This is a genomic window from Peribacillus sp. SIMBA_075, assembly GCF_046534585.1.
The window spans coordinates 1-57671 of sequence record NZ_JAWRYN010000004.1 but is presented as its reverse complement, the minus strand read 5'-3'; the positions used below and the strand labels follow the sequence as shown (position 1 = coordinate 57671).

The 57671-nt window shown below is 41.0% G+C and carries 51 protein-coding genes and 2 pseudogenes (1 of these 53 running past the window's edge); 21 read left to right on the top strand and 32 right to left on the bottom strand.

The genetic code is table 11. The features are described 5' to 3' along the window. The 5 genes from clpB to SB775_RS05035 all read right to left on the bottom strand — a co-directional run. Nucleotides 1–466, bottom strand: the 5' end (the start) of a protein-coding gene (gene clpB, locus SB775_RS05055; protein ID WP_410860727.1) for an ATP-dependent chaperone ClpB. The gene continues 2126 nt to the left of window position 1, outside the view; 466 of the gene's 2592 nt are visible here — the first part of the coding sequence; it begins with the start codon at nt 464–466; its stop codon lies off the left edge, out of view. A gap of 234 nt (nt 467–700) precedes the next feature. After that, nucleotides 701–1900, bottom strand: coding sequence for an FAD-dependent monooxygenase (locus SB775_RS05050; RefSeq protein ID WP_410860725.1), 1200 nt, complete (start codon nt 1898–1900; stop codon nt 701–703). A 124-nt stretch (nt 1901–2024) separates the two neighbouring features. Beyond that, nucleotides 2025–3137 (bottom strand): cupin domain-containing protein, encoded by a 1113-nt coding sequence (locus SB775_RS05045; RefSeq protein WP_410860724.1) that lies wholly within the window; start codon nt 3135–3137, stop codon nt 2025–2027. Nucleotides 3138–3167: 30 nt separating this feature from the next. Continuing rightward, complete coding sequence (locus SB775_RS05040; protein WP_410860723.1) at nt 3168–3659, bottom strand: DinB family protein; 492 nt, start codon at nt 3657–3659, stop codon at nt 3168–3170. Between the two features lies 1 nt (nt 3660). Further along, entirely contained in the window at nt 3661–4608 is a 948-nt protein-coding gene (locus SB775_RS05035) for a fumarylacetoacetate hydrolase family protein (protein WP_410860721.1), read from the bottom strand. A gap of 405 nt (nt 4609–5013) precedes the next feature. On the opposite strand from SB775_RS05035, the gene SB775_RS05030 reads away from it, so the two are divergent. Beyond that, nucleotides 5014–5772, top strand: coding sequence for an IclR family transcriptional regulator (locus SB775_RS05030; RefSeq protein ID WP_410860720.1), 759 nt, complete (start codon nt 5014–5016; stop codon nt 5770–5772). 53 nt (nt 5773–5825) lie between these two features. Here the strand turns inward: SB775_RS05030 and SB775_RS05025 are convergent, their stop codons facing one another. The 8 genes from SB775_RS05025 to argC all read right to left on the bottom strand — a co-directional run bounded on the left by SB775_RS05025 (nt 5826) and on the right by argC (nt 15732). Continuing rightward, nucleotides 5826–6005 carry a YjzC family protein gene (locus SB775_RS05025; RefSeq protein WP_061462081.1) on the bottom strand — a complete coding sequence of 60 codons (180 nt, stop codon included), beginning with the start codon at nt 6003–6005 and terminating at the stop codon, nt 5826–5828. 274 nt (nt 6006–6279) lie between these two features. Beyond that, nucleotides 6280–7230: an ornithine carbamoyltransferase gene (gene argF, locus SB775_RS05020; protein ID WP_410860817.1), complete on the bottom strand. Its 951-nt coding sequence runs from the start codon at nt 7228–7230 to the stop codon at nt 6280–6282. A gap of 5 nt (nt 7231–7235) precedes the next feature. Next, complete coding sequence (gene carB / locus SB775_RS05015; RefSeq protein ID WP_410860719.1) at nt 7236–10355, bottom strand: carbamoyl-phosphate synthase (glutamine-hydrolyzing) large subunit; 3120 nt, start codon at nt 10353–10355, stop codon at nt 7236–7238. Further along, nucleotides 10348–11430: a carbamoyl phosphate synthase small subunit gene (locus SB775_RS05010; protein ID WP_410860718.1), complete on the bottom strand. Its 1083-nt coding sequence runs from the start codon at nt 11428–11430 to the stop codon at nt 10348–10350. The genes carB and SB775_RS05010 overlap by 8 nt, the downstream gene beginning before the upstream one ends. A gap of 81 nt (nt 11431–11511) precedes the next feature. Then, nucleotides 11512–12663: an acetylornithine transaminase gene (gene argD, locus SB775_RS05005; RefSeq protein WP_089363664.1), complete on the bottom strand. Its 1152-nt coding sequence runs from the start codon at nt 12661–12663 to the stop codon at nt 11512–11514. Further along, nucleotides 12660–13433 carry an acetylglutamate kinase gene (gene argB, locus SB775_RS05000; protein ID WP_089363663.1) on the bottom strand — a complete coding sequence of 258 codons (774 nt, stop codon included), beginning with the start codon at nt 13431–13433 and terminating at the stop codon, nt 12660–12662. Before argB ends, argD begins: the two co-directional genes overlap by 4 nt. Before the next feature lie 12 nt (nt 13434–13445). Then, a complete protein-coding gene (gene argJ / locus SB775_RS04995; protein ID WP_410860717.1) occupies nt 13446–14678 on the bottom strand; it encodes a bifunctional ornithine acetyltransferase/N-acetylglutamate synthase in 1233 nt (410 codons plus the stop codon). Nucleotides 14679–14694: 16 nt separating this feature from the next. Further along, complete coding sequence (argC, locus tag SB775_RS04990; RefSeq protein WP_061462075.1) at nt 14695–15732, bottom strand: N-acetyl-gamma-glutamyl-phosphate reductase; 1038 nt, start codon at nt 15730–15732, stop codon at nt 14695–14697. A gap of 225 nt (nt 15733–15957) precedes the next feature. Between argC and SB775_RS04985 the strand changes: the two genes are divergently transcribed. Then, nucleotides 15958–16647, top strand: a complete 690-nt coding sequence (locus tag SB775_RS04985; protein ID WP_410860716.1) for a Crp/Fnr family transcriptional regulator — start codon at nt 15958–15960, stop codon at nt 16645–16647. Nucleotides 16648–16939: 292 nt separating this feature from the next. Here the strand turns inward: SB775_RS04985 and moaA are convergent, their stop codons facing one another. From moaA to SB775_RS04970, 3 genes are all read right to left on the bottom strand, one after another. Continuing rightward, on the bottom strand, nt 16940–17953 hold the full coding sequence (gene moaA / locus SB775_RS04980; RefSeq protein WP_410860714.1) for a GTP 3',8-cyclase MoaA: 1014 nt from the start codon (nt 17951–17953) through the stop codon (nt 16940–16942). Nucleotides 17954–18065: 112 nt separating this feature from the next. After that, the gene (locus SB775_RS04975) at nt 18066–18374 is read right to left on the bottom strand and encodes a metal-sulfur cluster assembly factor (protein WP_089363659.1); all 309 of its coding nucleotides are present in this window, start codon (nt 18372–18374) and stop codon (nt 18066–18068) included. A 106-nt stretch (nt 18375–18480) separates the two neighbouring features. Next, entirely contained in the window at nt 18481–19269 is a 789-nt protein-coding gene (locus SB775_RS04970) for a prolyl oligopeptidase family serine peptidase (protein ID WP_410860713.1), read from the bottom strand. 239 nt (nt 19270–19508) lie between these two features. Between SB775_RS04970 and SB775_RS04965 the strand changes: the two genes are divergently transcribed. The 3 genes from SB775_RS04965 (at nt 19509) to SB775_RS04955 (ending at nt 20772) form a co-directional block, all read left to right on the top strand. Continuing rightward, the gene (locus SB775_RS04965) at nt 19509–20324 is read left to right on the top strand and encodes a Cof-type HAD-IIB family hydrolase (RefSeq protein ID WP_410860712.1); all 816 of its coding nucleotides are present in this window, start codon (nt 19509–19511) and stop codon (nt 20322–20324) included. Between the two features lie 104 nt (nt 20325–20428). Then, complete coding sequence (locus SB775_RS04960) at nt 20429–20581, top strand: hypothetical protein (protein ID WP_164468789.1); 153 nt, start codon at nt 20429–20431, stop codon at nt 20579–20581. Further along, nucleotides 20581–20772: a DUF3813 domain-containing protein gene (locus tag SB775_RS04955; protein ID WP_410860711.1), complete on the top strand. Its 192-nt coding sequence runs from the start codon at nt 20581–20583 to the stop codon at nt 20770–20772. The genes SB775_RS04960 and SB775_RS04955 overlap by 1 nt, the downstream gene beginning before the upstream one ends. A gap of 251 nt (nt 20773–21023) precedes the next feature. On the opposite strand, the gene SB775_RS04950 is transcribed toward SB775_RS04955, so the two are convergent. Next, nucleotides 21024–21866: a YitT family protein gene (locus SB775_RS04950; protein ID WP_410860710.1), complete on the bottom strand. Its 843-nt coding sequence runs from the start codon at nt 21864–21866 to the stop codon at nt 21024–21026. 157 nt (nt 21867–22023) lie between these two features. On the opposite strand from SB775_RS04950, the gene SB775_RS04945 reads away from it, so the two are divergent. The 5 genes from SB775_RS04945 (at nt 22024) to SB775_RS04925 (ending at nt 25743) form a co-directional block, all read left to right on the top strand. Then, a complete protein-coding gene (locus SB775_RS04945; RefSeq protein ID WP_410860709.1) occupies nt 22024–22890 on the top strand; it encodes a DegV family protein in 867 nt (288 codons plus the stop codon). A 69-nt stretch (nt 22891–22959) separates the two neighbouring features. Then, the gene (locus SB775_RS04940) at nt 22960–23091 is read left to right on the top strand and encodes a DUF3941 domain-containing protein (RefSeq protein ID WP_089363655.1); all 132 of its coding nucleotides are present in this window, start codon (nt 22960–22962) and stop codon (nt 23089–23091) included. A gap of 124 nt (nt 23092–23215) precedes the next feature. Beyond that, entirely contained in the window at nt 23216–23707 is a 492-nt protein-coding gene (locus tag SB775_RS04935) for a YajQ family cyclic di-GMP-binding protein (RefSeq protein WP_410860708.1), read from the top strand. Nucleotides 23708–23953: 246 nt separating this feature from the next. Next, nucleotides 23954–24829 (top strand): SDR family oxidoreductase, encoded by an 876-nt coding sequence (locus tag SB775_RS04930; RefSeq protein ID WP_061462066.1) that lies wholly within the window; start codon nt 23954–23956, stop codon nt 24827–24829. A 134-nt stretch (nt 24830–24963) separates the two neighbouring features. Then, nucleotides 24964–25743 carry an MBL fold metallo-hydrolase gene (locus SB775_RS04925; RefSeq protein ID WP_410860816.1) on the top strand — a complete coding sequence of 260 codons (780 nt, stop codon included), beginning with the start codon at nt 24964–24966 and terminating at the stop codon, nt 25741–25743. 305 nt (nt 25744–26048) lie between these two features. Here SB775_RS04925 and SB775_RS04920 read toward each other — a convergent pair whose 3' ends face one another. From SB775_RS04920 to SB775_RS04905, 4 genes are all read right to left on the bottom strand, one after another. Next, nucleotides 26049–27092 carry a LacI family DNA-binding transcriptional regulator gene (locus SB775_RS04920; protein WP_410860706.1) on the bottom strand — a complete coding sequence of 348 codons (1044 nt, stop codon included), beginning with the start codon at nt 27090–27092 and terminating at the stop codon, nt 26049–26051. Nucleotides 27093–27421: 329 nt separating this feature from the next. After that, nucleotides 27422–29071, bottom strand: a complete 1650-nt coding sequence (locus SB775_RS04915) for a glycoside hydrolase family 13 protein (RefSeq protein ID WP_410860705.1) — start codon at nt 29069–29071, stop codon at nt 27422–27424. A gap of 78 nt (nt 29072–29149) precedes the next feature. After that, the gene (locus SB775_RS04910) at nt 29150–30685 is read right to left on the bottom strand and encodes an alpha-amylase family glycosyl hydrolase (RefSeq protein WP_410860704.1); all 1536 of its coding nucleotides are present in this window, start codon (nt 30683–30685) and stop codon (nt 29150–29152) included. Between the two features lie 150 nt (nt 30686–30835). Further along, complete coding sequence (locus SB775_RS04905) at nt 30836–32083, bottom strand: extracellular solute-binding protein (RefSeq protein ID WP_089363651.1); 1248 nt, start codon at nt 32081–32083, stop codon at nt 30836–30838. 370 nt (nt 32084–32453) lie between these two features. Between SB775_RS04905 and SB775_RS04900 the strand changes: the two genes are divergently transcribed. After that, on the top strand, nt 32454–34208 hold the full coding sequence (locus SB775_RS04900; protein ID WP_410860703.1) for an alpha-glycosidase: 1755 nt from the start codon (nt 32454–32456) through the stop codon (nt 34206–34208). Nucleotides 34209–34251: 43 nt separating this feature from the next. On the opposite strand, the gene asnB is transcribed toward SB775_RS04900, so the two are convergent. After that, nucleotides 34252–36099: an asparagine synthase (glutamine-hydrolyzing) gene (asnB, locus tag SB775_RS04895; RefSeq protein ID WP_410860702.1), complete on the bottom strand. Its 1848-nt coding sequence runs from the start codon at nt 36097–36099 to the stop codon at nt 34252–34254. 320 nt (nt 36100–36419) lie between these two features. On the opposite strand from asnB, the gene SB775_RS04890 reads away from it, so the two are divergent. After that, nucleotides 36420–36986 (top strand): DUF2777 domain-containing protein, encoded by a 567-nt coding sequence (locus SB775_RS04890; RefSeq protein WP_089363648.1) that lies wholly within the window; start codon nt 36420–36422, stop codon nt 36984–36986. A gap of 54 nt (nt 36987–37040) precedes the next feature. On the opposite strand, the gene SB775_RS04885 is transcribed toward SB775_RS04890, so the two are convergent. The 4 genes and pseudogenes from SB775_RS04885 to SB775_RS04870 all read right to left on the bottom strand — a co-directional run bounded on the left by SB775_RS04885 (nt 37041) and on the right by SB775_RS04870 (nt 41849). Beyond that, a complete protein-coding gene (locus tag SB775_RS04885; RefSeq protein WP_089363647.1) occupies nt 37041–37385 on the bottom strand; it encodes a YisL family protein in 345 nt (114 codons plus the stop codon). Between the two features lie 132 nt (nt 37386–37517). After that, nucleotides 37518–38699 carry a DUF418 domain-containing protein gene (locus SB775_RS04880; RefSeq protein WP_410860701.1) on the bottom strand — a complete coding sequence of 394 codons (1182 nt, stop codon included), beginning with the start codon at nt 38697–38699 and terminating at the stop codon, nt 37518–37520. A gap of 40 nt (nt 38700–38739) precedes the next feature. Continuing rightward, nucleotides 38740–39944, bottom strand: a pseudogene (locus tag SB775_RS04875) (MFS transporter). A gap of 312 nt (nt 39945–40256) precedes the next feature. Next, the gene (locus SB775_RS04870; protein WP_410860700.1) at nt 40257–41849 is read right to left on the bottom strand and encodes a long-chain-fatty-acid--CoA ligase; all 1593 of its coding nucleotides are present in this window, start codon (nt 41847–41849) and stop codon (nt 40257–40259) included. Between the two features lie 223 nt (nt 41850–42072). Between SB775_RS04870 and SB775_RS04865 the strand changes: the two genes are divergently transcribed. From SB775_RS04865 to SB775_RS04840, 6 genes are all read left to right on the top strand, one after another. Beyond that, nucleotides 42073–42294: a spore germination protein gene (locus SB775_RS04865; protein ID WP_061462055.1), complete on the top strand. Its 222-nt coding sequence runs from the start codon at nt 42073–42075 to the stop codon at nt 42292–42294. A 22-nt stretch (nt 42295–42316) separates the two neighbouring features. Then, nucleotides 42317–42529, top strand: a complete 213-nt coding sequence (locus tag SB775_RS04860; RefSeq protein ID WP_061462054.1) for a spore germination protein GerPB — start codon at nt 42317–42319, stop codon at nt 42527–42529. Nucleotides 42530–42605: 76 nt separating this feature from the next. Further along, nucleotides 42606–43217: a spore germination protein GerPC gene (gerPC, locus tag SB775_RS04855; protein ID WP_284471485.1), complete on the top strand. Its 612-nt coding sequence runs from the start codon at nt 42606–42608 to the stop codon at nt 43215–43217. Beyond that, on the top strand, nt 43207–43386 hold the full coding sequence (locus SB775_RS04850; RefSeq protein WP_061462052.1) for a hypothetical protein: 180 nt from the start codon (nt 43207–43209) through the stop codon (nt 43384–43386). Before gerPC ends, SB775_RS04850 begins: the two co-directional genes overlap by 11 nt. 5 nt (nt 43387–43391) lie before the next feature. Further along, on the top strand, nt 43392–43799 hold the full coding sequence (locus SB775_RS04845) for a spore germination protein GerPE (RefSeq protein ID WP_410860699.1): 408 nt from the start codon (nt 43392–43394) through the stop codon (nt 43797–43799). A gap of 21 nt (nt 43800–43820) precedes the next feature. Then, nucleotides 43821–44039: a spore germination protein gene (locus SB775_RS04840; RefSeq protein ID WP_061462050.1), complete on the top strand. Its 219-nt coding sequence runs from the start codon at nt 43821–43823 to the stop codon at nt 44037–44039. Nucleotides 44040–44084: 45 nt separating this feature from the next. Here SB775_RS04840 and trpB read toward each other — a convergent pair whose 3' ends face one another. Continuing rightward, complete coding sequence (trpB, locus tag SB775_RS04835) at nt 44085–45248, bottom strand: tryptophan synthase subunit beta (protein WP_410860697.1); 1164 nt, start codon at nt 45246–45248, stop codon at nt 44085–44087. Between the two features lie 349 nt (nt 45249–45597). On the opposite strand from trpB, the pseudogene SB775_RS04830 reads away from it, so the two are divergent. Continuing rightward, a pseudogene (locus SB775_RS04830) lies at nt 45598–45994 on the top strand (transposase); the annotation flags it as partial. 143 nt (nt 45995–46137) lie between these two features. On the opposite strand, the gene addA reads toward SB775_RS04830, so the two are convergent. The 4 genes from addA to SB775_RS04810 form a co-directional block, all read right to left on the bottom strand. Then, nucleotides 46138–49872: a helicase-exonuclease AddAB subunit AddA gene (gene addA, locus SB775_RS04825; RefSeq protein WP_410860695.1), complete on the bottom strand. Its 3735-nt coding sequence runs from the start codon at nt 49870–49872 to the stop codon at nt 46138–46140. Then, the gene (addB, locus tag SB775_RS04820; protein ID WP_089363642.1) at nt 49865–53362 is read right to left on the bottom strand and encodes a helicase-exonuclease AddAB subunit AddB; all 3498 of its coding nucleotides are present in this window, start codon (nt 53360–53362) and stop codon (nt 49865–49867) included. The genes addA and addB overlap by 8 nt, the downstream gene beginning before the upstream one ends. 190 nt (nt 53363–53552) lie before the next feature. Continuing rightward, nucleotides 53553–54116 carry a signal peptidase I gene (lepB, locus tag SB775_RS04815; RefSeq protein ID WP_410860693.1) on the bottom strand — a complete coding sequence of 188 codons (564 nt, stop codon included), beginning with the start codon at nt 54114–54116 and terminating at the stop codon, nt 53553–53555. Between the two features lie 33 nt (nt 54117–54149). After that, nucleotides 54150–54764, bottom strand: a complete 615-nt coding sequence (locus SB775_RS04810; RefSeq protein WP_289320835.1) for a TVP38/TMEM64 family protein — start codon at nt 54762–54764, stop codon at nt 54150–54152. A 293-nt stretch (nt 54765–55057) separates the two neighbouring features. Between SB775_RS04810 and SB775_RS04805 the strand changes: the two genes are divergently transcribed. Continuing rightward, nucleotides 55058–55432, top strand: coding sequence for a YhjD family protein (locus tag SB775_RS04805; RefSeq protein ID WP_061462043.1), 375 nt, complete (start codon nt 55058–55060; stop codon nt 55430–55432). An 898-nt stretch (nt 55433–56330) separates the two neighbouring features. Here SB775_RS04805 and SB775_RS04800 read toward each other — a convergent pair. Beyond that, on the bottom strand, nt 56331–56897 hold the full coding sequence (locus SB775_RS04800) for a competence protein ComK (protein ID WP_125163634.1): 567 nt from the start codon (nt 56895–56897) through the stop codon (nt 56331–56333). Nucleotides 56898–57232: 335 nt separating this feature from the next. Here SB775_RS04800 and SB775_RS04795 point away from each other — a divergent pair, with 335 nt between their 5' ends. Next, nucleotides 57233–57469, top strand: a complete 237-nt coding sequence (locus SB775_RS04795) for an IDEAL domain-containing protein (RefSeq protein ID WP_061462041.1) — start codon at nt 57233–57235, stop codon at nt 57467–57469. Nucleotides 57470–57671: the final 202 nt, after the last annotated feature.

Below are 57671 nucleotides of genomic sequence, written 5' to 3'. Positions count from 1 at the left end.
CAGGATTTTGACTAGTCACCCGCTGATTCCCCCTTACATCTTGTATAATCCGTTTTGCTTTTTCGTAATCGATTCCATGTGATGAGAATAGTCTGTTTATATTCGTGTTATTGCCTTTCAAGGACGCCAGCAGTAAATGTTCCACAGATAAATATTCATCTTCCCACTTCTGCATTTCTTTTTCGGCAACCGTCAAAATTTTCTGTAAGGAGGATGACATGTAAACCTCGGAAACACTTCCACTCACTTCCGGTAACCGATCCAATTCTCTATCAAGCCCTATATCAAACTGATTCATCGGTTTAACAGATTCCGATAAAATCCTGATCAATAAACTTTCATCCTGTTCCATTAAGGCCTTTAATAAATGAAGCTCCGTCAGCTCTGGATTCCCTCTATCTTTGGCTAGTTCCTGGCCGCCAATGAATGCCTGTTGGGTTCTCTCCGTCATTTTATTCATATCCATCTTAAAACCTCCCATTCATCTATATCATGAACGAATTCACACTTAGTTTGACCAATTTTGACCTTTATATTTTCATTATACTTCTAATTTCCCCCATGTAAAGGAAAGTTATAAAAAATGCAGGGAGGTATGGAGGATAAACGAAAAAAACCTTTCTTCATATAGAAGAAAGGCAGACCCATTTATAAAATGCATAAAATCCCTTAGCACAGTATTTAGATGAAACAAAACGGATTATGCTTTCACGGCCGTTTTATTGTAACCATGAAATTGATCGACAAATTGGAAATCCTTGTCCGTGCGACCTGTAAGAATCGTATCTCGGAGCAGAATGCCTGCATCGGTCGTATTGTGAATGATTTCCCCCCACATTCTTGCGCTTGTTTGAACATTAGCCGTACGCGGAATGCGTTCCTCTTGATATTTCAAAAATGCCTGTTCAATGTCATTTCCATGCTTATGAAGCATATCCGACAAATAAGCTGCATCTTCTAACGCCTGGCAAGCCCCTTGTGCCAAGTATTGAAGCATCGGGTGTGCAGCATCGCCCGTAAGCGTAATTCTTCCTTTTGTCCAATTATCAATTGGTAATCGGTCATACATCGGCCAGCGGCGTTGTCGTTGAATAAATGAAATCGCATTCTGAACAAGCTCACAAGTTCCGGCAAATATACGGTCCATTTCTTCCGGGGTTCCCCATTGATCTGTTTTTTCGTTTTCTACCGTGTATTGAGAACTTTTGAACACCACTACTTGGTTGTATAGTTCCCCCCTTCTAACCGGGTACTGAACAAGATGAAGGTTTGGTCCAATCCACATATATACATCATCTAAATCTCCATGGCTCGTAACCTCTTCCATCGGGATCGCTCCTCTGTATGCAACATATTGCGAGCAGACCGGTTGATCTTCGACAAAAAGTTTCCGTGCTTTGGACCATAATCCATCAGCTCCGATGACAGCCGTTCCTGAATGTTGGGACCCATTGGCAGAAGTAACCGTCACTTCCCCTTCATTTTCCACTGTATCAATAATCGTTTGGTTCGTTACCAGTTCGATATACGGGTTATTTTCACAGGCTTCAGCCAGTACTTTATGCAAATCGGAACGATGCAAAACAACATACGGTGCTCCATATCTTTCCTTATAAACATCACCTAAATCCAAAGCGGAAAGCTCTTTGCCGGAAAAGGCATCCATCAGCACCAATCTTTTTGGAAATACTGCAATTTCATTGATTTTATCCATGACGCCTAAACGCTGTAAAACGTTGGTGGCATTTGCTGCAAGCTGAATCCCTGCACCAATTTCACCAAATTCGGGAGCTTGCTCCAAGACTTTTACATACTGTTTTGTTTCTGCGATTCCTAAAGCAGTTGCCAATCCGCCAATTCCCCCACCGATAACGATGAATGGTTTTTTTTCTGTGTTCATCATCAATTCCCCCTAAATTAGTTGCTTTTAGCCAAAGTTGCGAAACAATATATAAGTAAGCGTTTTCATTCGACTGGCATATATATTCATCAGGATCAAGATGAAAGCTGCAAACAGATTATTTTCAAACCAAAAACGGCCTGAATTCACTTTCAACCTTTTGGAAACCATTGTTTGCTTCAAATGCCTGTTGCTGTTCTAAATCGAATCTCTCCATTATCGGTAGGTCGTTTACCGAGAATAAGTAAGAATCCGCTTCTGCAATGTGCTCATGCCAAGCCCAATTCGGAACGACGAAATAATCTCCCTTGGACCAGTCAAAACGCACTCCATTAATGACCGTATAGCCTGAACCTTGGTGCACTTGATAGATTGTGGAATGGGTATGGCGATGTGCTTTGGTATGGAAACCTTTTGGAAGTTTCTGCATCCATGCCCCCATCGTCGGATTGGCCGTTTGTCCATTTGAAGGATTGATATATTCCACTGCAAAACCTTCATATGGATCTGGTTCAAAGTTCATTAATCCTTCTATCGCTGCTTTGGTTCCTTTCCACTTGTAGTTGGCAAGCGGTGCCACTTGTGAATAACGGTCGGATACTGGACGAACCATCCCGCCTTGATAACGGAGCTCCGAAAAATTATCCGGCCGTTTAGGCGTTTCAATCCGGTCTGGGTATGGTTCAAAGAAAGTGCCGCCTATGGAATAGATAGTTGGAATATCAAGGGCGTCCATCCAAATCATCGGTTTTTCGCCAACATGACCATGACCATGCCATAGGTTTTTAGGCGTGATCAAGAAATCTCCTTCTTCCATGAAGATCCTTTCTCCCTGCACGATGCTGTAGGCACCTTCACCATTCGTAATGAAACGGAGAGCACTTTGAGAGTGACGGTGTGAAGGAGCCACTTCACCTGGCAACAACAGCTGAACCGCTGCATAAAGCGTTTGTGTTGTCGAAGCCCATCCCCATGGCTGACGATAAGTTAAGCCAGGGTTTTGAAAATAAATGGCCCTGCGCTCCCCTCCTCGATCAGGTGTGAAGATTTCTGCTGCTTCCATCAACTTTTTTGTCAAAAGCTCTTCTTTCCATAAATAAGCATGGGCATGAGGTTTAGGTTCATGGTCCATCAGGGCGGGAATGGCTTCCCACAGAGGCCCAAGGTTATACTGCTGGATATCCTTTGTAAAATCTTTTACGATTGTACTGTTCATGTATTCCGATTTTTCAGCCATATTAATCCCTACTTTCTTTTTTATCTTTCCTCACTGGATTTTAGAAAGATTTCGCTTGATTTGATCATAGTGTCCTGAAACATGCTCATCGATGAAGTGATCCACAATATAAGAAACTGGTTTGTTTCCGAATTTAGCGAAATTCCGGTGTGGCGATTCTTTAGAGAGTGCTTCTTCTTCTAAATTCCCAAGCCTGCTCTCCACTTCATATTTAAGCTCCTCCACTTGCTTCAAGACATCATCAACATCAAGTTTGTCAATATCACCGACTGCTGCCAATCGGGCTGGATCTTGCAATCCACGCCCCCATTTGGCCCCAGGCTTTGCTATTACCGTTTCCACTTCACCTAACCAATAAGGAATGGCTTCAGCTAAATGGGAAAGTATCTGCATGATGGACCATTCCTCTTCTGTAGGCTTTAATCGGATCGTCTCTTCCGGAAGGTTTGCGGCTGTCTCAAGAATGTGGTCGATTGATTGTTGAACCGATTGGATTGATGTCCCGATCTCATGATAAGCCATTTTATTTTCCCTCCCCGACACGTCGAACACGGTTTTCAAGATAACCTATTTTGTCGATTTCGATTTTGACAACGTCACCATCTTTTAAGAACACTTGTGGATCACGGGCCACTCCTACCCCACCAGGTGTTCCTGTAAGAACAATGTCACCAGGTTCAAGCGTCATTAAATTCGATAAGAATTCAACTAAATATTTCACATCGAATACGAAGTTGGATGTATTCGTTTTTTGGCGTTCCTCACCATTTACAGTTAATCGGACATTTAAGCCAGATGGATCGGGTAGCTCATCGGATGTGACTAACCAAGGACCCATCGGAGCACTTCCTTCAACCGTTTTCCCTTGAAGCCATTCAAGTGTACGCCTTTGGATATCACGATACGTAACATCATTGGCAATTGTATAACCCGCTACATAATCAAGTGCATCTTCTTGTGAAACATTACGTGCCTTTTGTCCGACTACAAAAGCGAATTCCGCTTCATAATCCAGTTGTTCAGAAATCGGGAAAAACGGAATGTCATCCTGCGGACCGATTACTGTATTGGCGAACTTTGCGAATACCACAGGAAATGGCGGTAATTCGCGGCCCATTTCAGCAATGTGCTCACGGTAGTTATGTCCTACACAAATAATTTTACCTGGCTTTTGGACAGGTGCCTCAAGCTTTATATCTTCAATTGGATGTATCAATTTATGTCTGAATGAATCACGATTGTTAATTGCGTAGTCAGCAGCCTTTTTAGCGATGGAAAGGCTTTCATTCCCTCCCTCTAAAAATGCCTCCATTGTTGCAGGTACATATGCCTCAGCGATTTGTTCACTGCGAAGTTTCCCTTCGCTTTCCAGAAGCGCTTGATAGGCATAGTTCAAGTCAACTACTACATTATTCGGGTAAATTGCACCAATACGTTTAAATCCTTGAATACTGAAAGTTACTAATCTCATATTTCATTCTCCTTTATTAATCTCGATTTTTTAAAGAACCTCTTCTTGATGCCACGATCCTAATTTGCGGGATAATTCTTTTAGATTCACTTCACAAACCAGAATACGAATGACTGTGCATCTACCAATTTCACTTATAGATAACGCTGTTCACTATTTATATAAATAATAACTTAATTTTCGGAATATTGTCAAGAAAGTACTGCAAATTTTTGTGCAAATTTTATCATCTACACCATTATGACTACTTCGGAATCAATAAAATGGTCCGCTAAAGTTATTTATTTAAAAGGAAAGTATATTGATAGCTTCAAGCAGCCTCCGGTTTTTCTTGCTAAATTTCATTTAAATTTTAAAGATTCTGATATACTAGACCTAAATTAAACTGATTAGGGAGATTGACATATGGAAATCGTAAAATCTGGTTCGACAATCCAATCATTACAAATAGGTATGGGCATTATCGATTTACTTGCTTCCCAAAGAAATCCTTTAAGATTCTCTGATATTCAAGAATTAACGGAAATAACGAAGAGTAATCTCTATAAATATTTGAATACTTTGACTCAACTCGGGTTACTTTATCGTGATAAGACAACAGGTATGTATCACCTTGGGAGCAAATTGATTCAATACGGCATGGCAGCCATCGGAAATGAGGACGTCACGAGCAGAATAACCCCTTATTTACAGGAAATCAGTCACCATACCTCTTGCACAGTCCTTTTTTCCGTCTGGACATACGATGGACCAATCACGGCAAAAATATGGAATTCCAACCAAAACTTAAACATCGGGGCCCAGTTAGGTACGCGTCTCCCCCCATCATCCTCTTCAGGAAAAGTATTCACAGTTTTTCAGGATCCTTCCTTGACAGCGGACTGGATTGAAAAAGATCGTCATGTTACAGGCTCGTTCCTTAAAGAAACAAATGAATATGATGAAATTCGGAAATACAAAATAGCTTTTGCCAAAGAGCCTCTTGTACCATCTGTTTCCTCAATGTCCATTCCAGTTTTTAATTATAATTCAGAATTATTGGGAGCGATCACTGCCGTTGGATTCACTGAAAGCATTCCAGATCATTACGAAGATCCCTTAAGCCATTATTTAAGAAAGAGCTATTTGGAAATTTCGAAAATTTTCGGTTTTACCGCTGAATAGAAAAAAGCAGGAAAAAGGATAGCGATCATTCCTTTTTCCTGCTTTTTAATTTTTCATGGCTTTCGCTGATATGTCCATATCCGGTTATGATTAGACGTTTCAGGAAAGGCATCCCCTGCATCAAGCTTAACCATTTTCGGATTCACTACCGTGCTGCCCGTTTCACCGATTTCTACATAGGTCCCATTATTAGGTGCCTTCTGGCCTGGCTTAAATTGACGATTTTGCCCCATAGATTTCACCCCTTTACATGCTTTCCTTGTTATTATTACCAGGTTACTTTCTTTCATGTCTGAAAAATTAAGGAATACAGGAAATTCGGCTGAATTAAAAAAGCGTCTGTTCTCTGAGCAGACACTTAGACTGATAGACCCAAGTATTGATCCATCCAGTTATTATTTCTCTAACTGCTACAAATAAAATCAAAAAGGTTTCGGAATGGGACCATTCCGAAACCTTTTTTTTCTACAAACTGAGCGACTGCTCTCTAAGCAGACACTTTTTTGGTTAAGACATTAAATCCACTAGAACCGCCTTTTGGGCATGAAGACGATTTCCTGCTTGGTGGAAAACGACGGAATTCGGTCCATCGATGACTTCAGCTGTTACTTCTTCTTCCCTGTGAGCAGGGAGGCAGTGCATGAATAAATAATCTTCTTTGGCATGTTTCACAAGTTCACTATTGATTTGATAATCTTTAAAGGCTTCTAAGCGAATACTATTCTCGATTTCCTGCCCCATGGAGGTCCAAACATCGGAATAGACGATATCCGCATCTTTTATAGCTTCTGAAGCAGAGGTTGTCACCACAATTTCACTGCCAGTCTCTTCTGCCACTTTTTGAGCATAGGCAACGACCTTTTCATCAAGTTTGTAGGCCTCAGGACATCCAATGGAAAAATCCATTCCCATTTTTGCGCAGCCGACCATCAATGAATTGGCAACATTATTGCCATCTCCGATATAACTCATCTTCAGGCCTTTTAGCTGCCCTTTTATCTCGATGATCGTCAAGAAGTCAGCAAGTACCTGACAAGGATGTGCAAGGTCTGTTAACCCATTGATGACTGGGATAGAGGCATTTTCCGACAACTCTAGGATTTTTTCATGCTCGAAGGTACGAATCATGATTCCATCAATATATTCGGAAAGGACTTTTGCAGTATCGGAAATAGTTTCCCCGCGTCCAATTTGCAAGTCATTACCACTTAAGAACAAAGCGTGTCCGCCAAGCTGCATCATGCCAACTTCAAAAGAAACACGGGTACGGGTAGACGATTTTTCAAAGATCATCCCCAGCGTTTTCCCTTTTAAAGGAGTATATTCCTCGCCAGCTTGCAATTTGCCTTTAATGGTCTGTGCCAGCTTTAACAAATCCGCTATCGCAGTGGGTGTTGACTCCTTCATGGTCAAAAAGTCTTTTCCATTTAAAATCTTCGCTTGTGTCGGTGTCGTCATTGAACTCATACTTGTGACACTCCTTCCGAATATGATACAAGCCATTCCTGAAGCGAAATAACCCCTGGATCAGCATTTTCTAACGATTGTAGATAGGCTTTGAAAGTCTCTTCTTCCGTAAATGCCAGAAGGCGATATTTTGCTGCCATTAACCTTAGCTTCTTATCTTCTTCTGTTGTTCCATATGCCAAAACGACCGATGCATTCCCTTCATTTAACCATTTATCAAAATTTGAATCCCCCAGTGTCAAACCTGCTTCACTGATTTGCACTAGCAAATCTTCGCTTAATTTGACTGATTTGGATTGATAAACACCTGAATTATGATTAGCATTTTGAGCATGGAATACTTTTGTCAATGCTTCTTTTACCGTTACTCCGATGGCGATTCCTTCACCAGTTGATTTCATTTCCGGACCTACCTTTGAATCAAGGCCGCTTAGTGCAAATGTAGAGAATACTGGATATTTGACGACTGCATATGGAATTTCTTCCATTAAGCCCGTTTTTTCGAACACATTCGACAATGAATATTTCCCAAGCAATATTTTTGTCGCTATTTGCACCAAGGGTACATCGGTGACTTTACTGATGATTGGAATTGTCCGACTGGCGCGAGGGTTTACTTCCAATACATATACACTATTTCCTTCAATCACGAATTGAATGTTCATAAGTCCTTTATAACCAAGCTCGATTACTAGTTTTTTCGCATATAGGGTCATTTTATCTTTGATTTCATTGGTTAATGATTGGGCTGGCAGTAATGCCATGCTATCCCCTGAATGGACGCCTGCTTTTTCTACATGTTCCGCAATGATTGGAATATATACATCATTTCCATCAGCAATCAAATCGATTTCGGCTTCTTTCCCTGGAATATAAGAATCGATCAATACGGGGTATGCAAGTGCAGTCCCATTTTCCATTCTATTCAATAAGCTTTCCTTGGAGCGGATGATTTCCATTCCTTGGCCGCCAATTACATATGATGGGCGTAAGAGTACTGGAAAACCGATAGCCTCTGCACGGTCAATTAATTGTTCTTCACCATAAGCCATCGAACCCGGTACATGAGGAATATCCAGTTTTTGAAGAAGCTGATAAAAACGATCACGGTCTTCTAATTGATCGAGTGTATCGAAGGAAGTCCCCAACAAATTGATACCGTAATCTTCCAGGCCTTTTGCCAGGTTTATCGCAGTCTGCCCACCAAATTGGACGATAACATCTTCAATACCTTCCGCTTCTATTACATTAAGAACGTATTCCAGAGTTAACGGCTCGAAATAAAGGCGGTCTGCCGTGGCAAAATCCGTACTTACCGTTTCCGGGTTATTATTAATCATGATCGTTTCAACATTTTCATCCTGGAGTGCATAAACCCCGTGAACGGAACAGTAATCAAATTCTATTCCCTGTCCAATCCGGATCGGGCCGCTGCCAATCATCAAGACTTTCTTTTTATCCGTTTTTTTCTGTTCGTTCTCTCCGAAATATGTTGAATAGTGATAGTTAGTATGTGATTCGAACTCGGCTGCACATGTATCGACCGTTTTGTAGACAGCCGTAAGGCCAAGTGACTTCCGGTGCGCTCTCACTTCCAGCTCGCTTACATTCCATACGGAAGCAAGATAGCGGTCTGAAAAGCCCTTTTCCTTATATGACTGCAGTTCTTCCTTTGTTACCTGATCGATTCTCTTAGCTTCAATCTTCATTTCGTTTTGGATCAATGAATCAAAGGATTTAAGGAAGAAATAATCTATGGTTGTGGCTTCATGGATTTCTTCAATCGTCACGCCTTTTCTAAGCATTTCAAAAATGACAAATATTCGCTCATCAGATTTTTCGGCAAGCTTCACCCAAAGCTCAGGAACGGTTTTATTTTTCAGCGATGATAGCTGCAGTCCATTCGTTTTTAATTCCAAAGAATCGACGGCCTTTTGGACTCCCCCCTCAAAACTGCGGTGTAAAGCCATCACTTCACCCGTCGCCTTCATTTGTGTTCCCAATTTGCGGTTGGCGGTCTTGAATTTATCGAATGGCCATCTCGGGAACTTCACCGCTACATAGTCAAGAGCAGGTTCAAAGCTTGAATATGTGCTTTTCGTTACAGGATTGACGATTTCCGATAAATGGTAGCCAACAGCAAGCTTTGCAGCTATGCGTGCTATGGGATAGCCTGTTGCTTTGGAAGCTAATGCCGATGAACGGCTGACGCGTGGGTTTACTTCAATTAGATAATATTGTTTGCTTTTCGGATCAAGTGCGAATTGAATGTTACAACCGCCTATGATACCTAAAGCAGAGATGATTTTAATTGAAGCGGAACGAAGCATCTGAAACTCATCGTCCGATAAGGTCTGTGATGGTGCCACAACGATGGAATCACCAGTATGGATCCCTACCGGATCAATATTTTCCATATTACAGATAGTGATGCACGTATTGATGCCATCTCGCATTACTTCATATTCGACTTCTTTATATCCAGCTATGCTTCTTTCAATCAAGCATTGTGTAATCGGGCTTTCTTGGAGTCCGCCCCGGACAAGTTCCTTAAAGGTATCCAATGAATCAGCAATCCCACCGCCAGTGCCGCCGAGTGTATAAGCGGGACGAACGATGATCGGGAAACCGATTTTTTCGGCAAAAGCTATCGCTTCTTCAAGAGTATGGACAATTGTACTGTCGGGAACGGGTTCACCTATTTCAAACATCAGCTCACGGAACAGTTCACGATCCTCCCCTTTTTTGATGGAGTCGATCGGAGTTCCCAATAATTTGACTTTATATTTTTCAAGTACTCCAGCATCATCCAATTGATAAGCAAGATTCAATCCTGTTTGACCGCCTAATGTAGCCAGCAGGCCATCCGGCTTTTCTTTGGAAATGATCTTTTCCAGTACATCAACTGTTAAAGGTTCGAAATAGACAGCATCCGCATTCATATCATCAGTCATTATTGTTGCCGGATTGTTGTTGACCAGTATGACTTTATATCCTTCTTCTTTTAAAGCGAGGCAGGCCTGTGTACCTGCATAATCAAATTCGGCGGCCTGCCCGATGACAATTGGCCCCGAACCAATCACTAAAATGGTCTGTATCGTGTTGTCCTTAGGCATAGGCTTTTTCTCTCCCGCTATAATCATTTATCATTTGTAAAAAGTCGTTAAAAAGAAGTGAACTCTCGATGGGTCCTGGATTAGCCTCCGGATGGTACTGGGTAGTGAATATTGGCAGGTTTTCATGCATAAGCCCCTCAACTGTGCTATCATTCACATTCCTGAATCTCACTTGAAGAGATGTTCCTTGTAAGCTCGGTTCATCAACCTCATAACTATGATTTTGAGAACTCATATACACCTGTTTCGTTTTCAAATCGACCACGGGCTGATTCGCACCCCGATGTCCAAACAGCATTTTTTTTGTATTTCCCCCAAAGGCTAGGGCCGTTAATTGATGACCGAGACATATGCCCATCGTCGGGAAATTCGTAATGACCTTCTTTATGTTTTCTAAAAGGTATTCAAGCTGTTTTGGATCCCCAGGCCCATTTGAAAGCAAAATACCATCCGGCTTCAAGTCCTTGATTTGTTCGAACTCAGTATCGAATGGAACGACTGAAACTCGGCAGCCTTGTTCAATCAAAGAATCCAATATGGATTTTTTATAACCGAAATCAATCATCACCACATGCTTGTCGCCTTCTCCAAAGCTCTCGACCACCTTTGTGGATACCTCAGATACATGGGCTGATAAACAAACCTGGCCAGGTTTGATAGAAAATTTTTCTTCGGCTGTGATGACAGCCTGCATGGAACCTTCCTGTCTTATATTTTTAACGACCGCTCTTGTGTCAACATGGCTTAAAAGCGGAATGTTCCACTTGTCTAAATATTCACCAAGTGAATATTTAGCTTGATAATGGGAATGGCTCATATTCCCTTCATATACAATAACACCGGCAACATGTGGCTTCTTACTCTCAAAATCATTTTCATTGATTCCATAATTTCCGATTAGAGGATATGTGAAAACGACAATTTGGTCCTTATATGAAGGATCTGTCAATACTTCTTGATATCCGGTCATCCCTGTAAAAAAGACAATCTCTCCATTGATTGCTTTTTCAGTCGATTTAGTCAGCAGTTCCCCTTCAAAGACGGAACCATTCTCTAAATATAGAAAGTTTTTCATGATCTTCACCTCTTTAGATGCTGTATATTTATATATAGAATAGCATAATTATTCATTTTGTTCTATAAAAATTCATTAAATTTAAATAGTTTGTTTTATTGCCAATATTTTTTTAATTTTACTTATCGCCATATCGATTTCCGATTCAGTAACTGTCAGAGATGGGAGTAAACGAAGCACTTTAGGACCTGCACTCAACACAAGTAAGCCCTCTTCTTGAAGTTCCATTAAAAACCCCTGAACATCCTGTTTGCATTCAATCCCGACCATCAACCCCAGTCCGCGAATCTCTTTAACTTCTTCCGATTCCTTTAACGCTTTTGCCAATTCACTCTCAAGGTATTCAGCCTTTTTCACGGTCTCTTTTAAAAACCCTGATTGGAAAATTTCCTTTAAAACGGATTCTGCTGCTGCAACACTAATGGGATTACCTCCAAATGTGGATCCATGACTTCCAGGGTTAAAGAAATCCGACAGCCTTTCCTTTCCAATCATCGCACCGATTGGCAGGCCATTTCCCAGCCCCTTTGCTGAAGTGATGATGTCGGGTTGGATATTAAAATGCTGGAATGCAAATGGTTTCCCTGTACGTCCTATCCCAGTCTGAATTTCATCAATGATAAGAAGAGCTCCGTGTTCTTGGCATTGAGTTTGAATCGCATCCAGATAGGATTGCTGTACAACATGGATGCCGCCCTCACCTTGAACTATTTCAATCATTACAGCCGCCGTATTTTCATCTATGGCTGCTGTCATGGCATCATTATCATTAAATGGAACATACTCGAATGAAGCTAGCATCGGTCCGAAACCAGTCTTTATTTTTTCCTGTCCCGTTGCTGCCATCGTTGCAAACGTACGGCCGTGGAAAGACTGCAAACATGTGACGATTTTGCTTTTCCCAGTAGCTTTACGCGCTAGTTTGATAGCTGCCTCATTCGCTTCGGCTCCACTGTTAGCAAAAAATACCTGGCTTAAACCGGAGGCATCTGCCAGCATTTGTGCTGTCCGTTCCTGTATGGAACTTTGAAACATGTTCGATACGTGCCAATATTTATTAAGCTGTTTGGTGACTGCCATTTTTACCAACTCGTGGCAATGACCAAGATTCAAAACCCCGATTCCGGATGTGAAATCCAGATACTCTTTACCTGTTGTACTCGTAATCTTCATTCCTGACGCTTTTCTAGGCTCAATGTTCCACCTTGCATATGTTGGAAATAAAGAACTCATTGAAATACCCCTTCTTCCTGAAGAAATTTCGTACCGATGAATTGTCCGCCTTGATAAAAATGATCTTTTCCACTAACGATCATCACTTCTTCAACCCCTTTATTCAGCACCGATAACGCAGTATTGACTTTCGGAATCATTCCTCCATGGATACTTCCATCCTTTATCAAATCCTTCGTTTCCGTTTCAGTCAATTCCTCAATGATCTGTTCATTCTTTAAGACCCCTTTAACATCGGTCACAAATAAACACATGTCTGCAGATAGCGCCTTCGCTACAGACCCAGCGGCCATATCAGCATTCACATTTAATTTAGTACCTTCTTCGGTAGTTGAAATTGGCGTCAATACGGGACAATAACCATTTTCGAATAATATCCCAAGTAATTCAGTATTGACTTTTTGTATCTCGCCTACAGCTCCAAGTTTTTGTTCATCGATATACTCACCTGTGAGAATCCCGCCGTCAGAACCACTTAAACCGACAGCCTTAATTCCGTGTGCTTCCAATTTATGAACGAGACTGCGGTTAGATTTGCCTGCCAGCATAAGTTCCACAATTCCCATCACTTCAGAGGTCGTTTTTCTTAAACCATTTTCAAAGACTGGTTCAATTTCATATTTTTCAAGCATCGAATTTATATCAGGGCCGCCTCCATGAACAAAGACAATTTGGTAGCCACGGTTTTGTAACTCTATAACACTATTGAAAAACGACTCCGATAACTCATTGATGATACTGCCGCCGCACTTTATGACTAATATGTTCATTATTTTCCCCCCTTACGAACGATAGCTTCCGTTTATTTTTACATAATCATAGGTTAAATCGCAGCCCCATGCCGTTCCGGATTCATTGCCATCTTTCAAATAAACATGAATGATGATACTTTCATTTTCCAAATATGCTTTGGCTTCTTCCTCAGAAAACAGTACTGGCACACCATCTTTAAGTACGACAATATCACCAAAAACAATCGTCGTTTGATCCGGATTGAATCCCACTCCGCTTCTTCCCATCGCCGCAATGATTCGTCCCCAGTTTGCATCCGCGCCAAAAGCTGCCGTTTTCACTAGATTTGATCCAACGATCGTCTTCGCCATCATTTGTGAATCTTGCTTCGTAGGCATGCCATGAACATTCACTTCTATCAGTTTTGTGGCACCTTCTCCGTCTTTCGCAATTTGTTTTGCTAAATTTTCGGATGTTTGTTTTAATAATTCCAAGAAGACAGACCATTCTGGATGGTTAGCTGTCAAAGGTTCATTTTTCGCTTCCCCATTCGCAAGCACTAACACCATGTCGTTCGTTGAACAGTCACCGTCAACCGTAATTTGATTGAATGTATCGTTGGTTATGGAAGATAGTGCTTGCTGTAAATCATTCGGTTCGATGACGGCATCCGTTGTAATGAAACCGAGCATTGTTGCCATGTTTGGATGAATCATTCCCGAACCCTTCGCTGCTCCGCCCATTTTCACGGTTTTACCGTCTATAATTGTTACATAACCACAGCTCTTCGTTACAATATCCGTTGTTAAAATGGCGGTACCAAAATCATCGGCAGCTTCAGGTGAATTTTCTGGCTGCAATGACTCTATCCCTTTTCTAACTTTTTCCATTTCCATGAATTCCCCTATTACTCCGGTAGAAGCCACTGCAAATGAATGATCCTCCATACCGAACTTTTGAGCCGCAAGCTTCCTCATTTCATATGCATCTTTTAGACCCTGTACTCCTGTACAAGCATTCGCACAAGCACTATTCACTACAATGCCGTGAAGTTTTCCAGAAGCGGCAATGCTATCTTTCGTTACATTGATTGGAGCGGCTTGAACAACGTTTTGTGTATAAACCGCGGCGGCCGACGCTGGAACATCGGTAAAAATGATGCCAACATCCTTTTTGGAGTAGCGCAATCCTGCATGGACACCTGACGCTTTGAATCCTTGAGGCATTAAAATGTTTCCTTCTTGAATTTGTTTGATTTCTTCAACTGGCTGTAGTGTATTCATTATTTCCCTCCAAAGTTTATGGATATAGCGGACTGTTCCATAGTCCTGCCGTTTCTTCTAGTCCCATTAATATATTTGCATTTTGAATGGCCTGCCCTGCAGCACCCTTCACTAAATTATCAATAACCGAAACTACCGTTACCCTACCTGTTCTTTCATCATATGCGACACCAATGTCGCAAAAGTTCGATCCATATACCTGTTTCGTGGATGGGAAGCGATCGAGCGGCTGTACCCGGACAAAAGGATGGTTCTCGTATACTGTTTCGTATAAATCCTTTAATTCAACATTTGAGGTTTCCCGATTTACCTTTATATACATCGTTGCCATAATACCTCTTGTCATTGGTACCAGATGGGTATTAAAGGTAATAGGTTGTAAATCAGCTGACCATCGTCCAAGCTGTTGTTCGATTTCCGGTATATGTTGATGTTGATTTACCTTATATATCTTAAAGTTCTCATTCATTTCACTATAATGTGTAACGGCCGAAAGTGATTTACCCGCCCCTGAAACCCCGGATTTTGCATCGATGATCACTTCTGCAGCTGCTCCGGCCAATCCTTCTGTGAATAGGGGGGCAAGGCCTAAAAGTGATGCGGTTGGGTAGCACCCTGGATTTGCAACAATCGCCGCTTGCCTTATCGCTTCAGCATTCCATTCAGCCAAACCGTATACGGCTTCTTCAATAATATGCTGTGGCGCGGCTGTTTTTTTATACCAGTGTTCATATTCACCTGGGGTTTGAAGCCTCAGGTCTCCTGATAGGTCGATTACTTTAATGTCAAGGTCCGAAAATTCCGAAATCAATTGTGAGGAAACACCAGAAGGAGTTGCAAGAAATACAATATCGGATTTTTTTGCAATCGCCTCCGGATCAATTTCTTCTAATTTATCTTTCATATGCATTAAATGTGCATTTTCTTCATATAAATTTCGACCAAATTGGGATGAAGTATGCAAAGATTTTATCTTGAATTGCGGATGATTATTCAAAAACCTTATTAGTTCCACTCCTCCATAACCCGTTGCACCTACTATTGATACGTTCATAAAACCATCTCCTATATTTCAAGTACCTGTCATTCTTTGATTATACTATTATATGACTGAATAAAAATAAAATCAAATGTATTTTTATAAATTTCTAAACTTAACTTCCAAATGAAAAATTACCCATTTCAACTTCTATAATTATCCAAAGTTGTTGACTACTAGTGTTTTTTCCGTTTAAATCAAAGGTAGTGTAATAACGGTATTTGAAAGGTGGTCATACACATGAATGGTTTTTCGTTATCTAATCGGCTGCATGCAATTTTAGATAAGAGAAAGCAAATTAAACATTTGGAAAAAGGGTGCTTCCTTTTTCAGGAAAGCACCCCAGCAAGTGATTTGTATTATATTTTGAAAGGCAAAGTAGAATTGAGTAAGGTTGTTCCCGACGGCCGGGAATTAACTATACGAATTTGTTCGGAGAATGATTTGGTTGGGGAAACAGTCCTTTTTTCTCCAAATCCTAAATATATGGTGAATGCAAAAATGTTGGAAGATGGAACTGTTGCGGTTATTTCCAAAGAGACATTAGAGGGGAAAATCGCCTCCGATAGCCAGCTTGCAGTTGAAATGATGACATGGTTATCCGCTCAAAACCGTAAAAACCAGGCTAAATTCCGCGATATGCTCCTGCACGGTAAGAAAGGTGCATTATACTCCACCCTCATCCGTTTATCAAATAGCCATGGAACTGAAGTTGAAGGCGGTAAAGTTATCAATCTTCCATTTACAAATCAAGAACTCGCCAATTTTTGCGGCACATCCCGCGAGGTAGTCAATCGGATGCTCGCTCAATTAAGGAAAAATAATGTCATCTCCATTAAAAAGGGCCGCATTACGATTCTTGACTTAGACTATTTGAAACAGGAAATCGATTGTGAAAACTGTCCAATAGAAAACTGTACCATCGATTAAATCCTCCCATAATAAGCAGCGAAATACATAATGCCTTACGATCTTAAAATGATCGAATTAATTTTCAGGCACATTCATCCCTAGGACCATTGAATTATTTTCATTATTATGGGATTCGAATAAAATAATTTCACAATCATCTAAAAATGCATAAAATAAGCATAAAAATCCTTTTAAGCAATTTGGCAAGCATCAGTTGCTCTTATCGACTATACATATTAAATGAAGGGATGGCATAGTGCCATCCCTTCATTTTTTTACATTCATTCAGACGGAAGTCCTTATTGTTTTGTTACCCTCCAATGAATGACATTTCGATTTTTGCATGTTTCTTCAATGTCCCGGCTTTACGCTCATCTGAATAGCGGTCGTCCCTATGGTTCCAAAGCGATATGATGAATCCAGTCAATTCTTCATCTGTCATGTCGGAACGGATTAATGACTTCAAGTCTTGCCCCTTTCCATTGAACAGGCATGTATATAAACTTCCATTAGCTGAAAGGCGTGCACGTGTACAACTGGAACAAAAAGACTCTGATACGGATGTTATGAAGCCCACTTCTGCAGTGGTGCCCTTATAACGAAAGCGTTTTGCCACTTCTCCGAAATAATCTTCTTCAACCGGTTCAAGCTCGAATTCGGTTTGGAGCATCTCAAGGAGTTCTTTTTTCGTAATGACATTCTTCAGCTGCCAGCCATTTGTATGTCCGACATCCATGAATTCAATATAGCGTAATTGGACGTCCTCTTCTTTACAAAAACGGGCCATCGGCAGGATTTGAGATTCATTGGCTTCTTTCTTAACTACCATATTCACTTTAACGCCAAGCCCTGCTTCTTTGGCAGCAGCTATGCCTTCAATAACCGGCTTTATCCCGATATCTCTGCCGTTCATCTTCTTAAAAAGTTCATCATCGAGGCTGTCTAAACTAATATTCACCCTCTGTAAACCAGCTGCCTTCAAATTCGCGGCATGTTTTTTCAGGAACACACCATTCGTGGTCAATCCTATATCTTCAATACCTTCAATTTTAATGAGCTCTGAAATCAGTGTGGCAAGATCTCTCCGGAGTAATGGTTCCCCGCCTGTCAATCTTAGTTTTTTCACTCCTAAGCTTGCAAATATCTTTGAAAGCCTTACAATTTCCTCATAAGATAAAAGCTCACTTTTAGGCAGGAACTGAAAATTCTCATGAAAAATTTCAGCTGGCATGCAATACTGACAGCGAAAGTTACACCGATCTATGACTGAAATTCTTAAATCCCTTAGTGGCCTGTCCAATGAATCTTTTATATGACTGTTCAATTAACCACTCCTAGCCATAAGTATTAGAAAAAAACCAGACCATAAAAAGTGGCTCCATTGAATGGATTCACTGTTTTTTGACTGGCTTTATATTTCTATTACAACATGGTCATTATTTGATTCCTAATGCAATTTTAGCATACCTGGACATCATGTCTTTCGACCATGGCGGACTCCAGACGATCTTCACATCCGTTTCCTTGACCTCTGGAATATCTTCCAGAACCAATTTCACTTGATCGACAATCGTCCCAGCAAGCGGACAGCCCATTGAAGTCAATGTCATCGATACTGTAGTCAGACCTTCCTCATCCATATCCACGTCATATACCAAACCTAAATTCACGATATCTATACCAAGCTCAGGGTCAATGACCTGCTCCAAAGCCCCCAAAATAATGTCTTTTGTATCTTGATCCACTTCAATCACTCCTTTATGGAAAATTTCTTCCGTTTTAGATAGTCGTTGTCCATTTGGACCTTAACCTATCTCCGTATTAGAATCATAACAGATTTTGAATGAGCACTTAAGCTTTTTGCACTGTTGGCAGTAAATATTTCGCGAACCAGTCTGCAGTCATAAGCACGCCTTCTCTACTGACCCTATGTCCTGCCTTAGGGTCGAGGATAAAATCAATTCTTTCATTTGCATCATTATACCCTGCTTTGACCCCTTCATAAAAGTGATATGCATGTTGATAAGGCACAACTGGATCCTTAGCTCCATGCCAAAAAAGAAGCGGGCGGTTGGAAAGCTTATTTTGATTAAGACTCAAATCAAATGGCTTGAGCTGTTCAATCACTTTGGCTACTTCCTCATCAGTAGCGGGGAAACTAACTTTCCTTTTCTTAATCTCCTCCATTTGGAGCTCTGCATACGCGACATATGATGGGTTCCCCATTAAACTTACTCCGGCGGATATCCATTCATAAGCAGCCAGAGCCCCATTCGTAACTATTCCCCCCATGGAGGTACCCGCTACACCAATTCTGTCAGGATCAATTAATTTTCTGGATAATAAATCATCCTTCATCAAAGATATATCCTGGATGGTTTGTAAAACCATTTCCCAAAACCGGGGCATCATTTGAGAATCACTCAAACCAGCTCCCCTTTTCCCATGATGAATTACATCGGGAAGAAGAACACGAAACCCCTTCTCAGCCAATAAATAAGCATAGTGAAGATTGTGTTCCTTTGCACTTTGATAACCATGTATAAAAATAATAAGCGGCAATTCCTGATGGAAAGTGGTTTGCTCACTTAAGTGTAATACAGGAATATGTCCAATTTGCTCATTTTCAATTATTATCAATTTAACCCCTCCGGATGCTTTGTTACGATCTTTACCTAAAAGAAGTTTCACTACCTTCTCAAAAAGGCTTAGGTTTCCTCATTCCATTCCTTTAAACCTATACTTCGCTTTAAGTATTATAATCCTGCATATTAATATCATACAGGAATGCATAAAGAATGAAAAAGATTTACATTTACTTTAAAATAGCCTTAACAATATTCGCATATAATGAAATAAAAAGAACAGAAGGTGTTTACATGACTGAGAAACATTTAATCGTCTTGGATCTTGATGGTACTTTACTTACAGATAAAAAAACAATTTCTCCAAGGACTAAACAAACACTGCTGAAACTAAAAAAAGATGGGCATGAAGTTATGATCGCCACCGGTCGTCCCTTTCGCTCAAGTGAACTTTATTACCGGGAATTGGGATTGACTACACCCATCGTTAATTTCAATGGCGCTTTCGTCCATCACCCATTGCTGACAAGCTGGGGGGTATATCACTCCCCATTGGATATAAATGTTGCGAAAGAGATTGTTGAAGCGTGCGATCATTTTCAATATCACAACATCATCGCCGAAGTCCGTGATGACGTTTATGTCCATTATCATGATGAAAAGTTGATGGACATGTTCAATGTAGGAAACCCCAACATGAAGACGGGTGACTTGCGCAATTTCCTTCAGGATTCCCCAACTTCGATGCTAATTCATACAGATAGTGAATTTGTAGGCCAGATTCGCCAGCATTTATCCGATGTCCATGCAGAATTGGTCGATCATCGCCGCTGGGTAGAGCCTTTTCATATCATCGAAATCATTAAGAGCGGGTTAAGTAAAGCCGTGGGTCTAAAACGGGTATCCAACTATCTGGAAATTCCTCAAAACAGGATAATCGCTTTCGGTGATGAAGATAATGATTTGGAAATGCTCGATTACGCGGGAACCGGGGTTGCTATGGGGAATGCAATCTCACCAGTAAAAACGGTAGCAAATACAACTACATTGACGAATGAAGAAGATGGCATAGCCGTCTTCCTCGAAGAAAAATTCAATATAAAACCGTAAAACGACATTTTTTACCTTCATAATATCTCTCTTACAAGTTCAAACTAATATGGACAGCAGCTTCCTTCTGTTGTCGACAACGCTCAGAATCGGAGGAGATAAGTATGGGTAAAAGCAGTAAATCTAAACGATTTGTACAGCAGGGCAAAGAAAGTGTTGCCAGGCATGCCGAAAAAATCCCTTATCACACTACGTTTGAAGAAGCTGAAAAAGACAGGTTGAGAATTATGTCTGAACAAAGCTATGGTGGCTTCTAATGGGAAACAAATTATTCCAGAAAGCTAGAGAATTTGTTGAAGAAGCTCTCCACTCTGAGCATGATGGTGACCAGCATAAGACTGAGGATGTCGCTAGAAACGCTCTTTCATCGGCCTTTGCCAATACGACCGAGGCCGAAAAAGAACAACTGCGAGAACTCCAGGATGAACTGGAAAACCACTCGAAATAAAGTGAAAGCCTCCAGGATTCCTGGAGGCTTTCATTATGTTAAACATGAATTGTTATTTTGTTCCTTTTCGCCTTTTTGTCCAATTTCCCCGCCTTTACGCCCTTCTTCTTGTCTCCCATTTTTTCTTCGTTAGCCATAAGGTTTAATTTGGCGCTTCAATATAAGATTTAGCCGATTTGTACACGCAATAAACTTAAAACGCCGAAAACTTTCCTTTTGTAAAAGTGGTGTAATGGCCTTAATTGTTAATTTCATTCCCTGCGGAAGGTACCAACGATGCCTGAAGTTTCCATTATGTTTGTGAAAGCGTGTGGATCCACTTCCTTGATGATCTTTTCAAGGTCATAAAGTTCATACCTTGTAATGACAATCAATAACATTTCCTTATTTTCGTTAGTAAACGCCCCTTTTGCCGGAATCCTTGTAATTCCACGGACTAACTGCGCGTGGATTGCCTGTTTAAGTTCTTCGCTTTTCTTTGTAATGATCATCGCTGTAAGCTTTTCATGACGAGTATGTATCGCGTCCACAACACGGGTCGATGTGTAAAGGGTAACGAGTGTATACAAAGCTTTTTCAGGTCCATAAACAGCGCCTGCCGTAACAATGATCACGCCATTCAGCAGAAATAAATAAGTACCTACAGGTTTATCTTTCTTCCGTGATAGAAGCATGGCGATAATGTCCATTCCGCCAGTCGATGCACCGTACTTCAAGGTGATTCCCACACCTACTGCAGCTATGACTCCGCCAAACACCGCATTCAATAATATGTCAGGTGACCAGCGAGTAATCGGAATGACTTCCATAAAAAAGGACATCAAGACAACGCTGAGAAAACTATAAAAGGTAAAGGACTTCCCAACTTTTCGCCAAGCAATGATCGTTACTGGAACGTTCAATAAAAGCAATAGAATGCCTGTCGATACATCAAAAGGTGCAAAAGAACCTATCATCCTCGATAGTAGCTGAGCCACTCCTGTAAAGCCGCTTGCATATACGTTTGCCGGTATTAGAAAAAAGTTCATCGCGATAGCATTTAGTAATGCTCCGACCACAACTATGATAATTTTCTTCATTTCACCACTGTACATCCTAAAAAACCTCCATTTCACCCTTATCCTATTATCTTTTTACCCTTAATTATTTATTCTATTTACGTAGAGATTGAATTTTTACCGTTACGTGCTACACTAAAAAGTAGAGTGGTCACTCATTTTCTAAAAATTGTAAAAAGAAAGCAGGTGTATTATGGCTATCACAATTCTTGCAGATAGTGCATGTGATTTGCCATTGTCTTTCTATAAGGAAAACAATGTATCATTAATCCCTTTACAAGTCCATCTTGATGGGAGAAATTATGAAGATTTACTTACTATTAATTCTCACGAAGTCTATCAGGCAATGATTGAGGGAAAAGCCCCGAAAACATCGCAAGCTTCTCCAGAATACTTTATAGAACTCTTCACACAATTTGCTAAGGAGAAAAAACAAGGAATATATATAGCCTTTTCCTCTGAGTTATCTGGTACTTATCAAACGGCAGTGATGATTCTAAATCAGGTGAAGGAAGAATACCCTGACCTTGACATAGAAATCGTCAATACCAAATGCGCCTCGATGGGAGTCGGTTTAATTGTAAAGAAAGCAGCCGACCTAGCAGCAAACGGTGCCTCTAAAGAAGAAATCCTAGCTGACATCGAATTACGCACCAGACATATGGAGCATCTATTCACTGTAGATAATCTTGAATATTTGGCGCGTGGCGGTCGCATCTCCAAGACCTCTGCCCTTGTAGGCGGTTTATTAAACATTAAACCGTTATTGCATGTTGAAGAAGGAAGGCTTGTTCCGCTTGAAAAGATACGCGGCAAAAAGAAATTGATTAAACGTGTAATCGAATTAATGCATGAAAGAGGCAAAAATTTAACAACCCAAACGATTGCCATCAGTCATGGTGATGATGAAGCAACGGCCTTGGAATGGAAGGAAGCCATTCAAAATGAATTCGGGACAACCGATTTCATGATCCATACAATTGGCTCCGTCATCGGTGCACATGCCGGTCCTGGTACAATTGCCCTCTTCTTCTTAAACGATACCCCTGAGAAATCATAAACATACATACTCCCTTCCATTATTGTGAACAATATATATTGATCATGATAATGGAAGGGAGTTTTCACTTTGTCAAAAACAACTGATAACAATAAAAGGCCAAAAGATAACCAAGCGATAAATGCTGAAAAAAATAGCGCATTTCAGGAAAACCTCACTGCAGGCAAGCATTCCTATTCGAAGAAAACGGACCATAAATGAAGCTCGGGGCTAGTCCCCTTGCTTTTTTAATAGGCTGTCACCGCTTTATCATATGATTTATATAGTTGTCTTCCCATCACACTTTCTCTATAATAAAGGAAATAAACCCTGCTGGAGGTAAGTGATGGCAAAGGAAAATTCATTTGATATTGTTTCGAAAGTAGACTTTTCAGAGGTAACGAATGCAGTTACCATGGCTATGAAGGAAATAAAGACCCGCTATGATTTTAAAGGGAGCATAAGCAGTATCACCATTGAAAAAGAAGACCTGGTTTTAGTGTCAGACGATGAATATAAGCTTGACCAGTTGAAGGATGTCCTCATTGGTAAACTCATTAAACGTGACGTACCGATCAAGAATCTGGACTATGGTAAGCTAGAAGGTGCTTCTGGTGGTACTGTCCGCCAACGGGCCAAGTTAATTCAAGGCATCGATAAGGAACAAGCAAAAAAGATCAATACCATCATTAAAAATAGCGGTCTTAAAGTGAAAAGCCAAATCCAGGATGATCAAATCCGGGTTACCGGCAAGAACCGGGATGATCTGCAAGGAATTATTTCCGCGATACGAGGCGCTGAACTGTCCATTGATGTACAATTCTTAAATTACCGGTAGTAATAAGGCCTCACCTGCTCAGGTAGGCCTTTTTTATATGCAGCTGCTGCCTCTATTGTTTGTTGATACCCTCTTTCCCCTCAAATGAATCTCCTTCATAGAACATGGAAAGACTAGTCATGTTCCCCTCGTTAAAACCTTAAATAATATACCCAAGGACAATTTTAACCATTTTTTACATGTTTTGTTTTTCCAAAAAGAAGGAATAGAAATAGTGTAGATAATTAAACAGGAGGCGTTTTAATCTTGACTAGTCAAAACCAAAATCAAAACAAACAAGGATTTCCACCTCAACATCAACAGCATCAGCCTGGTGTGGAAACAAAAATGGAACCAAACCCTGATTCAGTTAAATCTGCCTACAAAGGAAGCGGTAAATTAAAAGGGAAAACCGCAATCATAACAGGAGGAGACAGCGGAATAGGTAAATCTGTTGCCATTTATTACGCTAAAGAAGGAGCAAATGTGACAGTTGCATACTTGGATGAACACGAGGATGCTAAAACGACAAAAGAATTGATCGAAAAAGAAGGACAGAAATGTTTACTCATTTCCGGGGATATCGGTGATGAAGCCTTCTGCCAGGATGTCGTCAATAAAACGGTGGATGAATTCGGCGGTTTGGACATTCTAGTCAACAACGCTGGAGAACAGCATGTGCAGACAAGCATCCTTGACATTTCTGCTGAACAATTGGAAAAAACGTTCCGCACTAACATTTTCTCGATGTTCCACTTAACAAAAGCTGCATTAAAGCACCTTAATAAAGGAAGCAGTATCATTAATACAACCTCTATCACAGCTTATCAAGGAAACCCAAAACTAATCGATTACTCTTCAACGAAAGGTGCAATTCTAGCATTTACAAGAGCCCTTTCGAACTCCATTTCTAAAGATGGAATCAGAGTGAACGGTGTTGCGCCAGGCCCTATCTGGACACCACTGATTCCTGCCTCATTCGGTGAAGAGGATGTTGCCAAATTCGGTCAGGATACTCCAATGGGTCGCGCAGGGCAGCCTGAGGAATTAGCACCAGCCTATGTATATTTGGCAAGTGATGATTCATCTTATGTCAGCGGACAAGTCATCCATGTAAACGGCGGGACCGTTGTAAATGGATAAGGCCTTAGCTTCCTTAGCGACAAAAGCAGTGGACTTCGCAAATTGAAATCCACTGCTTTTACTTTTTTCAAGCAGGATATTTCCAGTTTAAACGGAAATATATGTATGAGAAGGAGTTGTGCCATTTGAAACATATTGTAGATCCATGGTTCACCGTTCAGGAATTGGACTCAGAAACGTTTGCAATTAGTGAATATGGTCATTGGGAGAACGTCCACTCCTTTTTACTACTTGGGGAGACCAGGGCTGCGTTAATCGATACAGGGTTAGGCATCGATTCGATTAAGCGAATTACGGACCAGCTTACCGATCTTCCTATTATCGTCCTGACCACACATGTGCATGCGGATCATATTGGCGGTCATGGGGATTTCGATACAATTTATGTTCATGGTGATGATGCCGATTGGCTGATCAATGGCATTAAAGGTTTGTCTTTGGAACAAATAAGAAAAGAAATGGCTCGGGATATCACCATACCCGTCCCGGAATCATTCGACCCTATGACATACAAGCCATTCCAAGGGTACCCTGATAGGCTCTTAACAGCTGGGGAAACCATTGATCTTGGGAACCGCAGTTTAGGCATTTATCACACGCCTGGGCATTCACCTGGCCACATTTCTATTTTGGATAATGAAACAGGTTATTTATTTACTGGTGACCTGCTTTATTCAGATACACCAGTTTATGCATTTTACCCATCGACAAGCCCTGAAGACCTTGTGAATTCGTTAGAAAAAATCGCTAAGCTCCAGGAAGTCTCCAAAATCTATGGAGGACACAACAAGCTCGGCCTCGAACCAAGGATTCTTGAGGAAGTCCTCGAAGCCATTCAATATCTTAAAGATCATAACTTAGTCAGACACGGAACCGGTGTACATACATTCAAAAGTTTCAGCGTGCAATTCTAGCAAATGGGGTTCGGAATTAACATTCCGAACCCCTTTTGAAATTCCCTTTGAATTTTGCTCAATATTAAGGAATTGGGTCTATACGAGCCCACTATGTTAGGCCATTTTGGACCTTGCCATGTCCAATTGGCCATCTTCTTTACATTCATGGCTGCGAAAGTGAGGACCACCCGTAGAAAGCGAGCCCTACGTTCCAATCAACGTTCAAATTGTACAAGCCATAAAAAAACTGTAGACAAACTCGATTTTCATCGAGTTTTGTCTACAGACTGAAAGGGCATTACCTTTACTTAATGCCCTTTCGTTTAATAAGTCAAGGCCATCGCACCTTGCTTGATCGGTCTGCAAGAATGCCTTTCCACGAAATGATGTGGAATGATGGACCCAACAGGAGTATCTCCAGTTTGCAGCATTTGAATGATACCCTTAGCGGCCTGATATCCCAAATCGAAAATATTAATATCTACAGAAGTCAGGGCAGGCAATGATAGTTCAGAGAAAATAACGTTATTGAAGCTGACGATGGACATTTCTTCTGGAGTGCGAACGCCCATCTCGCGAAGTGAATGCACGATGCCAAGTGCCATAAGATCATCACTGACCACCAAAGCAGTTGGCGGTTCATCGATGGCAAGCAATCTTTTTGCAGCTGCTTGTCCACCTTCATGCAAAAAGTCTTCATGCAGGGTATATTCCCTCCTTCGATCGATCCCAGCCCTCTTCAAAGCCCGTTCATATCCTAATAGGCGATCGTGCGTCATCACAAGGGTTACATCGCCTCCGATGAATCCAATCCTTTCATGTCCTAGCTGAATGAGATAATCTGTTGCCTGTTCGGCTGCCAAGACATTATCGTTATCAACATATGTTATCTCCTCGAGAAAATCATAGGGTTTCCCAATGATGACAAAAGGAAAATCCCTTGCCCTCAAATAGGTCAGAATGTGATCGTTCATCCTGGAATACATCAGGATTATTCCATCCACCATCCCCCCCTGCACCATGTTTACGACTCCTTCGTAGATTTCATCTTCGGTTTTTCCCGTGCCTAGCAACAGGGAATAATGGTTTTCCTGAGCTCCCTCACTAAGACCCTGGAGAATCGTTGGAAAAAATGGATTTTGATAATAATCATTTGACGAACTTGGCAGGACCAAGCCAATGATCCTGGTTGATTGATTGGCAAGACTACGTGCAATGAAATTTGGATGGTACCCTAATTTATTCATCGCCTTACGTACCCTTACCTTTGTTTTTTCACTTATTCGAGGATTATTTGCAATCACCCTAGAAACTGTTGAAGGAGCAACATTCGCCAGCTGTGCCACATCTTTTATTGTGATGGCCATGCATTTCCCCTCTCCCCTCTTAGCCTTTATTGAATTCATTCCAAAAAAGGTGAATACCAATAAACACTTCACTAATAGATTTTATAATTATACATTTGTATGTATTCATAATACACTCAGTCCAACAGATATATCCATACTTTTTTTTTCCACTCGTCCATATTTCAGAAAATACCGACTTTTCCGTTTTTTCCACCCCTTTTTTTAAAATTAAAAAGAAGCTGATTTTGGATCAGCTTCTAAAAAAACGACAAGTCTTTTGGAAGGAAAGAAGTCAGACGACTAACCACACAGGGTTTTAAGGTAATATACAGGAAGTCATTTAAAGGTCAATAACGATAAATCCTCGTTTCATATGGCCGTAAATCAATAACGGACCCTTCAGGACAATCATCATAATTAGCTAGTAATAGTTCCATCTTACCCCAATGGGAAAGGTTGATTTGGTGGTGATTCATACTAAAGTTACATACTACCATCACTGAATTTTTATTCATACTTCTTGTATAAATATAAAGCTCAGGGTGATCTTCCCATAATAATTCATATTCCCCATAAACAAGGACCTGATGTTTTTTTCGAAGTTCTATCATCTTTTTATAAAAATGATAAATGGATGATGGGTCATTCTTCTGCTGTTCTACATTAATGGCGCGATAATTGGAATTAACCCTCATCCAAGGTCTTCCGTGCGTGAACCCACCATTTTCATTTTCATTCCATTGCATCGGGGTTCGTGAATTATCACGGCCGCTATGCCAGATAATGTTCATGATTTCATCATGCGGACGGCCTTTGGAGGTCTCAATCCGGTAAAAGTTTTTCATTCCAACATCATCATAATCATCAATCGAATCAAATTGGACATTCGTCATACCTATTTCCTGACCTTGATAAATAAAAGGTGTCCCTTGCATGAAAAAGTATAGAGCCCCAATCATTTTTGCGCTTTCCAACCAATATTGATGATCATTTCCCCATGTCGATACACTTCTCGGCTGGTCATGGTTTTCAAAAAACAGAGCATTCCAGCCTTTGTTTTTCATCACTTTTTGCCATTTGGTCATTGTGCGTTTTAACCCCTGAACATCAACATCGTGATTCTGTCCCCTATTCCAAAGTCCAAGATGTTCAAATTGAAATATCATATTGAATTTCCCATTCAATTCCCCAACCCAATCTTCAGCCTGCTCAATCCTGACGCCATTGGCCTCACCGACCGTCATGATATCGTACTTAGAGAAAGTCTCTTCTTTCAACTCCTGAAGGTAATCCAGAATCCCATCCTGATTGGTGTGCATTTCAAACGCAGGTACATACTGATGCCAATAAGGATTGGGCATATCGGGCAAGCCCTCACGCTTATGAATATGAGTGATAGCATCAATCCGGAAGCCATCAATTCCCTTGTCGAGCCACCAATTTACCATTTCATACAATGCATGTCGTACATCAGTATTTTTCCAGTTTAAATCTGGCTGTTTTTCGGCAAATAAATGTAAATAGTATTGATTGGTCCTTTCATCGAACTTCCAGGCACTTCCGGAAAAGATACTTTCCCAATTATTAGGCTCCCTTCCGTCCTGACCATCCCTCCAAATATACCAATCCCGTTTAGGATTATCGCGGGACGAACGTGACTCGACGAACCATGGGTGCTCATCACTTGTATGGTTCAAAACAAGATCTAGTATCACCTTCATCCCACGTGCGTGAACATCTTTCAATAACAGTTCGATATCTTCGATTGAACCGAACTCATCGGATACGGCCTGATAATCACTAATATCATAGCCATTATCAGCATTGGGGGACTTGTAAAATGGACAAATCCAAATAACATCTATCCCTAATTCCTGCAGATAATCGAGCTTTGAAATCAATCCTTTTATATCTCCGACGCCATCACCATTACTATCCATGAAACTGCGCGGGTAAATTTGATAGCAAACCGCTTCTTTCCACCAGGTCTTATTCATGCTGTACCCTCCCGATCCTGTTTTCCACAAAGCCTTAGGGACAATGTTTGGCAGCTACCGACATCGAGAGGTATATGATTATTTTGGTTGGTTCCGTTTTGAACGCTTAATAACCAAAGCAATGAATATACCAAAAATGAGAAGAACCAATCCTATAACTAACAGGTAAGGAATATTAATAATCGACTTAGGTGAAAGTGTGTAGACTTCCGTCGTCTCCCTGTCGATTACGATAGAGTAGCTGTTGTCCTTACTGCGGACCAGATCCCCATTCAGCATACCTCTCAACTCTTTATTCTTTTCAAGTTCCTTTTCAGTAAGGTTTATCGTTTGAGTTTCAGTCGTATTGTTCATGGCGACGACAATCGTTTCATCATCATACACACGCTTGAAAACCGAAGCTCCACCTTTTTCATATAAAAGCTCCAAATCCCCTTTTATCAATGCTGGGTACATGTCTCTGAGATCGGAAAGCTTTGTTATATATTCGACCAATTCCTGTTCTGTCTTAAAATTCATCAATTTATGATTATCCGGGGCACTATCGCCATTTAAGGCTATTTCCGATCCATAAAATACGATTGGCACTCCTGGCACCGTATAGAGATATGACAGAGCCATTTTCCATCTGGTACCTGGATTTTCGTTATGATCGGCTGCATCCTTAGTAAATCGGGGCATTCCCTGAGTGTCCATGAACAATGCCTGAGGAGCATTTCCCCCAAATTCATCTTCACTTTTCGCAAATGCATTAAAAACAGGTTTAAATTCTTTATCGGGTGCAGCAAATGCTTTCCGTAGCTCGACATTTTGCGGATAAGCCATAAAAGCATCGATACCCGTCTGCTTGTAGCTTGAAATCAAATCGGCATCACCTTGTACATCTCCTATTGTATAGAAGTTTGATTTTTCAGATTTGACTGCATCCACAAATTCCTTCCAAAAATCTTTTGCTACGTATTGGACTTTATTTAAACGGTATCCATCAATATCGGTTTCCGTAATCCACCATTTGGCCGCATCAAGTAAATATTTCCGCGTTTCATCATTGTCTTGATTCAAATCCGGAAGACCATCAACCCATCCTGTTTCCAAATCATCCTGATTTCCGTCCTTGGAAATCTTTTTTTCTTCATGGAACCAACCTTGTTTTTCAGGGTCTGTCAGCCATGATGATTCAGGACCCACATTATTAGCTTGAAAATCAATGATCACCTTCATATCGCGTTTATGTGCCTCATTCACGAGTTTTTTAAACTCTTTAATTGTCCCATAGTGTTTATCCGTTTTATAAAAATCGGTCACCCAATCACCATGATAACCATTTTCATCATTAGCGAAAATCGGTGAAAGGATGATAGCGGTAAAACCCATATCTTTTAAATAATTCAGTTTCTTCGTGACACCTTCAAAATCCCCACCATTAAACGCAGAAGGGTCATTGACATTCGCGTCTCCATTATTTTGTATATTACCATCGAAAAATCGGTCGACTAATAATGAATATACGATTTCATCCTTCCAAGTTCGTTGTTCTTTTTCAGCTGCTCCTACTGGAATGGCGTAAAAAAGAAGCAACGGAATTAAAGCGAGTGATAACACTCTTTTTCTCATATCCGCTCTCCTCCTAGCTATCTCTTTACGCCTTTAAGATTAGCCTTTTGCCCCCTTAACGTCAAATCCAAATTATAAAAAACTTTACACTAAAGGGACAAATTGGAGATACTGGTTACGCTTAATGAATGGAATAAACAGAACACGATTTTAACGTTCTTTTTTTATCGTCTTCACAGCTTTATCCAAAGCCCTTTTTGGTTTTGCTTTTTCAGTGGATATATCATCCATGGCAGAATTCATCGGTCCCCATACCTTATTCATTTCCGGAATATTCGGCACAGGTTCAGCGTATTGTATTTGTATGCTTAAGGCTTGTGCCCTTTTATCTTCATTGATTGCTGGGTTTTGTTTGATTGCCTTATTTGGGGGGATTTCCCCTGTTTTTTCATAACGCTGGATTGCATTATCATCGTTTGTCAAATATTCCACTAACTTCGTAGACCAGTAAGGATGTTTAGTGAATGCTGTTACATGCCAGCCTTTGATTTCCATGAACGTTTTCATTGGCTGACCATTTGGCAATTTTGGCAAAGGGGCAATTCCTGTATCCTTTCTCTTGGAAAATGAGTTACCGTCACTCATGAAAGAAGCCAAATTTCCTTGATCAAATAACTTCCCGATCGCTGCCTCGTCGCCTTTTGGAATCAGATCCGCTTTATACCATTTTTGGATGTACCGAGCCCCTTTTATTGCACTCTTATTATTCAAACCAATGTCCGAAGGGTCCAGATTTCCATCCTTATCTCTAAATACATAACCTCCCATTCCAGCCATCACTCCATACGCATCATGGAAATCATTCCATTTGGCATAGTAACCATACACTTTCCCTTTTCTTGATTTCTTCGCCATTTTATATAGGTCATCCATCGTTTCAGGAGCTTTAGCCATCAATTTTTTATTATAAATGAAAACGGAAGTGTTTACGGATTTCGGCAATCCAAATACCTTATCTTGATACATTTCCCCCCTGATTGAAGATTCAATGAAGGCATTTATTACTTCTTCATTCACCTTCACTTCCTGAATTAGGCCTTCCTTCACGATACGCCCGACTTTGTCATGGGAAAAAGTAACAACATCCGGGGCTTTTCCGTTTCCGATTGGCCCATCACGACGAAGCCGGTGATACATCTCGGTAGCTATTTCCAGCTCTTTATGCTCAACTTTGATTCCATATTCTTTTTCAAATGCCTCAATTACTGGCTTTAGGGCCTCGGCTTTACCTTTTTCCTCCCAAATGATCAATTTTTTCGGCTTCGCTTCATTACTGGCTTCTTCGTTTTTCTTATTTTCTTTCACTACTTTATTTTCCAAATCTGAACTGGATCCACAAGCACTTACAATAACGATCAAGAACATGGACATGAAAAAATGAAAAATCAGCTTCTTCATTTTTATTCTCCTTTTTAAAATGTTTATTTTATCATGTCCAAAAGCGCCAAATAATACTGTTTTTCAGTTCAGCCAATCAAACAAAGTTCCTAAATGAAAGCGGCACCAAACCTATTGTTATCATTATATGAACAGCTTTGGTTTTTACAACATTTTCCTCGACGTATTTATTTCCTTGTAGTGATGAACACTTTTTGTTATTTTTTAGTTAATAAGTGCTTCTTTCAATTAAACTTGGGTATATGACCATATTGAAAAAAACACTTAAACCCGGCTAATTATAACTACATAGAGCCCTCCCTCATAAACAGCCTGAAGTTCCCTTTTTCAATTCACTTCCTCAAATACTTATAGAATTGGAGTGTTTTCAATGGAATTTTCATCCATACACCATAGGCCTAATGACAATTATAGCTATCCCATCAACACGGAAACCCTACATATCCGCCTGCGTACGAAAAAACAAGATATCTCCTCAGCCGGATTGATTTTTGGGGATCCATACATTTCAGATAATGATGGTCAATGGCAGTACGAAGAACTTCCCATGAGTTTATCAGGCAGCGATAACCGTTATGATTATTGGCATATTTATGTGAAGCCCCCCTACAGAAGAATTCGATATGGGTTCAAGGTATCCTCAGAAGATGAAAGTGCCATTTACACGGAAAAGGGTTTCTTTAAAGAACCCCCCAGAGATCCCGGGAGCTATTTCGCGATTCCTTATCTACATCAAAATGAAATATTCGGAGCACCAGAATGGGTCAAAGATACGATTTGGTATCAAATTTTCCCTGAACGATTCGCGAACGGAAACCCAGACAATGATCCGGAAGGTGTGATACCTTGGGGAAGTGAAGAACCGGCCGTGGATAATTTTTTTGGCGGGGACTTCGAAGGAATCATTGAACATTTGGATTACTTAGAGAAGCTCGGTATCAACGGAATTTATTTCACACCAATCTTCCATGCCTACTCCAATCATAAATACGATACGATTGATTATCGGAGTATCGATCCGCAATTCGGAACGAAGGAAACATTGAAAACACTAATAACCGAATGCCACAAACGGAATATCCGGGTCATGCTGGATGCCGTTTTTAACCATAGCGGCTACTATTTCCCCCCTTTTCAGGATTTACTCGAAAAAGGGGAGAAATCAAAATATAAGGATTGGTTCCACCCACACAGCTTTCCTCTTAAAGGAGGGGAAAGGCCAAATTATGAAACATTCGGTTTTTTTGAATCGATGCCAAAATTGAATACTGCGAATCCTGAGGTGAAAGAATATCTGCTCGAGGTCTCGGCTTATTGGATCAAGGAGTTCGATATAGACGCCTGGAGGCTCGATGTGGCAAATGAAGTCGATCAGCCATTCTGGCGTGAATTTCGAACAACGGTGAAAAATATAAAGCCTGACCTTTATATTCTTGGGGAAATTTGGCATGACTCAATGCCATGGCTTCGCGGCGATCAGTTCGATGCGGTCATGAATTACCCGTTTACCAACCAAGTTTTTCGCTTGGTCGCTTCACAAACCATCAATGCACGCGAGTTCACAGAAGAAATGACAGCCATCTATCACAGTTATCCTACCAATGTTTTTGACGTGACATTCAATCTTCTTGGAAGCCATGATACACCGCGGATTTTCACGGATTGCGGGGAAGATCTAGCTCGAACCAAGCTCATCCACGCAATCCTTTTGACATTCAATGGCAGCCCTTGTATATACTATGGAGATGAAATAGGCTTAACTGGGGGCATGGATCCAGGGTGCCGAAAATGCATGGTCTGGGAAGAAGAAAAACAAAATACCGAGCTTTTCAATGAAATTAAGACATTGATCCTCTTGCGAAAAGAAGAACGATTACTTGCCAATGACGGAAAGTTCAAATTCCTTGATACAGCCGGAAATGAAAATATTGTGGCATACCAAAAGTATAATGGAGAACGTTCTGTCCTGATCCTCATCAATCCGACGGATGTCCAGCAATCCTTTACCCTCCCTTTTGATTTGAAAGGACGTACACTAACCGATTTAAGAACAAAAGAAACCACACAGGAAAGTAAAATTGAATTGGGCGGTTATCAATATAAAATTCTCGCATTCAATCATTGAGACAATGAAAACGGGGAAATGAAAATCATCGGCCCCGTTTTTTTCAATCGATTATTTGGATATCATATTCATTGAACCATACATGGGTTTGTGCCAAGTGAGCGAGCAACTGTGGACCTGACATCAATTGCCCGAACCATGGCACTTTAAAAGCGGCACCTTTGGAATCTACTATATCCGTGAGCTTCTGTTTATCAAAGAACTCATGCAGGACCGAATTTTTATCCTTCAGCAAGTCCTTCAACAACGCCTGCACACGGTCTGTATATATAGGGTTATGGGTTTTTGGGTATGGACTTTTTTTGCGATACAATACCTCATCGGGTAAAAGCCCCTCCAACGCTTTCCTCAGAATACCCTTTTCACGGTTGCCTTCCATTTTCATTTCCCAAGGAATGTTCCATGCATATTCAACAAGGCGATGATCGGCAAATGGGACGCGGACCTCTAGACTGGCCCCCATACTCATCCGGTCCTTCCGGTCAAGAAGCGTCGTCATGAACCATAATAAATTCACATAGAAAAGCTCTCTCCGCTTTGCTGCCACACCATTTTCCCCTTCCAATTTGGGCGTTTCGGCAAGGGTGGTAAAATAGGCTTCCTGCGCATATTCCTCAAGCTTCAATTTCTCACGCCATCCCGATTTCAATAAAGACACCCGCTCATCGGTCGATCTCATCCAAGGGAATCCGGCACGATTCAAATCATCCTCACGATGAAACCAAGGATAACCGCCAAAAATTTCGTCCGCACACTCGCCAGACAGGCCTACGACAAAATCCTGCTTGATTTCCTTACAAAACCAAAGTAAAGAAGAATCGACATCCGCCATGCCTGGAAGGTCCCTTACAAGGACAGCCTCTGTTAAATAATCCGTTAACTGTTCTTGAGTGATGATCGATGAATGGTGAACCGTGTTAAAGGTTTCAGACATCTTATTAATCCAATGCCCATCAGAGTTAGGCTGAAAATCATTTGCCTTAAAATAGCGTTCATTATCTTCATAATCAATGGAATACGTATGAAGCTGGCCTTTCCCTTCTTTTTGATAGACGTTTGCTGCAATGGCTGTTATGGCGCTTGAGTCAAGCCCTCCTGACAAGAAAGTACAAAGTGGAACATCTGATACCAGTTGCCGCGTCACTGCGTCCTCGACAAGGAAGCGGACCTTCTCGGCCGTTTCATCAAGGGTATCTCGATGTTCTTCGCTTTTCACATTCCAATATCTCCAAATCCGGAGGCCTTCCCTTGATAAGGTAAGCGCATGGGCAGGCCTTAACTCCTGGATATTATGAAATACTCCTGAACCTGGCTTTCTGGATGGACCAACACCAAAAACTTCAGATAGTCCACTGCGGTCGATCTCCGTTTTAACATCGGGATGGGCTAGAATCGCCTTCAATTCCGATCCAAAAATGAACCCGCCGTCCCTTTCCGCGTAAAAGAATGGTTTTACCCCCATCCGATCTCTGCCAACGAATAATTTCTGTTCCTTTTCATCCCAAATCCCAAACGCAAAAATCCCATTGAACAAGTCAATGCATTTTTCTTTCCATTCTATATAAGAAGTTAGTAAAACTTCTGTATCAGAATGACCGTTAAAGGAATATCCTTTTAATAATAGCTGTTTACGAATATCCTCGGTGTTATATAGCTCTCCGTTATAACAAAGCGTATACCTGCCGTTTTCGTGATATTTCGTCATCGGCTGTTTTCCGCCTTCCGCATCGACAACCGTTAACCGTTTATGACCAAAGGCAACATGGGCTTCGCACCAAATATTTTCCTCGTCTGGCCCCCGCTTTGCCAACGTTTTTGTCATGTTTTCCAGTGTTTTCGTTTTTGTCCGTAAATCTTTTTGAAAATGCACCCAGCCTGTTATCCCACACATTTTAAAATTCATCCTTTCTATCCGGACTATCAAAAAAATATTGGCTCCCTGTCTTAAAAAGATTTACAGTTCCATATTTGTAAATTCGAAGACCATTGCAAAGAAGATTTAAGTATCGATCAGCATCATTCCGTAAGACCCCCTGCCACAACGCCCGACGTTGTTAATGAATTGTTGAGCAAAGTATCCCGTGTTTAAACATAGCCTATGCAAAGACGGAAAGATGGTTATTTGTCCATAATATTTTAAAATATACAGTTATATTTTCATTGGATTTTGACTAAAAAGTAGGTGAGGATTCCACTATTGGAGGTATATGTATGAGTCAGCAACAACGAATCAAGTTAATGAACAGGCAAACAAGAGGCTTTACCGAAGGAACAGTGGAAAATATCAATCAACAATGGATTTTTTTCGATGATGAAACTGATGAGGCGTGCTCCATTGAAGACCACGTTGATAGCATCATTGAAGTGTACAGGGGTGGGCGCTGGCGGCAAGGAGTTATTGAAGAAGAGGGGAAAATCCTGCTTCACCGGGAAATCACCTTCTTAAGGGAAAATGAGCCCATTCGGATTCGCAAAAAACTGCTCTACTCTTTTGAACGTTTATTGGAAGAATTGAACGACGATTCCTTTTTCCAATTTGTAACGACCTTGAATTCACTTGATTTTTCTATTTATGATTGTATATATAGCTATAATCAGCTCACTTTTTTAAGGGCAGTCCCTAACCAGTCCGGCGTGAATTTCTTCACCTTTGATAACGAGAGCCAAATATGTCTCGTTCAGCACCATTTTTCTTATGGTAAAAAGGATCACGATCGTTTTGAATTCACACTTAACACTGGAAAAAGGATCGTCATTGAGAAAGTGAATTCACAATAACTTGTAAAAAAACGGGTAAATGAGATTTCCTCATTTACCCGTTTCCATTCTGTATTAAAAAAAGTCCATTCCCTGTGGCAGGGAAAGTCCTAAATAAAGGACGAATACAAACGCAACGATGAACAATATCCACATGGCACCTGTGCTTTTCCCTTTCTTCGTACGGACCAACACCATTTCCATCGCTGCAATCACGATGATTCCAACAATCATTTTCACAGCGTAAGCACCAAAGTCCGTGATCAGCATTCCGCCTGTAAGGAAAATCAATAGATAGAATAAACGTGTTATCATATGTAGCATTTTCGCTTTCGGATTTCCGCTTTTAAGCATCGAATATGTGACAAAGAAAAGAATGATTCCGATAACCCAAGCTGTAATATGAATATGTGTAGTCATTTTTTTGCCCCCTCGTTCAGTTTCCATTTCATCATATCATAGGCTTTTACAAAAAAACAAAACTAAGATTCAGCTGAATAGGTAAAATCAACAATTTAATGAACATCATTTACATTTCTTCTCATCTAGTCATCATCGACGCATAGCCGGTTTTTTACCATATGTAACAAAACGCCATAAATATTCAACCGGTCCGTATTTATACAGACTCATCCACAATAAGGAAAGCAGCATTTGCAGGCAAAACAGGGCTAAAAGGAAAACAAATCCAGTCGTATATGAGACTGTTCCATATAAACCAAGGCCATATGAATAAAAAATGGCCGTACATACGATCGATTGGAATAAGTAATTACTCATCGACATCCTTCCGATATACGAAAGGGACCGGAAAAGAAGGGAATCTCCTGCTTGTTCCGCCAAAAGCGCGATTGCCGTGATATAAAAAATCGTAAGTAGCGGTCCGCCAAAATAATCCTGAACGAATATCGTACCAAAATGGTATACCGTCACATATGGCAGGATCTTAATCGACAAACCGAGCAGCAAGCTTACGATCAATATCGCTTTCAACTGTCGTTTATATTGATTAATATTTTGGAGAAAGCCTTGCTTTGCAACGCCTGCTCCAATTAAAAAAAACGGAAAAATCGATAAGAAAAGGATAATGGCATTAAAAGGGTTGTTCACCATATACCAATCTAGTGCCCTTTGAGTCATTATTTCCGTAAATGTACCAGATTGATAAACTTCCAAAGACTGTTTCATCATCGCTGAATCAGTCGTCATTTCCATTCCTTTCCTATCAAATATGCCCATTATAAGAAATAATGAACCCAATATAGCAAAAGGCAGAACATAACAAACCGAGCCTAGCAGAATTAAAGTCCTGCCCTTCATCTTATAAAAAAACAAAAATGCAAACCCAAATACAGCATAATTAATAAGGATGTCCCCATGCCAGATGAAGAAGGCATGAATGCACCCAAGTACCAGTAGGAAACCTAGCCTTTTCGTAAATAGTATAGGAAATGAAATGCCCTTTTCTTCACTCCTAATAGCCAGTATGACGGCCCCGAAACCGAACAGGAACGCGAATAAAGGATAAAAGCTTGCTTGTGCGGCCACATCACTGAATCTGTACAAAATCCCGTCCCATCCTTCGGACCATCGTTCAGCACCATCTATGTATAAGAGCGGGGAGTGGAAAGAAGGCATATTCACTAAAAAAATACCTAAAATGGCTAACCCACGTAAAATATCGATGCTTACGATCCGTTTACTTTCCTGTATAGGTACAAACGTGCCCTTCATAGATTCACCTCTCTCATCCATAACAGATTTAACACCACTTCTATAACCTCCTTGCTTCATCTTTAACCACTGTTGCCGCTTTTTGCTTTTTTATTAGTATGACAAACAAGCTACCCAATAAGCAAAAGATTCCTGCAAGGAAGAATGCCCATGTATAGGAATTGAATATTTTGAAGAGAAGCCCCCCGCCATATGCCGCCACTGCTGCACCCGCCTGATGTGCCGCGAATATCCAACCGTATACAATCCCGCTTTTCTCCAATCCGAAGACTTGCCTTGAAATGCTTATGGTCGGAGGCACTGTAGCTATCCAATCCAAGCCGTAAAAAACGGAGAAGGTGATCAATAGCGCGATTGAGCCTTCATTTAGCGCAAACGGGAGCAATACGAGGGAAGCACCTCTTAGACCGTAATACCAAAACAACAACCAGCGGTTATCAAAACGATCTGATAACCACCCCGATACAGTCGTACCAATCAAATCAAAGATCCCCATGAAAGATAACAGTGATGCTGCCATAACAACCGGTAATCCAAAACTAATGCAGTAAGAAATGAAATGTGTGCCGATCAGCCCGCTCGTTGAAAGTCCACATATAAAAAAGCTTCCTGCCAATAACCAGAATTCCTTTACTCTCACTGCTTCAATTAACGACTGAAAAGCCATACCGATGGGGTTCTTCTTTTCGACTGGAACAGCAACTTGGATTTCCTCCACTAATCCATATGGAAGAATCCCAGCTTCCTTCGCCCATCTAAAAGAGTATTTCTCAATGATGATTGCTAAAACCGGAAGTAAAATGAGCTGACCTGTGCCGTACTTGCCGTTAGTATCCCGACTGCCAGCCCCCGCCTCCTCTCGAACCAACGATTTGCCACATATGGGCTCAATACCGTTAAAAACACTCCAGACCCCAAGCCAATGATAATCCCCCAAATTAGAATGAGCTGCCACTCATGCTCCATGAAAAAAGTGAGGAAAATCCCTGCCAATAAAGTTGACATGGCCAACACCATCATTTTCTTTAATCCAAGCACTTCAATTAGAGCAGCCATGAACGGGCCCGATAAACCATAAAGAAAAAGACTTATAGCGAAGGCTAAAGAAATGACGGACCGGTCCCACCCGAACTCATTTTCAAATGGTACGATGAATACTCCTGATGATGATCTAACGATTCCGGCTACAATAATCGAGAAAAATGTAATGATTAGAATCACCCAGCTATAATGAATACGTTTCAATGTTCTCCCCCACAATCCAAAAAAAAGAAAAATCATAATAATTTGAAATATTTTATAATAGTAACACTTTATCGTTAAACAGGAAGTTTTTTTATCGAAACAAATTCCATTCATCATCTTAAAAAGTCAAATAAATGATTTGATTATGATGGCCTTTATCAAACAATGGCATGAGTTCCTGTGGCTGTGATTACGAAAGGGGACATTCATCATGGTCAAAGGGAGCCCCCCACCTTCATTTCCCGTCAGGTCCATATCACACCAGATCAAATGGACAAAAACGCTGATCATTACTGATCAGCGTTAGCGAGCTCAATTGACGAATCTGCCTGTTTTCCCCTTAGATTCCCAGTAATCGTTACGAAGATGGATTTTTTGGATTTTTCCCGATGCCGTTTTTGGAAGCTCATCGACGAACGACACACTGGTGACTGATTTAAAATGGGCCATTTTTTCTCGTGTGAAGGTCTTTATATCATCCTCTGTTAATTCCACACCCCTTTTTAGCACAATGAAGGCATGCGGCGTCTCTCCCCACTTTTCATGCGGAACGGCAATGACTGCCGCTTCAAGAATGTCTGGATGTTCATAGAGTATTCCTTCCACTTCTATGGAAGAGATATTTTCTCCGCCACTTATGATTATATCCTTTTTGCGGTCAACGATATCAACATTTCCATTTTCATCGATTGTTGCCATATCCCCAGTATGCAGCCATCCATTTCTCAGTGTCTGGTTGGTCGCTTCTTCATTTTTCCAATAACCTAACATTACACCATGACTGCGGACGATGAGCTCCCCGATATCCACGCCATCATGGGCTACTTCCTCACCATTTTCATGTACAACCCTTACCTCACTGCCTATGATGGGATATCCGGCTTTCGCCTTCATTCTATATTTTTCCTTTTCCGAAAGATCATCGAATTCAGAACGAATCAGCGATATCAAAGCTACCGGTGTTGATTCAGTCATTCCATAAATTTGAATGAATTCCCAGCCTAACTCTTTTTCTACCCTTGTAACGAATGCAGGGGGGGGAGCGGAACCCGCAACAACGATTCGGATATCTTGCTCAATCACCGGAACATTCCGTTCATAATATTGAAACAAAGAATTCAGAACCGTTGGTGCCATATGCATAATGGAAACCTTATGCTTTTCAAGTGCATCAAATATTGTTTCGGGTGTGGTTTTCCTCAAACAAATTTGAGTGGAACCATTTGCCGTATAATAAAATGGGGCACCCCAACCATTTACGTGGAACATCGGCAGTACATGCAAATATGTATCGCGGTCATTGACTCTGAAGTGATGCATCGCACCTAGGGCATGCAGGTAATTGTTGCGGTGAGTCAGCATCACCCCTTTGGGATTTCCAGTGGTCCCGCTTGTATAAAGAAGGCTCGAAACATCATTTTCATCCACTGACTCCCGATTAAAACTCCTGTTATCATAACTTTCCAGCCAATAGTTGTAATCGATTTCATTTATCTCTTCACCTTTATAATGTACAATTATGTGTTCCACCGATTCAAGTTCGTCCTTGACAGGATAAATTAGTTGATACAATTCCTGATCTACGAAAAGGACCTTGGACTCACTATGGTTCAAAATGAATAAATAATCGGCAGGCTTCAAGCGGATATTCAATGGAACGATTACGGCCCCAAGTTGAAATACTCCATAAAAGCCTTCAAGCATTTCAATTGAGTTAGTTGCCAAATATGCCACCCTATCACCCTTTTTGACTCCAAGATCCCTTAAACCATTTGAAAGCTGGTTTACACGGCCGTTCAACTCTAAGTAGGATAAAACCTTGTCTTCTCCAATGATGGCTTTCTTATCGCCATATAGTAAGGCTGCTCGATCTAAGAAATGCGATATTACTAATGGTACGTTCATTTCCTCACCCCTCATTTTATTTAAAAATTCTGAATTAGTAAACATTTTACCATATCTGTTGCCATTCATCCAATGACACTCTCACCTGTTATACAACAACAAATTGATAGGCAGATGAATCACATCAATCTTGAGTTGACATACAATACATTGATACTCCCTTCAGTGTAGGCTCATCGCCTTGATTTAAGGGTAAAACCAGAATAATAAAGGGTGATTTTTCTTGCCGGCCATCGTAGGAATCGTTCAAGTCATCAATGTCAGTAACAGTGGAGTTGTCCATGTTGGTGACGTCTTTAAAATTAGTCCATATTCCACTGCGAAAACTTTTTCGGGTGCTGGCTCGTTCAATACAGGTGAATCGATATCACTATATAATGCCTATAGCACCACAAATACAAATGATACAGATGGTATTGACCAGCCACTGGTCTTAAATCTCTAATGTTTTTAAGAAAGGAGTCAGCATGATCTTTAATATTCACCAGACCATACAAATCAATATGATAAAAATTCAAAGTATCGCCAATTCATCCGTTTTTCAAATAGGAAGTGCCGGGGTGATTAAACCATATTCCACATTAGCCAATACCGGTGGATTCACTGAGCCTGCTCCCGGAGTTGAAGCTGATGTAACCCCATTAACCAGTTTCGTCCCATTTAATCGTCCTAATTCATAGGCATTCACCCATTTCCATACTTTTCATATACTGTCATAAATGAAGTTATCATATTGTGAAGGTGAGGTGTTGAATCGTGAATCAGGATCTATATTCGTACTCCATCCAAATGCAGTGTTATCTTGAAGCCCAGGATAAACGGATCATGAAACTTGAACGCGAACTCAAACGCCTGACAGATGAACTTGCCCAACTGAAAAGCAAACCGCCCATCCATGTAGATAAAATTGAATATAAATTCGATCAGTTAAAAGTCGAATCTTTAGATGGAACGTTGAATATCGGCTTAAACCCCAATGATCTAAACAACATTGATGAATTTGCCGTCAACAACCAACCCGTTCCACCTGCACCGAACCTATTTCCAGGCAGAGAAATCGTTGTCCAGGAAATTTACAACGATATACTTTCAGACTTGGAAAATATGATCCACGATGCGGAAACCCAGTTAAAAGTATCATTGGAACCCTCTTATCATGACTTCATTAAGCAGGACGTCGAACGCCAGCTTCATCAACGAATCAATATGTATTTCGATAATCTTAATTATGCGGAACGTGCACCAGAGCAACGGGATAATATCAAAGAAAAAGTCAGGGAAAAGGTAAAATCCGATATTCAAGCTGCATTATTTCAATTCATTACCCATTCACAAACCGAGACAGGAGGAAATCCAAATGGAGTTTAATGTAATCAATCACCAGCTTTGCGTAGGTGATATTAAAATTATTGGTGTATCAAGCTCTGCTTTATTTCTAATAGGGGATGTGCAAACGGTCCAACTATCTTCCGCATTCGATACACCTCCGGAATCCCTTATCATCGGACCAACCGTCCCATTTGCTCCAAAAGGATAAAAGAGATGTTTTCAAGAACATCAAAAGTAAAGTCTTTATCTGCCAAGACAGTCCTTTTTAGCTCCACCATGCAGATTGGAGACTGTTCTTATATTGACGGAAACTCATTTGCCTTGGCAGTCCAGAAGAAAAGCGACACTTTCGATTCAGTGGATGTTCATTTCGAAGACTATGACATTTTTAAGAAACCATTTTATATCCCTAGATTGAATGAACCCGTCATATCAAGATTTTCAAATCCGAATCCTTTTATTCATGTTGGCAACATCGACGTAATCGGGGTATCATCTTCAGCTGTTGTCGGTGTGGGGAATGTCGGTCATATACGTATGGAATCCAGAGTGAAACACATTCGGGAGATTCCTAAAAAAACCGAAAAGACACCAATTGAGGATTCAACCCACACCCCTTAAATGTTAAAAGGAGGAATTTATATGCCAGCTATTGTCGGTCCAGTCCAAATATTCAATGTCGCGGATGGAAACCTGTTATTCGGGGATGCAGCCGTCATTTCGCCGAAGTCTTCCAACAAAACTGTCACCGGATCTGGTTCATCTAACACTGGTGCGATCGTCTTTACGGCCAATGGGCTTAATGGAAGCAATGTCCTTGATGTCAATGGGGTCGACCAACCCATTGCAGGGAATAATTAGTCAAAGAAAAAGTCTCCCAAATCCGGGAGGCTTTTAAAATTTGGCCTATTTTTCTATCATGTTAAATACTTGCTCCACATCTTTATCACCCCGTCCTGATAAATTAACGATCAGGATATCATCTCTTGTTAACTCTTTTGCTAACTTCATGGCGTAAGCTAGAGCATGCGAGCTTTCGAGAGCTGGGATGATCCCCTCTGTTTTGGATAACACCTGAAAAGCCTCAAGAGCTTCTTCCCCTTTTACCGTCACATACTCCGCTCGTCCGCTATCTTTCAAAAAACTATGCTCGGGTCCAACACTTGGGTAATCCAAGCCGGCCGCTATGGAAAATGTCGGTTTTGGCTGCCCATGCCCATCCACTAACGTCAAACTTTTGAATCCGTGCAATACTGCCGGGACACCTTGCGAAATACTAGGGGCTTCAATTGGTTCTACACCAATTAAACGGACATTTTCTTCTTTGATATAATGTGCAAAAGCACCAATCGCATTGCTTCCCCCTCCTGCGCAAGCAATGATGGCAGTTGGGAGCTTTCCTTCCTTTTTAACGATCTGGCGTTTTGATTCTTCACTTATGATTGCTTGAAAATGCTTAACGATCGTTGGATAGGGATGCGGGCCCACTGCTGAACCAAGCAAGTAAAAAGTATTTTCATAGTTTTGCACCAAATCATTTAATGCCTCATCAACGGCATCCTTTAATCGCCCCTGTCCCTTTTCGACCGCTACAACTTTTGCCCCCAACAATTCCATCCGAAAGACATTCAATGCCTGCCTCTCCGTATCCAGCTTACCCATATAGATTACACACTCTAAGCCGAACATCGCACATGCTGTTGCAGTCGCTACACCATGCTGTCCAGCGCCAGTTTCTGCGATGATGCGATTAGCACCCATCCGTTTAGCGAGCAGGATCTGTCCAATCGCATTATTAATTTTGTGAGCACCTGTATGATTCAGATCTTCACGCTTCAAATATATTTTTGCCCCGCCAATCTTTTTCGTTAAATTCTGTGCAAGGGTCAACGGGTTTTCGCGTCCGACATATTCTTTCAGATAATATTGAAACTCCTCAATGAATTCCGGGTCATCCTTATATTTCAGGAATTCCGTTTCTAAAATATCCATAACTTCCTGTAGTTCACCCGGTACAAAGCTCCCACCGAACTCACCAAAGTATCCCCTGCTCTTGATCTCACTCGTCATACTCTTCTCTACTCCTTTAAAAGGTATTTTTCTCCTCTAGTATATAGTAATTTTTTATATTTTTTCAAACTATTCTGTTTATTTGGTGAAAATCGAGTTTGTCTTCAGTTTTTTTTGCTTGTACAATTTGAACGTTGATTTCCAATCCAGGCACTCGCTTTCCGCGGGCGGTCAGGGAGCCTCCTCGGCTTGCGCCTGTGGGGGTCTTCCCCTAGACGCGATTTTCCCGCAGGAGTCTCGTACCTTCCGCTCCAATCAACTTTGAGTATTAAAACTTAAGGTGATGAGGATGCTTTCTAAACATGATTTTATTCAGCGAGATCAATTTGAAATGCGCCAGTGCGAATAAGATGAACATTTTGATTGTTCCCTTTGCCCATCGGGCGAGATATTAAAGTACACAACAACGAATAAAGAGGGCTATCGTGAGTACAAATCACCAAAACCCATTTTTATCAAAGTGTACCCAAAGTATAGACCATCAAAAAGCAGTGACACGTCATATTTGGCAAGATTATATGGAAGAAGCAGATCATCTGCGCCATCATCAAGATGTAAAACCTATCTATGCGAAACGTAATGAAACGGTTGTGCGTGTTTTCGCAGATGCAAAAGAAAACCATGGCATGCGTTGGACTACTTTAAGGGGACTTAAAAAATTGTCGATGCAGGCGATGCTCACTTTCGCTGCCATGAATAAAAAGAAGATGGCCAATTGGACTTGGCCATGTCCAAAAATCGCCTAACATAGTAGGCTCGTAGAGATCCAATTCCTTAATATTGAGCAAAATTCAAAGGGAATTTCAAAAGGGGGTTCGGAATGTTTTAATTCCGAACCCCTTTTGTCTACAAACAGAGTGTCCCACATAAATGGGACACTCTGTCTCTCTTATACTTCCAATAAATGCGATCCGTCAAAGAAAAACAAGTAACGGCTGGTTACTTTCTTATTCAATATCCCTTCAACAGCCCTCGTATATAGCTGAAGCTGCATCCGGTATCGATCGGCAAGGATTTCTTTAGCCCCTTCATACCCGCTAGCAAAACGGCCAGTGATTGTATCCGTTTTATAATCGAGTAGCACAAGACCTTGTTCATCCTCAAAGATACAATCAATCACACCTTGGATAAGGATCTCCTCTTCGCCAGTTGCCCAATCCCTGTAAGCCTCTTTTGCAGGCACCGACATCGTAAATGGCACTTCACGGCGAATGCTCCCGGCCCTCTTCATTCTTTGGCCGATTTCACTGTCAAAGAAATCGACAATCGTTTCCGGATCCACAGCTTCTTTCTGTTCCTCCGTCAACAACTCTCGTTGAATCAAGTCTACCATCAGTTCCTGAATCGATTGAATGGTAATCTCTTTAGATAGATCAATATGCTGCATGACTAAATGTGTAATCGTACCCCTTTCAGCAGGTGTCAGTGACTTTTCTTGCATGAAAGTCGGACGCTTCGTGATGGGACGTTTAAATTTACGTAACAACTCCGTGGAGCTTTGCTCGTCCTTCAATTCATATTGACGTTTTAGTTCAGAAACGGATTGTTTGGAACGATACACCGTCGCCTCATGCTCGGGGTACTCCCATTCGAGCTGTTTTTTGATATCATCATAAAATTCGGAAACCATCGCGACCTTCTCTGATTTTTGGACATGATCGAGTATTTGCTCCTGTACCAGTGCCTCTTCCTCATCCAGGACAGCAAGTTCTTCACTCGGAATGACGGAAATGGACCAATTCGATGGATGCGACTCCATTTCCAAGCCAAGGCCTGCAGCACCAAGGGAATCCCGATGCCGGACAAGGGATGGACCAATCCAATCAAGATAGCTTTTTGCACCTGCCCGTACATAGTCCTTTAAAAGCCAATCTCCATGTGCCGCATTACTTTCCCAGTTCTGCTGCGTTTTTTCTGCATCATTGATGCTGGCAATTAAGTAAAGCTTTTCTTTAGCTCTAGTAAGTGCCACGTAGAGGACACGCATCTCCTCGGCAATTAATTCAAGCTGCTTTTTTTTCTTAAAAGCCAATTGAGGGAGGGATGGATAAGTTATCCGTAATTCGGAATTCACATACTTAGCCGCAAAGCCATAATCCTTATCCAGTAAATACGGCTTGCGTATATCCATCATATTGAATTGCTTGGAAAGACCGGCAAGAAACACGATCGGGAACTCAAGACCCTTTGACGAGTGAATCGTCATCAGGCGGACTACATCCTCCTGTTCCCCTAAAGCCCGGGCTGCCCCTAGATCATCTCCACGTTCTTGCATCCTTTCTATGAAACGCAAGAAACGGAACAGACCGCGGAATGAACTTGCTTCAAATTGCCTTGCCCTGTCATACAAAGCTCTTAAATTGGCCTGGCGCTGTTTACCACCTGGCATCCCTCCTGCAAAATCATAAAACTGCGTTTCGCGATATAGAAGCCAGATCAAATCTGATAATGCTTCCTGCCTGGCAAGCTTCCTCCACTTTACTAGCTTTTTATAAAAAGTTGAGGCTTTTTCATATAGCCCGGGATGTTCTTCCGGGTCACTCTTTCTGTAAAAATCAGCTAATGCTTCGTAGTAGCTCCCTGTATGGAATAAACGCACCTGTGACATTTCTTCTTCATCCAGCCCGACTATAGGTGAACGGAGAACGGAAGCCAATGGGATATCCTGCTGCGGATTATCAATCACCTTCAATAAGGAAATCATGATGGCCACTTCGGTCGCTTCAAAATACCCTGTCGACAAATTGGCATAGACTGGAACCCCCTGCTTTTTAAATTCCTCCATGATTTGCGGTGCCCATGGCATCGAGCGAAGAAGAATGACCATGTCACGATATGTGGCAGATCTGTACTTTTTGGTTTTCGTATCATATATCCGATGCTTTTCGCCTATAGCCTTTTTAATGAGCTTAGCCATTTGCCTTGCTTCAAGCTGCGCTTTTTCAAGTTCCTCAGCCTCAAACCCGCCATCCGATCCTTCCATTTCCGAAAGGGCTCCCGAATCGGCTGTTCCATCAATTAAATGGAGTTCAATTGGGTTTGGATCGTCTTCGGGATATGGGGCACCTTTCTTCAATTGGGCATCTTCATCATAATCAATCTCACCGACTGTAATGCCCATCAACTGTTGAAACAAGAAGTTCGTCCCATCGAGAACTTCCTTTCGGCTCCTGAAATTACGGTTTAAATCTATTTTAAGTCCGGACTCAACACCATCATGGGTAAAACGTGTGTATTTTCCAAGGAAGAGATTCGGTTCCGCAAGCCTAAAGCGGTAAATGGACTGCTTGACATCGCCTACCATAAACAGATTCCCATTATATTCGCCGTCAGCCGTCACCAGTTTTAAAATGGATTCCTGAACAAGGTTCGTATCCTGATACTCATCTACGAGAACCTCCTTGAACTGATTCCTGTATTCGATAGCTGCCGCTGAAGGTTTTCGTTCGCCATCCACAATCTCCCCTGTCAAAATCCGAAGACAATAATGTTCCAAATCAGCAAAGTCAACTAAGTTCTTTTCTGCTTTTGCAGCAAAGAATCGATCGTCAAACTGTTTAACAAGCATTACAAGTGTATCGACATAGCCCTTGAGCTCCCTTATATCGCGCAGATAGCTTTCCGGTTTTCGGGAAAATAACTCTTCCTGTAATGATTTGATGATCTTCTTCGCCTTATCGCGATACTTGGTAGCCTCATCCGATACTTCCTTGATAAAATCTTCACCAGTAAGCCGTTTTGCCGTTCCAAATTTCACGTTTTGGATTTCTTCATAAAGAGAATTCCAGGATTGGTCTTTCACTTCCGAAAGTTTAGCAACCAGGGTCAAATCGGCTAAATAGTTCTCAGCCCTTGGTGCCGGCCCCCCAGGGACTTTTGTCAACGCAAGCGACCGTTCCAATAAATCCCTGGCAGTGTCCAGTTGTAAACCAATATCGAATTTCAATGAATCGATAAACGAAAGGTCATCAATCCCATCATCATCAGCCAACTCATACATGCTTGCTGCACCATTGAGCCATCTGTCCGGATCAGGATTTGATTGCGAAAAATCATACAGCGATCGAACTATATTCTGAAGTGCATCATCATTTCGATCGCTCGTAAAAGCATCAACCAAATTAAAGAACTCATCATTATCATTTTGGCCATACTGTTCCTCGAAAAGTTCTTCCATCACTTCATCACGGAGTAGCTGGATCTCTGTAGAGTCTGCAATCCGGAAGCCTGGGTCGATTTCCGTCAGGTAATAATACTTCCGGATCACCTCTAAACAAAAGGAATGAAGTGTGGAAATTGAAGCGCGATTAATCAAGCTCAACTGCTTCCGCAGATGCTGTGAATGCGGATTTTCATTGATCGCTTTTTCTAATGCCTCGCTTACCCTATGGCGCATCTCGGCAGCCGAAGCATTGGTGAATGTAACGACGAGCAGTTCATCAACATCGATTGGATCTTCTTCTGAAATGACTTTTTGGATGATCCGATTGACCAGCACCGCAGTTTTCCCTGAACCTGCAGCCGCCGCAACCAGAATATCCTGATCTTTAGCCCATATCGCCTTCCACTGATCTTCCGTCCAGGTCACGTCTCCTGGCAGAGCAGGGATTTTCGTTTTACTCATCGCTCTCCCCCTCCCCTCTTAATAGCTCAAGAACATCATTTTGTTTCTTCTGTGCTAAATTCCTAAATTGATTCTCCTCCAGTGACTGGTCGAATTGGCATACCGATTTAAAGGAACAGAAGGTGCACGGCGTTTTTTCCTTTAATTTATATGGCGTTATATCCACATCACCATCGACCATTCGATCACCAGCCTCCTGATAAACGCGGCGCACATGATGATTCAGAAGCGAAAACTCTTCCCTGCTGGCTACTTTGGAAGCCGCCAGGAGCGAACCATCCTTTTTAAATCCAGCTGGAATAATATCCGACTTACCTGAATTTTCAATATCAAGCGAAGTATCCATCATCTGAATGACATTTGAATGATCCAGTACAAGTCCATTCATTTTAAAACTTTTATAAATTTCTTCTTCAATTTTATCCAAACTGAGCATTCCCTTTGATTTGACAACAGGATTATGCACATGAAAATACAAAACGCCGGCTGGGATAGCTTCCTTTCCAATTAGCGACTTCGAATGGGTGACGACGATATCAAGGTATGTCAACATTTGCAGCGCAAGTCCATAATACACTTCACTCATGTTCAGTTCCTTTTCACTCGACTTATAATCGAGCACACGCAAATAGACACCCTCACCTTCTTCCGCTTTATCCACACGGTCGATCCGCCCGATCAATTCCATCTTCGTACCGTTTTTCAATGTGAAAGAAAGTGGCGGCAGCTCTCCATTTTTTCCGAATCCGAGTTCTAGTCCAATTGGAGCAAAACCGCTCACCTTTGCATGTTCACTTAATACGATTGAGGCCCGTCCAATCACGTGTTCCAGTTTCCTGCGTAAATAGTGATGGCGGTTCGTACTTAACAAAATCTGATTTTGAAGTTTAGGAGCAAGTTTCTCCACAGCAATTCTAGCCAACTCCAAACATTGTTCCTTCGTCAAAGCAGACCAAGGAATATCATGTTCCTTTAAGTAATCCGAAATCATTTTCAACGCTCCGTGGAACATCTCACCAATATCTGGTGCATCCAAACGGAAAATTTGCCTTTCCCTCAATTTCAAGCCATGAGCGGCATAATGGGAAAACGGGCAGCTATTGAACATTTCCATCCGGGATACACTCGTAAGAATGCTCTCACCATATAATTGCTTGCTTGTTTCCTCTGATAATTTCTTTGTTCCATTTTGATAAAAAAGGCTCGATAAAACCTTGGTTGCTGAAGGACCGGCCTTTTCATCCTCCAAAATGGAATTATATACATCCCACCAAAGTGAGTGGATTGGATAGTTCCTTTTTTTCAGCTGCAATTGGGCAGCGAGGTACGATAGTGCCACATCATAATTCGCCGCATATTTCACCTGTTCCTCAGCAGTCAGATCGGATGGATCGTTCATATAATACACATCGGAAACGTTTAGCAATACGTCCCTTACCCTTTTCAAATAGGATGAGGGTAAAAGTGCCTTTCCTTCCTCATCGGCAAGCGGATATGATAAATAAAGGGCTTCAGCAGGTGTAGTAAAAGCTTTATACGCAGTAAACTCCTCATCAAGGAGGCGCACCTTTGAATTTGGAGCAACATCAAGTCCACCAGCCAGCAGCAGCTCACGATCACTATCTGAAAATATTCCGTCAGATAAAGCCTTTCCTGGCAAAACCCCTTCATTCAAGCCGATGACAAAAGCTGTCCTCACATCATCCAGGCGGGATAAATCGAGATTAGCTACTAGGACTTGGTCAATTGCCGGCGGTACCAAAGAATATTCAAGGGACTCCAGACCAGCTTCAATGACTACCGCAAACTGTTTCATGGAAAGCTCTTCCCCGCTCAGCAGTTCAACGAATTGGTCTAGTAAGTCGACAACCGCATTCCACGTTTGCTCATGCTCTCTAGCCGATACCAAATCACCCGCTTCTTCTGCCTCCTGTTTCAGTTTTTCCAATTTTTCCGGTACATGCAATTCCTCAAGATATAGATAAAGGGCCTCACACAATTCCCTGCCATTAGCTGCCTTTTTAACACGTTTTGATAGCTTCAAGATGGGCTCGGTAAATAATTGCTTCATCTCATTAAGCTCTTGCTCAAGCTTCATTTCCTTGTCCGTCTGGTTTCGGTCCTCTAGTTCCAGTCCGCGGAAACGCCGGTAGGTCCAACGCTCTTTGGACGTCCACCTGCTTCCTTTAATTCCACGGGCCAGCACATAGTTTTCCAGCTTATCAACCTGTTCGCGCATTCTATCGTGATTTTTTTGCAGCGGAAATAGAAGCTCCGTCTTGATTGCACGAAATACCGGCTCATAACGCCAATATCCATTGATGATCTCCAAAGTCGAACGAATCAGTTCAATCAGAGGATGATTCAGCATGGTCCGTTTGGAATCGACGAACAAGGGGATTTGATAATCCCGAAAAACGGTTTGTAAAATATCTGTGTATGCCTCTCCATTTCGGACTAAAATCGCAATATCACGGAAACGGTGCTGTTTCTTTCTGACAAGCGTCAAGATGTCCCGGGCAACTCCTTCAATCTCAGCTCTGCGGTTAACTGCCTGGGCGATCGTTACATCAGGTGACTGCCCAAACGTCCGTGCAGGACGAATGGCAAAGTAAGTTTCCAGATGATTCAGGCCCGGACTCTTTCCAAACCTTTCCGTCCCTTTTAAGATTCGGTCTTCAGAAATGGGTATACCGTTCCTCAATCCAGCCTGATAAAGGTTATGATAAAGATTTCCCGTTTGCCTGAACAATTGCAAATCATCCGGAGCATATTGTCTGTAGGGCTGATCTAACGTCAGCGAGACCGTTACACTCCTGCACAGCTTCATCATTTCTTCCACAATCAACAATTCCTGTGGCGTCAAGCTATAAAAACCATCGATATAGATATCCGCATTCCTTATATATGAAGACTCAGACATTTTCTCGATAAGCAAAGTGAAATAGTCTTCGGAATCTAAATATTTGCCAACCATTTCATCCTCAAACGCCTGATAGACCAATTCAAGGTCATGAAGTTTATCCTGAATGCCGCTGCCGGAGGGTGATGTTTCGGTCAAATAGTTTTGAATGTCATCCGGTTTGATGCAATACTGCTTGAACTCAGCCAGCATAAGCTCCATCTGTGCAATGAACCCCTGCTTATCAGCAGATCGACGAAACATCTTTAACTCTTCTTTTTTATCCTCCATGATCTTCCTTATCAACATATTAACGCCAACGCTGTCCAAATGGAGCCGGCTCATTCCCCCAGTTTCCTGAAGAACGCGCCAAGCAAGCCTGCTAAAACTGAAAACCTGTGTACGGATCATTCCGGCAAGGCCTGGTGTTTTAATTAATTTATATTCAGATAGAAACGTCATCTGATCAGGAACGAGGTAGATAATTGGATTGCCTTCGGGATTTTCTGCCAATTTGGTGCGAATTTCGCCCAATATATTCGAAGTTTTCCCTGCACCCGATCTTCCCAGTAAAAAACGGAGTGACATCTCTTTTCCCCCTTATACAACATAATATCTAGATCCATCATACCAGAAATACTTTCGTCTTTTTGACTAGGTTTCTGTTTCCAATTAGATTTACATTCTATTATTTTACCGTTTTCCTTTAAAAAACACCAATCGTACGTTCGCGTTTCCTCCAAAAGAAAAAGCCCTGATAATTTTCGGGCTTCCTCAATCATTCACCTGTAAATTTATAATTGAACTCTTTGATCGGCCAATATCGAACATCGACTTTACCGACAACATTTTCAACTGGTATGTAACCAAAGTGACGGCTGTCCGCACTTTCAAGGCGATTGTCACCCATGACAAAAAGCTTGCCCTTCGGGACTGTTGTCATGCCCGTCAATTCCTTTAATGTAAAATCGCCCGTAAAATCCTGTCCCGGGAAACCTTCCTTGTATTTCTCAAGATAAGGCTCATCCACTTTCTCACCATTTACGTAAAGCCAATCATCTTTATAACGAATGCGGTCACCTGCAATCCCTATAACTCGCTTAACATAATCTTCCTGTGCATTCGCATGAAAAACTATAATGTCAAAACGGTTGATATCTTGAATCTGATAATGGATTTTATTCACGACAAGTTTATTGCCGTCTTCAAGAGTCGGCTGCATCGAATCCCCTTCAACATCATAGCTTGAAAAGAAAAATGTACGGATTAAGATGTAAATAACAAAAGCTATCATGGCTGCTTTTATCCAATCGGACAAAGAATTCTTGTTTGTTTTTTCCATCTGGTTCAACCCCTACTACATTTATATACTAATTTATTGTCCTTCTTCTCTCTTCATGCTTTTATTTAATCGGACTTCCAGTCTTTTTCCCACATACCATAGGATAAAGATGACAATCCCGATAATGATCGTACGTACAGGCTTATGTATTAAGGATACCAAATCGTAACCTACGAAGCTGATCGTAAAAATCATCACCGCTTTCCCTCCAACGACTGCAAGTCCATATTGCAAGGGACTTACCTTTGAAAGTCCTGCCACGATATTCACGATGGCCGACGGTGTAAAAGGGAAGCAGAGCAGTATGAACAAAGGACCGAATCCATGGCTTTCCACCCAAACCATCAACCTCTGCACCTGCTTATGTTTTTGCAAAAATCGAAAAAACCTCATTTGACCATATCTTCTAATAACTAAAAAGATCAAAAAAGACCCCGCTACTGCACCAATCCAAGAAAATAAAAATCCCCACCAGAGACCAAAAGCCGTTGCATTTGCAAGCACGAACACCACTAAGGGTAAAAAGGGCAAAAAAGCTTCCAACATCGGCAGTAAGATTCCGGGAATTGGACCGAATGAGCGATATTGCTGAATGAGCGCCGATATATTATCAAGTGTAAACCACTCACGTATAGTATCCAAATCCATAATTATCTCCCTCGACATGCTACTATCAAAGCAGCATAAACTTATTAAAAACCGTTTACTTTAGATATATCACTTTCCCCTGAAATTGCAAGAATTATTATCCATATATCTTCATACTTTCCCTATCTCAGGAAAACATAATCTTGTTAACAAAAATTTCATCATTTATCAAAACTTCTTGCATATAAACTTAAAATACATTAGGATAAACGAACGAGAACAAACGTTCTGTTTTTTCACAAGATATACATATTAATATTAAAAACGTGCTTTTTTAGAAAGGAGCGGTCATGATGACCCGCATTCCAGAAGATGACCGAAATATGATTGAAAAAGCCATCTACCTCCCTATGGTTATTACAGTCTTAAACCGGGATCTCAAGGTCATCGAAATTAGTCCGTTTAAATTAAAAAGGCCCTATTCGGAACTAGTCGAGCATATATTAAAAGTCGTTCAGGACGATCTTGCCGAGGTACGGCGCTATTTGCGCAAGGAGAATATTAAAGTAAGTGAAATCAAACGTGATGAATCCTTCACGATGTATTGTTTTTTATATAAAGGATATGAAGAACATCATAATTATTTCAATCCCCGCCTTCGGAATAAGACGGAAGACTTGTTATGTTATTACTTTTTCGAAAAAAGTCACCATGCTAGGGATATTTAGCGGCTTATCCCTATGCTGCCATCCTCCATGTATGATTATCTGTTAATGATATAGATGCATTGGGGTGTAGGGAAAGTATGACCATTAAAAAACGCATCTCTTCTTCCTGCTTCTTATAGATGAGTAAGTCAATTTATCATGACCAAGATCGATAAGGCTCACTACCCTCAACTATTGTCATAAACCGTTTGCACATTTAGCTGCTTACTGATTATGACAAACATTTTCGAGGACACAGTCTTAACGAATAATAGGCCGGGCTCGTATGCTCATATTTAATCGGTATTTTACTCACATCTTATTCTGTACATTTAATAAACCTATTCCCCAACACTATCATTTTAGAGTCAGCAAAACGTTTTTGCAAAAGATTGTTATAAGTCTATATTAGAGACAAATGAAAACGTTATCCTTTACCTTACTTTGGTCACGGCAGATGAATAAAACGGCAAATCAATATAATCTCTATCATTATGTATAAAAAGACCTTTGTGAAACATAGAGGTCATCTATTATATTGTGAAGTGAATAACTCACAAACTTATATTCCTTTGTTTAATCGTAAAACCATTGGATGGTAAAATAACCCTCCCTCAACTTAGAAAACTTAGGAGTAATCTATATTGTGGGCTGGAATTAATTATTTTTATAAAAGTACTAACGGTAATAATATTATTTGAAGAGGGAACATGGTAGGAGGGAAACATCACATTTATTAAAGAAGGCACTGAAAAAATTTAAAAAGAAATCGACGATTTATGGAAGTGTTATTTGAAGGTTAATAATAGAGCCCTTCTCTTATGAGAAGGGCTTGCTTTAATTTTGACTAAATGCCGTTTGCATCCTGTACATTCCAGTCAGCACTGTTACGATTTTCACAGCCTGGATCCGCCTTCCTTTACTTGCTTGGTATATACTTTGACATTACCTCTGAAGCCTTGACTCCATTTGCCTCGGAGAACAGATAGAACGATTTCCTCTTTGTTTCCTCAATCCTCTGGATCAGTTTCGTTTTTAAAAAAGATGTCCGGTGCAGCTGGTTTTCAAAAGAACTGCATGATACTTCTATATCGATGGTTTGTCTATTCCTGAATGTGATGGTTGTATGTTTGGAATCCAGGCGATCATAGGATACCACATGCTCATGTGATAACCAGATGCATTGAGGACGCAACGGAGATGTAGTTGGAAAGAAGAAGATCGAACTGGTTGGATCAATTGCAATCGGTGCTTTATGTGTGATGTTTATGAGCTGTTTCGTGCCTTGTTTGCGTCCTTCATAACTTGATCCGAAAAACTCACAGCTTTTCTTTACTATTTCCAAAGGCTTAAACGGGGAGATGAACTCGTCCTCCATTTCAACGATCCGGGCATATATTTTACTTCCATAATTAATTGGTGAAACCATTAGTGTATAGGGCGTGATTTCATATTCCTCGATGATTCCCTGACTGTTTTCCTTCATTTTCAATCCACCTCTTCCTCATTGCATTAAAAAGTAAAACTATAAACACCATTTTACTTTACCAAACCTTATAGTCTTAATCGCTTGTACCCTTCCATTCCCGATTGTATAAAAAGGTGAAGGGAGATAGTAAATATATGCTAAATTCCTCACTATAATAGCACAACCTGTAAAGATAAAAAGCAAGTTCACAAAAAATTAAAAATTCTTTTAAAAAGTGGTCATTTCGTCATCTAAACGACACATTCTCTATTAAGTTTAAATTTTTTTGAATTTTCAGTTGATTTTATCCATTCAAATCCATATACTAATAAAAAGGGTCAGGGGTGGTAACTTTGAAAAATGAAAAATCTTATTCAGAGTCAGTGAAGTCCTTATCAATGAGCGAAATGAAAAACGATGCTGTGGTTCAGGAAATGTTAATTGATATGATTATTCTGGAATCCGTCCTTACTACCAAAAAGAATATCCTTGCGAAACAGATTGATGAAGCCCTGGATATGAAAAACAAACCTCTATTCCTAAAACTAAGTTCTGAAATGAATGTTTTACTGAAACAGTTTGGAAATTAAAATGAATGACTAAAAAACAGCCTGATAATCAAAACAGCCTCCCATAAATTGGGAGGCTTCAGTTTGTAGACAAAAGGGGTTCGGAATTAAAAAATTCCGAACCCCTTTTTGAGATTCCCTTTGATTTTTTGCCTGAAGTTAGGAGATTGGGGCTCTACGAGCCCACTATGTTAGGCCATTTTTGGACCTCGCCATGTCCAAT

Excerpts from the sequence above, each read along its gene's own strand:
- SB775_RS04955 (WP_410860711.1), top strand. The coding sequence starts at position 20,581 with ATGGGAAACAAATTATTCCAGAAAGCTAGAGAATTTGTTGAAGAAGCT.
- SB775_RS04805 (WP_061462043.1), top strand. The coding sequence starts at position 55,058 with ATGACCCGCATTCCAGAAGATGACCGAAATATGATTGAAAAAGCCATC.
- argF (WP_410860817.1), bottom strand. The coding sequence starts at position 7,230 with ATGACGACACCGACACAAGCGAAGATTTTAAATGGAAAAGACTTTTTG.
- addA (WP_410860695.1), bottom strand. The coding sequence starts at position 49,872 with ATGAGTAAAACGAAAATCCCTGCTCTGCCAGGAGACGTGACCTGGACG.
- SB775_RS04850 (WP_061462052.1), top strand. The coding sequence starts at position 43,207 with ATGGAGTTTAATGTAATCAATCACCAGCTTTGCGTAGGTGATATTAAA.
- SB775_RS04965 (WP_410860712.1), top strand. The coding sequence starts at position 19,509 with ATGACTGAGAAACATTTAATCGTCTTGGATCTTGATGGTACTTTACTT.
- SB775_RS04950 (WP_410860710.1), bottom strand. The coding sequence starts at position 21,866 with ATGTACAGTGGTGAAATGAAGAAAATTATCATAGTTGTGGTCGGAGCA.
- trpB (WP_410860697.1), bottom strand. The coding sequence starts at position 45,248 with ATGACGAGTGAGATCAAGAGCAGGGGATACTTTGGTGAGTTCGGTGGG.
- SB775_RS04800 (WP_125163634.1), bottom strand. The coding sequence starts at position 56,897 with ATGAAGGAAAACAGTCAGGGAATCATCGAGGAATATGAAATCACGCCC.
- SB775_RS05035 (WP_410860721.1), bottom strand. The coding sequence starts at position 4,608 with ATGAGATTAGTAACTTTCAGTATTCAAGGATTTAAACGTATTGGTGCA.
- argJ (WP_410860717.1), bottom strand. The coding sequence starts at position 14,678 with ATGAATACACTACAGCCAGTTGAAGAAATCAAACAAATTCAAGAAGGA.
- argC (WP_061462075.1), bottom strand. The coding sequence starts at position 15,732 with ATGAACGTATCAATAGTAGGTGCAACGGGTTATGGAGGAGTGGAACTA.
- SB775_RS04910 (WP_410860704.1), bottom strand. The coding sequence starts at position 30,685 with ATGAGAAAAAGAGTGTTATCACTCGCTTTAATTCCGTTGCTTCTTTTT.
- asnB (WP_410860702.1), bottom strand. The coding sequence starts at position 36,099 with ATGTGTGGGATAACAGGCTGGGTGCATTTTCAAAAAGATTTACGGACA.
- SB775_RS05025 (WP_061462081.1), bottom strand. The coding sequence starts at position 6,005 with ATGGGGCAAAATCGTCAATTTAAGCCAGGCCAGAAGGCACCTAATAAT.
- SB775_RS04890 (WP_089363648.1), top strand. The coding sequence starts at position 36,420 with ATGAGTCAGCAACAACGAATCAAGTTAATGAACAGGCAAACAAGAGGC.
- SB775_RS04960 (WP_164468789.1), top strand. The coding sequence starts at position 20,429 with ATGGGTAAAAGCAGTAAATCTAAACGATTTGTACAGCAGGGCAAAGAA.
- SB775_RS04880 (WP_410860701.1), bottom strand. The coding sequence starts at position 38,699 with ATGAAGGGCACGTTTGTACCTATACAGGAAAGTAAACGGATCGTAAGC.
- SB775_RS04935 (WP_410860708.1), top strand. The coding sequence starts at position 23,216 with ATGGCAAAGGAAAATTCATTTGATATTGTTTCGAAAGTAGACTTTTCA.
- SB775_RS04870 (WP_410860700.1), bottom strand. The coding sequence starts at position 41,849 with ATGAACGTACCATTAGTAATATCGCATTTCTTAGATCGAGCAGCCTTA.
- SB775_RS05010 (WP_410860718.1), bottom strand. The coding sequence starts at position 11,430 with ATGAAAAACTTTCTATATTTAGAGAATGGTTCCGTCTTTGAAGGGGAA.
- SB775_RS04810 (WP_289320835.1), bottom strand. The coding sequence starts at position 54,764 with ATGGATTTGGATACTATACGTGAGTGGTTTACACTTGATAATATATCG.
- SB775_RS04915 (WP_410860705.1), bottom strand. The coding sequence starts at position 29,071 with ATGAATAAGACCTGGTGGAAAGAAGCGGTTTGCTATCAAATTTACCCG.
- SB775_RS05040 (WP_410860723.1), bottom strand. The coding sequence starts at position 3,659 with ATGGCTTATCATGAGATCGGGACATCAATCCAATCGGTTCAACAATCA.
- SB775_RS04845 (WP_410860699.1), top strand. The coding sequence starts at position 43,392 with ATGTTTTCAAGAACATCAAAAGTAAAGTCTTTATCTGCCAAGACAGTC.
- SB775_RS04885 (WP_089363647.1), bottom strand. The coding sequence starts at position 37,385 with ATGACTACACATATTCATATTACAGCTTGGGTTATCGGAATCATTCTT.
- SB775_RS05030 (WP_410860720.1), top strand. The coding sequence starts at position 5,014 with ATGGAAATCGTAAAATCTGGTTCGACAATCCAATCATTACAAATAGGT.
- argB (WP_089363663.1), bottom strand. The coding sequence starts at position 13,433 with ATGAACATATTAGTCATAAAGTGCGGCGGCAGTATCATCAATGAGTTA.
- SB775_RS04860 (WP_061462054.1), top strand. The coding sequence starts at position 42,317 with ATGATCTTTAATATTCACCAGACCATACAAATCAATATGATAAAAATT.
- SB775_RS05050 (WP_410860725.1), bottom strand. The coding sequence starts at position 1,900 with ATGAACACAGAAAAAAAACCATTCATCGTTATCGGTGGGGGAATTGGC.
- addB (WP_089363642.1), bottom strand. The coding sequence starts at position 53,362 with ATGTCACTCCGTTTTTTACTGGGAAGATCGGGTGCAGGGAAAACTTCG.
- SB775_RS04985 (WP_410860716.1), top strand. The coding sequence starts at position 15,958 with ATGAATGGTTTTTCGTTATCTAATCGGCTGCATGCAATTTTAGATAAG.
- argD (WP_089363664.1), bottom strand. The coding sequence starts at position 12,663 with ATGAGTTCTTTATTTCCAACATATGCAAGGTGGAACATTGAGCCTAGA.
- SB775_RS05045 (WP_410860724.1), bottom strand. The coding sequence starts at position 3,137 with ATGGCTGAAAAATCGGAATACATGAACAGTACAATCGTAAAAGATTTT.
- SB775_RS04840 (WP_061462050.1), top strand. The coding sequence starts at position 43,821 with ATGCCAGCTATTGTCGGTCCAGTCCAAATATTCAATGTCGCGGATGGA.
- lepB (WP_410860693.1), bottom strand. The coding sequence starts at position 54,116 with ATGGAAAAAACAAACAAGAATTCTTTGTCCGATTGGATAAAAGCAGCC.
- SB775_RS04920 (WP_410860706.1), bottom strand. The coding sequence starts at position 27,092 with ATGGCCATCACAATAAAAGATGTGGCACAGCTGGCGAATGTTGCTCCT.
- SB775_RS04945 (WP_410860709.1), top strand. The coding sequence starts at position 22,024 with ATGGCTATCACAATTCTTGCAGATAGTGCATGTGATTTGCCATTGTCT.
- carB (WP_410860719.1), bottom strand. The coding sequence starts at position 10,355 with ATGCCTAAGGACAACACGATACAGACCATTTTAGTGATTGGTTCGGGG.
- SB775_RS04905 (WP_089363651.1), bottom strand. The coding sequence starts at position 32,083 with ATGAAGAAGCTGATTTTTCATTTTTTCATGTCCATGTTCTTGATCGTT.
- SB775_RS04900 (WP_410860703.1), top strand. The coding sequence starts at position 32,454 with ATGGAATTTTCATCCATACACCATAGGCCTAATGACAATTATAGCTAT.